General features: G+C 61.5%; 33 protein-coding genes and 2 pseudogenes. 15 read left to right on the forward strand and 20 right to left on the reverse strand.

The window, feature by feature from the left end; all coding sequences use genetic code 11:
- The first annotated feature begins 16 nt into the window (after positions 1-16).
- From rpiB to ACP7CZ_RS12525, 3 genes are all read left to right on the forward strand, one after another.
- On the forward strand, positions 17-478 hold the full coding sequence (gene rpiB / locus ACP7CZ_RS12515; RefSeq protein WP_186526853.1) for a ribose 5-phosphate isomerase B: 462 nt from the start codon (positions 17-19) through the stop codon (positions 476-478).
- A 63-nt stretch (positions 479-541) separates the two neighbouring features.
- Positions 542-1,522, forward strand: coding sequence for a sugar-binding transcriptional regulator (locus ACP7CZ_RS12520; RefSeq protein WP_034125745.1), 981 nt, complete (start codon positions 542-544; stop codon positions 1,520-1,522).
- A gap of 433 nt (positions 1,523-1,955) precedes the next feature.
- Positions 1,956-3,524 carry a TerC family protein gene (locus ACP7CZ_RS12525; RefSeq protein WP_197882025.1) on the forward strand — a complete coding sequence of 523 codons (1,569 nt, stop codon included), beginning with the start codon at positions 1,956-1,958 and terminating at the stop codon, positions 3,522-3,524.
- 22 nt (positions 3,525-3,546) lie between these two features.
- Here the strand turns inward: ACP7CZ_RS12525 and ACP7CZ_RS12530 are convergent.
- Both ACP7CZ_RS12530 and ACP7CZ_RS12535 read right to left on the reverse strand, forming a co-directional pair.
- A pseudogene (locus tag ACP7CZ_RS12530) lies at positions 3,547-3,834 on the reverse strand (thioredoxin family protein); the annotation flags it as partial.
- 74 nt (positions 3,835-3,908) lie between these two features.
- On the reverse strand, positions 3,909-4,157 hold the full coding sequence (locus tag ACP7CZ_RS12535) for a hypothetical protein (protein ID WP_034125743.1): 249 nt from the start codon (positions 4,155-4,157) through the stop codon (positions 3,909-3,911).
- A 282-nt stretch (positions 4,158-4,439) separates the two neighbouring features.
- On the opposite strand from ACP7CZ_RS12535, the gene ACP7CZ_RS12540 reads away from it, so the two are divergent.
- The 8 genes from ACP7CZ_RS12540 (at position 4,440) to ACP7CZ_RS12575 (ending at position 11,026) form a co-directional block, all read left to right on the forward strand.
- The gene (locus tag ACP7CZ_RS12540; RefSeq protein WP_294156576.1) at positions 4,440-5,288 is read left to right on the forward strand and encodes a transporter substrate-binding domain-containing protein; all 849 of its coding nucleotides are present in this window, start codon (positions 4,440-4,442) and stop codon (positions 5,286-5,288) included.
- Between the two features lie 52 nt (positions 5,289-5,340).
- Positions 5,341-6,003: an amino acid ABC transporter permease gene (locus tag ACP7CZ_RS12545; protein ID WP_054896547.1), complete on the forward strand. Its 663-nt coding sequence runs from the start codon at positions 5,341-5,343 to the stop codon at positions 6,001-6,003.
- An 11-nt stretch (positions 6,004-6,014) separates the two neighbouring features.
- A complete protein-coding gene (locus ACP7CZ_RS12550; RefSeq protein WP_034135844.1) occupies positions 6,015-6,677 on the forward strand; it encodes an amino acid ABC transporter permease in 663 nt (220 codons plus the stop codon).
- Positions 6,674-7,456 (forward strand): amino acid ABC transporter ATP-binding protein, encoded by a 783-nt coding sequence (locus ACP7CZ_RS12555; RefSeq protein ID WP_020301585.1) that lies wholly within the window; start codon positions 6,674-6,676, stop codon positions 7,454-7,456. Before ACP7CZ_RS12550 ends, ACP7CZ_RS12555 begins: the two co-directional genes overlap by 4 nt.
- A 14-nt stretch (positions 7,457-7,470) precedes the next feature.
- The gene (locus tag ACP7CZ_RS12560) at positions 7,471-7,860 is read left to right on the forward strand and encodes a RidA family protein (protein WP_003191822.1); all 390 of its coding nucleotides are present in this window, start codon (positions 7,471-7,473) and stop codon (positions 7,858-7,860) included.
- A gap of 134 nt (positions 7,861-7,994) precedes the next feature.
- Entirely contained in the window at positions 7,995-8,759 is a 765-nt protein-coding gene (locus tag ACP7CZ_RS12565) for an IclR family transcriptional regulator (RefSeq protein WP_034125739.1), read from the forward strand.
- Positions 8,760-8,768: 9 nt separating this feature from the next.
- The gene (locus tag ACP7CZ_RS12570; protein WP_294156600.1) at positions 8,769-9,977 is read left to right on the forward strand and encodes an amino acid deaminase; all 1,209 of its coding nucleotides are present in this window, start codon (positions 8,769-8,771) and stop codon (positions 9,975-9,977) included.
- 143 nt (positions 9,978-10,120) lie between these two features.
- On the forward strand, positions 10,121-11,026 hold the full coding sequence (locus tag ACP7CZ_RS12575) for a sugar kinase (RefSeq protein WP_294156602.1): 906 nt from the start codon (positions 10,121-10,123) through the stop codon (positions 11,024-11,026).
- Positions 11,027-11,185: 159 nt separating this feature from the next.
- On the opposite strand, the gene ACP7CZ_RS12580 is transcribed toward ACP7CZ_RS12575, so the two are convergent.
- The 14 genes from ACP7CZ_RS12580 to ACP7CZ_RS12645 form a co-directional block, all read right to left on the reverse strand.
- Positions 11,186-11,461, reverse strand: a complete 276-nt coding sequence (locus tag ACP7CZ_RS12580; protein ID WP_003174397.1) for a peptidylprolyl isomerase — start codon at positions 11,459-11,461, stop codon at positions 11,186-11,188.
- A gap of 43 nt (positions 11,462-11,504) precedes the next feature.
- Positions 11,505-14,042 carry a PAS domain-containing hybrid sensor histidine kinase/response regulator gene (locus ACP7CZ_RS12585; RefSeq protein WP_294156895.1) on the reverse strand — a complete coding sequence of 846 codons (2,538 nt, stop codon included), beginning with the start codon at positions 14,040-14,042 and terminating at the stop codon, positions 11,505-11,507.
- A gap of 138 nt (positions 14,043-14,180) precedes the next feature.
- Positions 14,181-16,136 (reverse strand): acetoacetate--CoA ligase, encoded by a 1,956-nt coding sequence (locus tag ACP7CZ_RS12590; protein WP_294156898.1) that lies wholly within the window; start codon positions 16,134-16,136, stop codon positions 14,181-14,183.
- A 127-nt stretch (positions 16,137-16,263) separates the two neighbouring features.
- Complete coding sequence (locus tag ACP7CZ_RS12595) at positions 16,264-17,037, reverse strand: 3-hydroxybutyrate dehydrogenase (RefSeq protein WP_003191811.1); 774 nt, start codon at positions 17,035-17,037, stop codon at positions 16,264-16,266.
- 7 nt (positions 17,038-17,044) lie between these two features.
- Entirely contained in the window at positions 17,045-18,436 is a 1,392-nt protein-coding gene (locus ACP7CZ_RS12600; protein ID WP_054896542.1) for a GntP family permease, read from the reverse strand.
- A gap of 286 nt (positions 18,437-18,722) precedes the next feature.
- Positions 18,723-20,123 carry a sigma-54 interaction domain-containing protein gene (locus ACP7CZ_RS12605; protein ID WP_294156903.1) on the reverse strand — a complete coding sequence of 467 codons (1,401 nt, stop codon included), beginning with the start codon at positions 20,121-20,123 and terminating at the stop codon, positions 18,723-18,725.
- Positions 20,124-20,268: 145 nt separating this feature from the next.
- Complete coding sequence (locus tag ACP7CZ_RS12610) at positions 20,269-21,840, reverse strand: ABC transporter ATP-binding protein (RefSeq protein WP_089042564.1); 1,572 nt, start codon at positions 21,838-21,840, stop codon at positions 20,269-20,271.
- 10 nt (positions 21,841-21,850) lie between these two features.
- On the reverse strand, positions 21,851-22,873 hold the full coding sequence (locus ACP7CZ_RS12615; RefSeq protein WP_034125731.1) for an ABC transporter permease: 1,023 nt from the start codon (positions 22,871-22,873) through the stop codon (positions 21,851-21,853).
- Positions 22,873-23,931, reverse strand: a complete 1,059-nt coding sequence (locus tag ACP7CZ_RS12620; RefSeq protein ID WP_057977451.1) for a microcin C ABC transporter permease YejB — start codon at positions 23,929-23,931, stop codon at positions 22,873-22,875. The genes ACP7CZ_RS12615 and ACP7CZ_RS12620 overlap by 1 nt, the downstream gene beginning before the upstream one ends.
- The gene (locus tag ACP7CZ_RS12625; protein ID WP_089042565.1) at positions 23,931-25,790 is read right to left on the reverse strand and encodes an extracellular solute-binding protein; all 1,860 of its coding nucleotides are present in this window, start codon (positions 25,788-25,790) and stop codon (positions 23,931-23,933) included. Before ACP7CZ_RS12625 ends, ACP7CZ_RS12620 begins: the two co-directional genes overlap by 1 nt.
- A 129-nt stretch (positions 25,791-25,919) precedes the next feature.
- The gene (locus tag ACP7CZ_RS12630; RefSeq protein ID WP_034125729.1) at positions 25,920-26,201 is read right to left on the reverse strand and encodes a peptidylprolyl isomerase; all 282 of its coding nucleotides are present in this window, start codon (positions 26,199-26,201) and stop codon (positions 25,920-25,922) included.
- Positions 26,202-26,308: 107 nt separating this feature from the next.
- The gene (locus ACP7CZ_RS12635) at positions 26,309-26,803 is read right to left on the reverse strand and encodes a DUF1543 domain-containing protein (protein WP_089042566.1); all 495 of its coding nucleotides are present in this window, start codon (positions 26,801-26,803) and stop codon (positions 26,309-26,311) included.
- A gap of 144 nt (positions 26,804-26,947) precedes the next feature.
- A complete protein-coding gene (locus tag ACP7CZ_RS12640) occupies positions 26,948-27,430 on the reverse strand; it encodes a copper chaperone PCu(A)C (RefSeq protein WP_054896538.1) in 483 nt (160 codons plus the stop codon).
- The gene (locus ACP7CZ_RS12645; protein WP_034125726.1) at positions 27,430-28,038 is read right to left on the reverse strand and encodes an SCO family protein; all 609 of its coding nucleotides are present in this window, start codon (positions 28,036-28,038) and stop codon (positions 27,430-27,432) included. The genes ACP7CZ_RS12640 and ACP7CZ_RS12645 overlap by 1 nt, the downstream gene beginning before the upstream one ends.
- A gap of 181 nt (positions 28,039-28,219) precedes the next feature.
- On the opposite strand from ACP7CZ_RS12645, the gene ACP7CZ_RS12650 reads away from it, so the two are divergent.
- The 3 genes from ACP7CZ_RS12650 to ACP7CZ_RS12660 all read left to right on the forward strand — a co-directional run bounded on the left by ACP7CZ_RS12650 (position 28,220) and on the right by ACP7CZ_RS12660 (position 32,235).
- Complete coding sequence (locus ACP7CZ_RS12650) at positions 28,220-28,603, forward strand: DUF2946 domain-containing protein (RefSeq protein ID WP_294156925.1); 384 nt, start codon at positions 28,220-28,222, stop codon at positions 28,601-28,603.
- 62 nt (positions 28,604-28,665) lie between these two features.
- A complete protein-coding gene (locus tag ACP7CZ_RS12655) occupies positions 28,666-29,211 on the forward strand; it encodes a putative natural product biosynthesis protein (protein WP_054896537.1) in 546 nt (181 codons plus the stop codon).
- Between the two features lie 129 nt (positions 29,212-29,340).
- A complete protein-coding gene (locus ACP7CZ_RS12660) occupies positions 29,341-32,235 on the forward strand; it encodes an RHS repeat-associated core domain-containing protein (protein ID WP_294156928.1) in 2,895 nt (964 codons plus the stop codon).
- A gap of 54 nt (positions 32,236-32,289) precedes the next feature.
- Here the strand turns inward: ACP7CZ_RS12660 and ACP7CZ_RS12665 are convergent.
- The 4 genes and pseudogenes from ACP7CZ_RS12665 to ACP7CZ_RS12680 all read right to left on the reverse strand — a co-directional run bounded on the left by ACP7CZ_RS12665 (position 32,290) and on the right by ACP7CZ_RS12680 (position 44,727).
- Positions 32,290-36,720: pseudogene (locus ACP7CZ_RS12665) on the reverse strand (SpvB/TcaC N-terminal domain-containing protein).
- Positions 36,717-41,396, reverse strand: a complete 4,680-nt coding sequence (locus tag ACP7CZ_RS12670) for a neuraminidase-like domain-containing protein (protein ID WP_089042571.1) — start codon at positions 41,394-41,396, stop codon at positions 36,717-36,719. Before ACP7CZ_RS12670 ends, ACP7CZ_RS12665 begins: the two are co-directional and overlap by 4 nt.
- A gap of 34 nt (positions 41,397-41,430) precedes the next feature.
- A complete protein-coding gene (locus tag ACP7CZ_RS12675; RefSeq protein WP_089042572.1) occupies positions 41,431-44,067 on the reverse strand; it encodes a Tc toxin subunit A in 2,637 nt (878 codons plus the stop codon).
- Positions 44,068-44,250: 183 nt separating this feature from the next.
- Complete coding sequence (locus ACP7CZ_RS12680) at positions 44,251-44,727, reverse strand: hemerythrin domain-containing protein (RefSeq protein ID WP_003191732.1); 477 nt, start codon at positions 44,725-44,727, stop codon at positions 44,251-44,253.
- A 299-nt stretch (positions 44,728-45,026) separates the two neighbouring features.
- On the opposite strand from ACP7CZ_RS12680, the gene ACP7CZ_RS12685 reads away from it, so the two are divergent.
- Positions 45,027-45,233 carry a hypothetical protein gene (locus ACP7CZ_RS12685; RefSeq protein WP_003191730.1) on the forward strand — a complete coding sequence of 69 codons (207 nt, stop codon included), beginning with the start codon at positions 45,027-45,029 and terminating at the stop codon, positions 45,231-45,233.
- The last annotated feature ends 154 nt before the right edge of the window (positions 45,234-45,387 follow it).

Here is a 45,387-nt window from a genome sequence, read left to right on the forward strand (position 1 = left end):
AGTGGAGTTTGGCGTCATGAACACACCTTTCCCGGTGGCTATCGGATGTGATGAAGCGGGTTTTGAGCTCAAAGAGTTGTTGAAGCGCCATATCGAGGCGTTGGGGTACCCGGTGACCGACTTCGGTACGCATTCAACGGCGCCGGTGCTGTACCCGGACATCGCCCTGGCCGTGGCCAGCGCCATCAATGCCGGGCAACAGCGCCTCGGCGTGCTGGTATGCGGCACCGGCATAGGCATGGCCATCTCGGCCAACAAGGTGCTGGGTATCCGTGCGGCCCAGGCCCATGACACCTACTCGGCGGAGCGGGCGCGCAAGAGCAACGATGCGCAAATCCTCTCCATCGGTGCGCGGGTCATCGGTGCGGAGTTGGCCAAAAGCATCGTCAGTGCGTTTTTGGCCTCGGAGTTCGAAGCGGCGCGGTCCGGGGCCAAGGTCGAACGCATCAACGCGATCGAGCGCGATGGGCATCAGTAGTGGACGGCGCGGGGCAAGAGTCGGGAGAATGCGCCTTTGACGCCGAAACGGAAGCCCGTCCCCATGAGTGACAGTACCCAGCGCATGGCCAGTGATATCGATCAGATGACCGAAGTGGCGATGCTCTATTACCTTGAGAACGTCACTCAGGAGGCCATTGCCAAGCGCTTTGACCTGTCGCGGGCCAAAGTCAGCCGCCTGCTCAAGCGTGCTCGGGATGAAGGGATCGTCGAGGTGCGCGTATTGCAGCATCCGGCGATGAACAACGAGCTGGAGCGGGCGCTGGTAGAGCGCTTCAAGCTCGACCGCGCCTTGATCGCGGTCGACCACAGCGACCCCGACACCCAGCGCTCGGCGGTCGCCAGCCTGGTCGCCAACTACCTCAACAAGACCCTGAGTGATGGGATGATCGTTGCCGTGGGCATGGGGCGTAACGTCGGCGCGGTGGCCGATAACGTGTTTCTGCCGGTGACCCGCAACTGCACTTTCGTGTGTGCCATCGGCGGTTCGCTCAAGGCCGGCGAATACATGAACCCTGACCACATCTGCCGACGCCTGGCCCTGCGCTTTGGTGGCGAAAGTGAAAGCCTGTACGCCCCGGCGCTGGTGGCCAACCCGGAACTGCGCGGGGTGCTGATCAACAACGACACGGTGCGTTCGACTCTTGACCGCGCCCGCCGTGCCGATATCGCCCTGATCGGCATCGGCGACATGAGCGAGAACAGCAACATGGTGCGCATGGGCTGGTTCTCGCCCCAGGAAATCGCCCAGGCGCGGTTGTCTGGCACCGTGGGCGACATGATGGGCTATGACTTTATCGACATTCACGGCCAGCCGGCGGTCAACGCCATCCAGGGGCGCGTGATCGGGTTGACGGTGCAGGAGCTGTTTCGCATCCCGGATGTGGTGGCGATTGCCAGCGAGAACACCAAGGCGGCGGCGACCTTGGGGGCGTTGCGTTCGGGGGTGATCAATACGCTGGCGACCACCGTCACCAATGCCCACACCATCCTGGCGCTGGACGATGCCACTCGTAAAACCTGATACAGATCGTTCCCACGCTCCAGCGTGGGAACGCATCCTGTGACGCTCCGCGTCATCCTTGCGCGGGTGGGACGCGGAGCGTCACAGGCGGCATTCCCACGCAGAGCGTGGGAACGATCATGCATCGAGGTGCCGGCATCGCAGGCCAGCTCCCACAAGAGTTGCTGTGCTTCTGATGGGGGGTTTACAGGTTTTGTAATAGTTTTGCGTTGTGGGAAATTTGTATTTCGAATGTAGGATTCAAGTCCTTTTGTCATTTCAGGACGTGCATGAACACCCTCTCGGAGCCTCCCAGTCGTCTTTCCCCAAGACAACCGCTGTCGCTGTTCCCGCTGAAGCACCCCGTATTCCGTCAACTAACCTTGTCCCGGTCGCATGACCGCACTTTGCCGTGCCCGGCGTTCTGAACACTTTAAAGACAGAGAATTTATAAATGGAATGGTTAGCGGATCCTACGGCCTGGCTCGGCCTTGCGACCTTGATTGTGCTGGAACTGGTGCTGGGTATCGACAACCTGGTGTTTATCGCGATCCTGGCGGACAAGTTGCCGCCGGAGCAGCGTGACCGTGCACGTTTGATCGGTTTATCCCTGGCGCTGCTGATGCGCCTGGGCCTGTTGGCGAGTATTTCCTGGTTGGTGACCCTCACCCAGCCGCTGTTCGAGGTGTTCGACAAGAGCTTCTCCGGCCGTGACCTGATCATGCTGTTCGGCGGTATATTCCTGCTGTTCAAGGCCACTATGGAATTGCATGAGCGCCTTGAAGGCCATGTGGCGCAGCACAAGGGCAGTGTGGCTTACGCCATGTTCTGGCCGATCGTCGCGCAGATCGTGGTGCTGGATGCGGTGTTCTCCCTCGACGCGGTGATTACCGCCGTGGGCATGGTCGACGAGCTGGCGGTGATGATGATCGCCGTGATCGTGTCCATCGGCCTGATGATCGTGGCGAGCAAGCCGCTGACCCGTTTCGTCAATGCGCACCCCACCGTGATCATGCTGTGCCTGGGCTTCCTGATGATGATCGGTTTCGCCCTGACCGCCGAAGGCCTGGGCTTCCATATTCCCAAGGGCTACTTGTACGCGGCCATTGGCTTCTCGATTCTGATCGAGGTGTTCAACCAGATCGCCCGAGCCCGTCGCAAAAAATCGGCACAGGGTGTGTTGCCGGTGCGTGAGCGTACCGCCCATGCGGTGATGCGCTTGTTGGGCGGCCGCAGCCTGGCGGTGGAAGAGGTGGGTGAAGAGGTAGCCGACCTGCTGGGCGAGCCGGATGCTGCGCAGGGTCCGCTGTTTGACCGGCGCGAACGGGTGATGATCAGCGGTGTGCTGCAACTGGCCGAGCGGCCGATTCGCACCCTGATGACCCCAAGGGCCAAGGTTGATTGCATCGACCTGGCGGACGACCCCGAGACGATCCGTCTGAAACTGATGCACTCGTCCTACTCGCGTCTGCCGTTGATCCGTAACGGTGCGGTGGATGAGCCCCTGGGTTTTGTGCACAAGAAGGAGTTACTCAAGGAGTACCTGGCGGGCAACGAGCCGAACCTGGAACACCTGGCGCGTCGGGCGATCAACCTGCTGGACAGTTTTTCGATCCTCAATGCCCTGGAGCAGATGCGCCAGGAGTCCACTCACATCGCTTTCGTGATCAACGAATTCGGCGACTTCATGGGCGTATTGAGCATGACGGATATTCTGGAATCCATCGCCGGTGAATTGCCCGATGCCAGCGAAATCGAAGGGCCCGATATTGTCGAGCAAGGCGATGGCTTCCGTGCCAATGGCGCCTTGAACCTCAACCTGGTGCGTCAACGCACGGGCTTCAAGGCGGTGACGACCGAGGATTATCAAACCCTGGCAGGTTTGGTGATGAGCCTGCTTGACCGCCTGCCGGTGGTGGGCGATAGCCTGGAACATGAAGGCTGGCGTTTGACCGTGGCTGAAGTGGAGGAGCGTCGAGTGACGCAAGTGCACTTGCACCCTTGCTCAGGTCATAACGGCTGAAGATGTCCTTCACGTACTGCTCTTGTTCTTCAAGGGGGCCCAAACCTTTGTGTTGTTCCACCAGGGCGCCCTTGCGATAGATCAGCAGCGTCGGGGTGCCTGACACGTCAGGGTGCCTCGGCGTATGGGCGCAATCGAGTACCAGGCTCACGACCCAGGGATGCTGCCAGGCGTGCTGTTCGAACACGGAGCCTGCCTGCGCGCAAGCGGGGCAGTGCTCTGATACAAACAGGAGGAACACCGGGCGCGGTGTATTCAGTACGCGTTCGAACGCTGTGACGCTGGAAATGATGCGGGTGGCCATTCCCATGGTGATCTCCCTTCAAGCCGCGTGGGTGTTTGCCAACGCTAAGCCCGTGGCTTATCACCGTCTACTGTCAATCTTCACAGGTCTGCCTCGCGCTCTATGCGCTCCCTGGCCTTGCGGGCCTGGCTCGCGCACTTCTCGTATTCCTCATTGTCACGGGAGGCCTTGGCCCGGCGATAGCCATGGTGATTCTGGGCGGTGTAGTCGGTACTGAAGGCTTCCTTGAGTTTCTGCAGTTCTTCCTTGCATTCACGACGGTCGCTACTGGCCAGGGCGTTGCCAGCCACCCCGAGCAGAAGCACGGGCAAGATATATCGCAGTTTCATCAGTCAGGGTTCCATGTAAGGGCGAGCAAGCACGCTCTTAGAGGTTAGCCCAGGCGTTCGGTATTGGTGCGCAGTAACAGGGTTTGAGGTCTTGCGTAGCAAAGCGTTTGTACTCACAGGCAGGCGCCGTATTCCCGTCAGGCCGCTATCTGACTGATCCACAAGGCATTTGTGGGACGCATGTCTTTCCATGAGCACCTATGGCACACTTTCTGCTGTCTATTCCGTTGTTACATACCAAGTTCCGGTATAGCGGAATACACCCTCCCTGGAGTGCTTGTCATGCATCACCGACCTTCCGTATTCAAAGCGTGTGTTTTTCTCGTCGCTGCATCGGCTTCCCTCGCCAGCGTGGTGCAGGCGGCGGACAGCAAGCTCGATGATGTGCTCAAGCGTGGGCACTTGATCGTAGGTACAGGCAGTACCAATGCGCCGTGGCACTTCCAGGGAGCGGATGGCAAATTGCAGGGGTTTGATATCGACATCGGCCGCATCGTGGCCAAAGGCTTGTTCAATGACCCGAGCAAGGTGGAGTTTGTGGTGCAGTCGTCCGATGCACGTATTCCCAACCTGCTCACCGACAAGGTCGACATGAGCTGCCAGTTCATCACCGTTACCGCCAGCCGTGCGCAGCAGGTGGCCTTTACCCTGCCGTACTACCGGGAAGGCGTCGGCCTGCTGTTGCCCAATAACAGCAAATACAAGGAAATCGAAGACCTGCAGGCGGCGGGCGACGACGTCACCGTGGCTGTGCTGCAGAACATGTATGCCGAAGAGTTGGTGCACCAGGCACTGCCCAAGGCCAAGGTCGATCAGTACGACAGCGTTGACCTGATGTACCAGGCCGTGAACTCAGGCCGCGCCGATGCTGCTGCCACCGACCAGTCCTCGGTCAAATACCTGATGGTGCAGAACCCTGGCCGCTACCGCAGCCCCACCTACGCCTGGAGCCCGCAAACCTATGCCTGCGCGGTCAAGCGCGGCGACCAGGACTGGCTGAATTTCGTCAACACCGCGCTGCACGAAGCCATGACCGGTGTGGAATTCCCCACCTACAAAGCCTCGTTCAAGCAGTGGTTCGGCGTGGAACTGCCAGAACCGGCGATTGGTTTTCCCGTGGAATTCAAGTGACCCGCAACAACAGGGGCGTGCCTGAACACGCCCCCTTCAGGTGCTGCTGACCATGAACTATCAGTTGAACTTTGCCGCCGTCTGGCGTGATTTCGACACCTTGCTGGCGGGGCTCGGCCTGGGGCTGCAGTTGGCGTTGCTGTCGATCGCCATCGGCTGCGTGATCGGCCTGTTGATGGCGTTTGCCATGCTTTCCAGGTACCGCGCGTTGCGTATTATTGCCTCGGTGTATGTCACCGTGGTGCGCAACACCCCGATCCTGGTGTTGATCCTGTTGATCTACTTCGCCTTGCCCTCCCTGGGCATTCGGCTGGATAAGATTCCCTCGTTCATCATCACCCTGTCGCTGTATGCCGGTGCCTATCTCACCGAGGTATTCCGCGCAGGCCTGGTGAATATTCCCAAGGGCTTGCGGGAAGCCGGCCTGGCCATCGGCCTGGGGGAGTGGCGGATTCGCGCTTACATCACCGTGCCGGTGATGCTGCGCAACGTGTTGCCGGCACTCTCGAACAACTTCATCTCGCTGTTCAAGGACACCTCCCTGGCCGCCGCGATCGCGGTGCCGGAGCTGACCTATTACGCCCGCAAGATCAACGTCGAAAGCTACCGGGTGATTGAAACCTGGCTGGTCACGACCGCGCTCTACGTGGCTGCCTGTTACCTGATTGCCATGCTGCTCCGTTACCTGGAACAGCGTTTGGCTATCCGTCGTTAAGGAAGGGCCTCATGTACGAATCCCCCAGTTGGCTGCATGAATTGTGGATCGCCCGCGAGACCCTCTGGGCCGGCTTTCAGGCCAGCGTGGCGGTCTCGGCGCTGGCGATTGTCTTTGGCACCCTGATCGGCATCGTCGCCGGGTTGATCCTGACCTACGGCAAGTTCTGGATGCGTGCGCCGTTCCGTCTGTATGTCGATTTGATCCGTGGCACGCCGGTGTTTGTGCTGGTGTTGGCATGTTTCTACATGCTGCCGGCCCTTGGCTGGCAAATCAGTGCGTTCCAGGCCGGTGCTGTCGGGCTCACCTTGTTCTGTGGCTCCCATGTATCGGAAATCGTGCGCGGCGCGCTGCAGGCCATTCCCCGTGGGCAATTGGAAGCGGGCAAGGCGATTGGCCTGACGTTCTATCAGTCCCTGGGCTATGTGCTGCTGCCCCAGGCGCTGCGGCAGATCTTGCCGACCTGGGTGAACTCCTCTACGGAAATCGTCAAGGCTTCCACCTTGCTGTCGGTGATCGGTGTGGCCGAATTGCTGCTCAGTACCCAGCAGGTGATCGCGCGCACCTTCATGACCCTGGAGTTCTACCTGTTCGCCGGTTTTCTGTTCTTTGTCATCAACTACGCCATCGAATTATTCGGGCGCTACATTGAAAAGCGGGTGGCCTTGCCATGAACCAAGCTCAAACCAACCCAGCGCTGCTGGACATTCGTGGCCTGCGTAAACAATACGGCCAGGTGGAAGTGCTCAAGGGCGTCGACCTGTCCATGCAGCGCGGCAATGTGGTGACGTTGATCGGCTCCAGCGGCTCGGGCAAGACCACCTTGCTGCGCTGCGTGAACCTGCTGGAAGAGTTCCAGGGCGGGCAGATCACCCTGGATGGCGAGTCCATCGGCTACAGCGATGTCGGCGGCAAGCGTGTACGCCACCCGGAGCGAGTGATCGCCCAGCACCGCGCAATGACCGGCATGGCGTTCCAGCAATTCAACCTGTTCCCGCACCTGACCGCGCTGCAGAACGTCACCCTCGGCTTGCTCAAGGTCAAGAAAATGGGCAAGGATGAAGCGGTAGCGCTGGCCGAAAAATGGCTGGACCGCGTCGGCCTGCTGGAGCGCCGCAACCACTTTCCCGGCCAATTGTCCGGCGGCCAGCAACAGCGCGTGGCCATTGCCCGGGCCATTGCCATGAACCCCAGCCTGATGCTGTTCGACGAAGTCACCTCGGCCCTCGACCCGGAGTTGGTGGGCGAAGTGCTCAGCGTGATCAAGGGGTTGGCGGAGGAGGGCATGACCATGTTGTTGGTCACCCACGAGATGCGCTTTGCCTATGAGGTCTCGGACCAGATCGTCTTCATGAACCAGGGCCGCATTGAAGAGCAGGGCAGTGCGAAGGACATCTTCGAACGGCCGCAGTCGCCGCGCCTGGCAGAATTTCTCAAGAACATTCGTTTTTAACAAGGAGCAACTTTATGAGCATTACTCGTTACGGCACCGGCAGCACCGCAGGTGGCGGCCAGCCACGTCCGTTCGCCCGCGCGGTGGAAGCCGATGGCTGGCTGTACGTGTCGGGCCAGGTGCCTGCGGTGGACGGTGAAATCATCAATGGCGGCATCATCGAGCAAACCCGCCAGACGATGCGCAACGTGGTGGCTATCCTCGAAGAAGCCGGCTACGAACTCAAGGATGTGGTGCGGGTGGGCGTATGGTTGGAAGACCCACGGGACTTCTGGAGTTTCAACAAGGTATTCGGCGAATACTTCACCCCGGAGCACGCACCGGCGCGCGCCTGTGTTCAGGCCAATATGATGGTCGATTGCAAGGTCGAGATCGATTGCGTGGCCTACAAGAAAAAGGCCTAACTGATCATTCCCACGCTCTGCGTGGTAATACCGCCTTGGACGCTCTGCGTCCGCGCATGTGACGCAAAGCGTCACCGCATGCATTCCCACGCAGAGCGTGGGAACGATCATCTGGAACGGGACCGAGTACTGCCATGACCGAAGACACCATCAAACGCCGCGCCAAAGGCCTGGACCGTGCGTTCGATATCCTCGATTTTCTCAAGGAAATCGGCCAACCCCTGCGCCCGAATGATATTGCCAGCGGCATTGGCAGCCCCAAATCCACGGTCTACGAACTGGTGGCGTCGTTGCTGGAGCGGCGCATCCTGGAGACCGTGGGCAAGGACGGCCACGTGTATCTGGGGCGCCAGCTGTATTTCCTCGGCCAGGCACACTTGCGTCACTTCGACCTGACCCGCGAGGCCGACCACGCCTTGCAGGAGATCGTCAGCCAGACCCACGAAACCGCGCAGATGTGCCTGCTCAACGGGCGCAAATACACGGTGGCGCTGATGCGCGAGGGCCAGCGGCATTTCCGTATTTCTTCGGACATCGGGGAAAACGCGCCCATTCCGTGGACTGCCTCGGGACGCTTGTTGCTGGGGCATTTGAGCGATCAGCAGATCGTCGACCTGATCGATCCCGACGATTTCATCCTGCCGGATGGCCTGCGCCTGCCGCTGGACACCTTTCTGGCGCAGATCCGCCAGGCCAGCCTGGATGGTTTCTTCTCCTTCGACAGTGTGGCCGACACCTTCACCCACTGCTTTGCCGCCCCGGTGCGCGATGCCCAGGGCGTCAGCATCGCGACCCTGTGCATCGTCGCCCCCCGGGCTGATGCGAGCAAAAACTACCACGACTATCGCCGGGTACTGATCGACAGTGCCAACAGCCTGGCCCGGCGCATCAACGAATAGGAGTTTTCCATGTCTGCCCTCAATGCCGTTGAAAAAGGGGCCGCCGCAGTCGGTGCCCATTTGGTTCGCGATGTCAGCCTGCCGGCCCTGGTGCTGCACCGTGACGCCCTGGAACATAACATCCGCTGGATGCAGGACTTTGTCCGCAGCAGCGGCGCCGAGCTGGCGCCCCACGGCAAGACCAGCATGATGCCCGCGCTGTTCCAGCGCCAGATCGCCGCCGGTGCCTGGGGCATCACCCTGGCTACCGCCGTGCAGACCCGCGCCGCCTACGCCAGCGGCGTGCGTCGCGTGCTGATGGCCAACCAACTGGTGGGCGCGGCGAACATGGCCTTGATCGCGGACCTGCTGGCCGACAAGGATTTTGACTTCCATTGCATGGTCGATCACCCGGACAACGTCGCCGACCTGGGCCTGTTCTTCGCCGCCCGTGGCCAGCGCCTCAACGTGATGATCGAGTATGGCGTGGTCGGTGGCCGGTGCGGCTGCCGCAGCGAGCAGCAAGTGCGCGACCTGGCCAAGGCGATCCAGGCCCAGCCGGCATTGGCCCTCACCGGTATCGAGGGTTACGAAGGCGTGATCCACGGTGAGCACGCCATTGGCGGTATCCGCGCCTTCGCCGCCAGCCTGGTGAGCCTGGCGGTGGAACTGCAAGACAGCGGCCTGTTCGACCTGCCCAAGCCGATCATCACCGCATCGGGCTCGGCCTGGTACGACCTGATCGCCGAGTCGTTCGAAACGCAGAACGCCGCCGGCCGTTTCCTCAGCGTGTTGCGCCCTGGCAGTTACGTGGCCCACGACCATGGCATCTATAAAGAGGCGCAGTGCTGCGTACTCGAACGCCGCAGCGACCTCAACGAGGGCCTGCGCCCGGCAATGGAAGTCTGGGCGCATGTGCAGTCGCTGCCGGAGCCTGGTTTTGCGGTCGTTGCCCTGGGCAAGCGCGACGTGGCCTACGACGCCGGTTTGCCAGTGCCGCTCAAGCGCTACAGGGCCGGGATCGTGCCGGCGCAAGGTGATGATGTGAGCGGGTGCAAGGTCACGGCGGTGATGGACCAGCATGCATTCATGACCGTGGCGCCTGGGGTTGAATTGCGCATTGGCGACATCATTTCCTTTGGTACGTCCCATCCTTGCCTGACCTTTGATAAATGGCAGGTGGGGTGCCTGGTGGATGAGCAGTTGCAGGTGGTCGAGTCTCTGCGTACCTGCTTCTAGACCGAGTCGCGGCTATCGCAGCGATGCGGCGACCCGACAAGCCAGCTCCCACAGTGACCGCGTTTTAACTGAAGGAATGCAGTCGAATGTGGGAGTCGGGCTTGCCCGCGATGGGGCCCTCCAGCACACCTGAGAACTTTGCCATGAACACCCACCCCCGCATCGCCCTCATCGGCGAATGCATGATCGAACTGCAACACCGCGCCGACGGCAGCCTGCACCAGAGCTTCGGCGGCGACACCCTGAACACCGCGGTGTACCTGCGCCGCGAGCTGGGCGATGCCGGCAGCGTTGACTACGTCACCGCCCTGGGCGATGACAGCTTCAGCGATGCCATGTGTGAGCATTGGCACGCCGAAGGCCTTGGCCTGGACAGGGTCCAGCGTCTGCCTGGGCGCCTGCCAGGCTTGTATTGCATCCAGACCGACGCCCAGGGCGAACGTAAATTCCTCTACTGGCGCAACGAGGCGGCCGTGCGCGACTGCTTTACCACGCCTGCCGCCGAGCCGGTTCTGGCGGCCCTGCCGGGCTATGATGTGGTGTATTTCAGCGGCATTACCTTGGCCGTGCTGGGAGACATCGGGCGTGAGCGTTTACTGCAGGCGCTGATCGAAGCCCGCCAGCGTGGCGCCAAGGTGGTGTTCGATAACAACTACCGGCCCCGGCTGTGGGCCGATGTGCAAACGGCCCGTGAGGCGTATCGCAGGGTGTTGGCCGCAGTGGACATTGCCTTGCTCACCGAGGATGACGAACGCGCGTTGTTTGGTTATGAGGATAGCGAGCAGGTGTTTGCGGCGTACCCGTCGATTGCAGAAGTGGTGCTCAAGCGGGGAGCGGATGCGTGCCTGATTCGTTGCGCGGGCGAGCGCTTTGCGGTGCCGGCGTTGAAAGTGGAGAAGGTGGTGGACACCACGGCGGCGGGGGATTCGTTCAGTGCGGCGTATCTGGCCAGTCGGCTCAACGGTGGTTCGCCCCAAGACGCCGCACTGGCGGGGCATCGGTTGGCAAGCCGGGTGATTCAGGTGCCCGGGGCGCTGATACCGAGATGATCACTGATCGTTCCCACGCTCTGCGTGGGAGTGCAGCCCGGGACGCTCTGCGTCCCAGAAGCGGACGCAGAGCGTCCAGTGAGGCATTCCCACGCAGAGCGTGGGAACGATCGGATGTGGGAGCTGGCTTGCCTGCGATAGCGGACTGAAGCCATCCACTCAATCGCGGTAAAACACCTGCACCAGGTGATACCCAAATTTGCTCTTGATCGGCCCGTGCACCACCTTCACCGGTTTCTTGAAGATCACCGCATCAATCGCCCCCACCATCTGCCCGGGCCGCACTTCGCCCAGGTCACCACCGCGTTTGCCCGACGGGCAGGTGGAGTACTTCTTGGCCAGCACATCAAAGGCTTCGCCCTTGGCAATGCGCTGCTTGAGTTGTTCGGCTTCTTCGCTGGTTTTCACCAGGATATGACGGGCTTGGGCTTTCATGGGGCTCTACCAGCTGTGCGACGGCGCGCGATTATGCCTGAACTCAGGCCTCGACGCCGATCATGCTACGGATTTTGTTGGCCAACAGGTCAATGGAAAAAGGCTTGGCGACCATGTCCATACCGTCCTCCAGGAACCCCTGGCGCTCGGCGGCTTTCTCGGCATAACCGGTCATGAACAGCACGCGCAGGCCTGGGCGATGCTGGCGGGCGATTTCCGCCAGTTGCCGGCCGTTCATGCCGGGCAGGCCAACGTCGGTCACCAGCAAGTCCACGCGCAAATCCGACTCCAGCAGCGGCAGCGCCGCACGGGCATCCGCCGCCTGGTGCGCGGTGTAGCCCAGTTCGTCGAGCACATTGACCACCAGCATGCGCACCGCCGGGTCGTCCTCGACCACCACCACCGCTTCACCGGCCAGGGCCACGGGCGCTTCGGTCAGGCTGGCGGGCAGGCTGCTTTCCAGCGCCGTGCCATACAAACGCGGCAGGTACAGGCGCACGCAGGTGCCCTGGCCCGGTTCGCTCTGGATGGTCACATGGCCGCCGGATTGCTGGGCAAAGCCGTAGATCATCGACAACCCAAGGCCAGTGCCTTGGCCGATGGGTTTGGTGGTAAAGAACGGGTCGAACGCCTTGGCGAGGATTTTCGGCGCCATGCCGCTGCCGTTGTCGCTCACGCCAAGCATCACATAGTCGCCGGCCTTGACCGGTTCCAGGGTGGTGATGTCGGTGCCGTCCAGATAACTGTTGGCGGTTTCGATCAGCAGCTCGCCGCCGTCGGGCATGGCGTCGCGGGCGTTGATCACCAGGTTGAGCAGGGCGTTTTCCAGTTGACTGGCGTCGGTGTTCACCGGCCAGATGTCCTTGCCCAGTTGTACCTTGAGTTCGATATGCGCGCCCTTGGTACGCCGGAACAGGTCTTCCAGGGACGCCACCAGTTGGTTGGGGTCGGTGGGGCGACGGTCCAGTGACTGGCGCCGCGAGAACGCCAGCAGCCGGTGGGTAAGGGCGGCGGCACGGTGCGCGGAGGACACGGCAGCATCGGCAAAACGGCCGATATCGTCGCTGCGCCCGGCGGCGATATAGCGCTGCATCAGGTCCAGGCTGCCGATGATGCCGGTGAGCATATTGTTGAAGTCATGGGCGATACCGCCGGTGAGCTGACCGACCGCTTCCATCTTCTGCGCATGGCGCAGGGCATCTTCTGCACGTTCGCGCTCGAACATCTCGTTCTGCAGGCGCTGGTTGGCCTCGGCCAGCGCCTGGGTGCGCTGGGCCACGCGTTCTTCAAGGTTCTCGTTGAGGTGGCGCAGGGCCTCTTCGGTGAGCTTGCGTTCGGTCTCGTCGATCACAAAGATGTAGAAACCATTCACCGAGCCGTCACTGCTAAACCGCGGCAGGTACTTCATCAGCGCATGGCGGGGGCGGCCATCGCGATGAGGCGTCACCGTCATGAAGCTGCACGCCTTGCCCTTGAGCGCGGCGGCGATCTTGTCTGCGCGCCCGGCATACACCTCGTCGCCGAGCACTTCGCGGATGGTCTTGCCGTACAGCTCCTGGGGCGTCTTGCCATACCACTCGAGGTAAGCGCTGTTGTTGAGGCGAAAGCGCTGTTCGTGGTCAACGTAGCCGATCAACACCGGCATGGCGTTGATGATCAGTTGCAGCTCGGTCTGGCTCTGGCGCAAGGCCTGCTCGGTGTTTTTGCGCTCGGTGAGGTCCAGCGCGGCGCCGAGGAACCGCGCCGGCCGGCCCTGTTGATCCTTGTAGCAGCGGCCACGGGCGAACACCCAGCGCACCTGGCCATCGGCCTGTTGCAGGCGGTATTCCTCGGCGTACTCGGTGCCATGGGTGATGCAATGCTTGATGCTGCGCGTCACTGTGCCCCGGTCTTCGGGATGCACGCCGTGCAGGTAGGCGCTGATGGGCAGCAGGCTTGAATCGTTGGGGTCGACGCCATGCAGGTAGGCGAAATGGGCGTCGGCGATGAAACGGTCTTCGCCGATATCCCAGTCCCAGGTGCCTACCGCGTCGGTGGCCGCCAGTGCCAGTTGCAGGCGCTGCTCGGTGTTGTGCTGGGCCTTGAGGCTGGCTTCGGAGCGCTGTTGCAGTTCGAGGGTTTTGCTGCGCCGCTCATTGGTTTCAATGGCCGTGACCAGGATGCCGGCCACCCGGCAGCTTTCATCGCGCACCGGGCTGTAGGTCAGGTCGAGCCATATCTCGGTGTCGCGGCCCTCGCGTTGCAGCACAAAGCGTTGCTCGCTGAAGGTACGCACCTGGCCGCCGAGCACGGCGTCGTAGACCGGTGCGGCGAAGCTTTCCAGTTCGGGCCAAGTGTGGTGCGCCGGCTGGCCCAGAGCGCCGGGGTGCTTGCCGCCTATCAGGTGGGCAAAGCCATCGTTATAGAGTTGTATGAGGTGTGGGCCCCACAGCAGCACCATTGGCATGGGTGAATGCACGACGATATCGACAGCAGTGCGCAGGCTTTGCGGCCACTCACTGGCCTCACCGAGGGGGCTTTGCGCCCAGTCCAGCCGCCTGATCAATGCAGCGGCTTCGCTACCGGTGGATGTTCCATTCATAAAAAGCCCTGAGCCTGACGCTTTGAAAAATGACAACACCCATTGTCCCAAGGAACGACAACGGGTGGCTACCCCGGAAAAATAGCATGCCTTGAGGGTTTTTCTTCAAAACGCTGTGTCAGCGCTGAAACCTTTCATCTAATCGGCCAGTTCAGCTCTGTGGCGAAATTGCTCCAGTGCCTGGGGGTTGGCCAGGGCATCGGTGTTTTTCACCGGCTCGCCATGCACCACATTGCGCACCGCCAATTCGACGATTTTGCCGCTGATGGTGCGGGGGATATCCGTGACAGCGAGGATCTTCGCCGGCACGTGCCGCGGTGTGGTGTTGGCGCGAATCACCTGGCGGATCTGCTGTTGCAGCGCCTCGTCCAGTTCAATTCCGTCATCCAGGCGCACAAACAGCACCACGCGCACGTCGTCCTGCCAGCGTTGACCGATGGCGAGGCTTTCCAGCACCTGCGGGACCTTTTCCACCTGGCGATAAATCTCGGCGGTGCCAATGCGCACGCCGCCGGGGTTGAGCACCGCATCGGAACGCCCGTGGATCAACAGGCTGCCGTTGGCGCGTTGCTCGGCATAGTCACCCTGGGCCCATACACCGGGGAACTGACTGAAATACGAAGCGCGCAGTTTCTGCTGCTGCGGGTCGTTCCACAGTCCGATGGGCATGGCAGGGAAATGCCGAGTGCACACCAGTTCGCCTTTCTCTCCGATCAGGGGCCGGCCCTGGTCGTCCCACACTTCGATGGCCATGGCCAGGCTCTTGCACTGCATCTCACCACGCCGTACCGGCAGCACCGGGTTGCCGATCACAAAGCAGGAGACAATGTCGGTGCCACCGGACATCGAGGACAGGCACAGCTCGGCTTTGATCTCGCGGTACACGTAGTCGTAACTCTGGGGCGACAGCGGCGAGCCGGTCGAAATCAAGCCCTTGAGGCTGCCCAGATCGTGGCTCAGGCGCGGCTGCAACCCGGACTTTTCCAGGGTGGCGAGGAATTTGGGGCTGGTGCCGAACACGCTGATTTTTTCCGCATCGATCAGGTCGATCAAACGTTCGGGGCCGGGGTGGAACGGCGAGCCGTCGTACAGCACCGCGGTGGCGCCGATCGCCAGCACCGACACCAGCCAGTTCCACATCATCCAGCCGCAGGTGGTGTAATAGAACAGGCAGTCCTCGCGGTTCAGGTCGGCATGCAGGCCGTGTTCCTTGAGGTGAGTCAGCAATACGCCGCCAGTGCCGTGGATGATGCACTTGGGGATGCCGGTGGTGCCGCTGGAATAAAGGATATACAGCGGGTGATCGAACGGCACCGCGACAAATTCCGGTTCGCCGCCGGCTTGATAGAAGTCGTCCCACAGCGCGACGTGGGCGTGGGTGGTGTAGTCCCCAGCCTGCGCTTCGGGCTTGGCGTAAGGCACGATGATCAGCTGTTGCAGGGAGGGCAGGCGTTCAAGGATCTCATTGAGCTTGGCGCTCTGGTCGATGCGCTTGCCGGCATAGCGGTAGCCTGCGCAGGTGATCAGCACCTTGGGCTCGATCTGGCCGAAGCGGTCGATGACGCCTTGGGTGCCGAAATCTGGCGAGGAGCACGACCAGATCGCACCGAGGCTGGTGGTGGCGAGCATGCCCACCAGGGTTTGCCAGGTGTTGGGCATACACGCGGCCACTCGGTCACCTATGCCGACCCCGGCCGCCCGCAGGCTTTTTTGCAGGCCGGCAACCTGTTCCGCCAGTTGTGCATAGCTCAACTGTTCACGTTGGCCGTCTTCGCTGACAGCCACCACCGCAGGATGATCGTCACGGCGGCGCAACAGGTGTTCGGCGAAGTTCAGGGTGGCGCCGGGAAACCATTGGGCGCTGGGCATCTCGATGTCTTCGATCAGCGTGACGCTGGATGGGCTGCGAAACTGCACGTCGAAGAACGCGACAATCGCCTGCCAGAAATCCGGGCGCTGGTCGATGCTCCATTGGTGCAGGGCGGGGTAGTCGTCGAGCTGCACGCCGTGCCGTTGGTTGATGAAGCGGCGGAACTGATCCATGCGCGTGTTGGCGATGCGTTCCGGGGAGGGTTGCCAGAGGATCTCGGACATAAGCTGCCTCTTCTCGTTCCCACGCTTCGCGTGGGAATGCCTGACTGGACGCTCTGCGTCCGCTTTTGGGGCGCGGAGCGCCCCGGTCTGCGTGCCCACGCAGAGCGTGGGAACGGTCATCACGGGTTTACTGGGCCAGCCAGCCACCATCGATGTTCCAGGCCGCGCCGCGCACCTGGGCGCCGGCTTCACTGCACAAGAACAACACCAGTTCCCCCAGTTGCGACGGCGTCACAAACTCCAGCGACGGCTGTTTCTCTGCCAACAGATCCTGCTGCGCTTGCTGTGGGTCGACCCCAGTGGCCACGCGATCATCAATCTGCTTCTGCACCAGCGGCGTCAGCACCCAGCCCGGGCAGATGGCGTTGCAGGTGACATTGCTGGTGGCGGTTTCCAGGCCCACCACCTTGGTGAGGCCGATCACCCCATGTTTGGCCGCCACATACGCCGCCTTGCCCACTGAGCCGACTTGCCCATGCACCGAGGCGATATTGACGATGCGCCCCCAGCCCTTGGCCTTCATGCCCGGCAAGCTCAGGCGTGTGCTGTGGAACACCGAGGACAGGTTGATGGCGATGATCGAATCCCAGCGCTCCACAGGGAAGTCTTCTACCGCTGCCACATGCTGGATACCGGCATTGTTGACCAGGATGTCCACGCCACCGAACTCGCGCTCGGCGTAGGCGAGCATGTCGGCGATCTGCGCGGGGTCGCTGACGTCTGCCGGGTGATGCCCGACCTTGCCGCCAAAGGCCTGCACCTGGGCGATCACCGCGCTGGCGTCGCCAAAGCCGTTGAGAATCAGGTTGGCGCCGGCCTTGGCCAGGCTCAGGGCAATCCCCAAGCCGATGCCGCTGGTGGAGCCGGTGACTAGGGCGGTCTTGCCATTCAAAGTTGTCATGAAAACCTCACACAATGCCGGTGGCGTAGAAAGTGCCGATCACCACGAACACCGCAAGGGTCTTGATGATCGTGATGCCAAAAATGTCCTTGTAGGCTTCGCGGTGGGTCAACCCGGTGACCGCCAGCAGCGTGATCACCGCGCCGTTGTGGGGCAGGGTGTCCATGCCGCCGCTGGCCATGGCCGCGACTCGGTGCAGCACCTCAAGGGGGATATTGGCCGCGTGGGCGGCTGCAATGAAGCTCTCGGACATCGCCGCCAGGGCGATGCTCATGCCGCCGGAAGCGGAGCCAGTGATACCGGCCAGCAAGGTCACGGTGATCGCTTCGTTGACCAGCGGGTTGGGGATGCCCTTGAGCCAGTCCGCCAGTACCAGAAAGCCTGGCAGCGAGGCGATCACGGCGCCAAACCCATATTCCGAGGCGGTGTTCATTGCCGCCAGCAGCGCACCGCTTACCGCGCTTTTACTGCCTTCGGCCAGCTTGCTCTTGATCGCCGAGAAGCCGAACACCAGCACCACGATAATCCCCACCAGCAATGCCGCCTGCACCGCCCAGATCGCGGTGAGCTTGGCGATTTCGGTGGTCACCGGCGCGCTCATGCCCGGCAGGCTGAGGCTGTGGGTCTTGCCGTACCACTGCGGGATCCAGTGGGTGAACAACAGGTTCATCACCCCCACCAGGATCAACGGCGACAGCGCGACCCATGGGTTGGGCAAGGCAAGGTTGTCGGCGGTTTCCGGCTCATTGCGCAACTCGGTGCCATAGCCTTCACCGGCACGCTGGGCCTTGTTGCGCTGGCGTGCGAGGTAGAGCATGCCGGCGCAAAACACGAAGATCGTGCCGATCAGCCCCAGCCACGGCGCCGCCCAGGCGGTGGTGTTGAAGAAGGTGCTGGGGATGATGTTCTGGATCTGCGGCGTGCCGGGCAGGGCGTCCATGGTGAACGAGAACGCACCGAGGGCGATGGTCGCCGGAATCAGGCGCTTGGGGATATTACTCTGGCGGAACATCTCGGCGGCAAACGGGTACACCGCAAACACCACCACGAACAGCGACACGCCACCGTAGGTGAGCAGGGCGCAGACCAGCACAATCACCAGCATCGCCTGGCGCGTGCCGAGCAAGCGGATCGCAGCGGCCACGATCGAGCGCGAAAACCCCGACAGCTCAATGAGCTTGCCGAACACCGCACCGAGCAGGAATACCGGGAAATACAGCTTGATAAAACCGACCATCTTTTCCATGAACACCCCGGTAAAGGCAGGTGCGACGGCGGACGGGTCAGTGAGCAGCACCGCGCCAAGGGCGGCGATGGGGGCGAACAGGATAACGCTATAGCCACGGTAGGCGGCCAGCATCAGCAGCGCGAGCGCGGCCAGGGCAATGATCACACTCATGGTGTGTCTCCATCGGATTGTTATTGTTGTGGGTGAGGCTGTGGGAGGAAGCTATAGCGAGATGTGTGCCAGATTTATAACTTGTTGATATATATAGATTTATTTACTTTTTAACGACGGTTTTCCAGAAGGCAGTCTCAATCGAGAGACGAGTGGAGATCCCTTGTGGGAGCTGGCTTGCCTGCGATAGCGGTGTAACAGTGCCATATTCCCTAGCTGAACCAACGCTATCGCAGGCAAGCCAGCTCCCACACAAGATTGTCTCCATAGTGGGAATCTAGTCTCTTTAATGAGACTGGGTTATTCCAAGAGCCAGCATTTTTTTATACAACGTTGACCGCCCAAGCCCCAACCGCTTGGCTGCCTCTACCACATTCCCTTCACACGCCGTGAGCGCGGCTGCGATCACCTGCCGATCTAACCGTTCCCGTGCCGCACTGAATGTCTCTTCTTCCATCGACACCAGCGCACGGCGTTCAACCGGCGTAAAAGTGCCAATCGCTGTGCGTATCTCCTCGGCATTCAACACCAAGTCATCACTCAGCAACGCCGCCCGCTCCAGCACATTGCGCAGCTCGCGGATATTGCCCGGCCAGGCATGTTGGGCCAACAGCGCCAGGGCATCGCGGTCCAGTTCGTGCTGGCTGCGCAACTCCTCAAGGATCGCCTCGCTCAGCGCCGGAATATCCTCCAGCCGTTCACGCAGCGGCGGCACCTGGATCGGCAGCACGTTGAGGCGGTAATACAGATCGGCGCGAAACTCGCCACGCTTGATCGCCGCCTCCAAGTCCATGGACGTCGCGGCAATCACCCGCACATCGCTGTGCAGCATCTCGTTGGAGCCCACCGGCTCGAATTCCTTTTCCTGCAACACCCGCAGCAATTTGCTTTGCAGTGGCAGCGGCATGTCGCCGATCTCATCGAGAAACAACGTGCCGCCCTGGGCAATCTGGAACTTGCCGGGGCGACCCTTGCGGTCGGCACCGGTAAAGGCGCCGGGTGCGGTGCCGAAGAATTCGGCTTCAAGCAGATCATGGGGGATCGCCGCGCTGTTGATGCTCACAAAGGCTTTGTGCGCCCGGGGCGATGCGCCGTGGATGGCCTGGGCCAGCAGTTCCTTGCCGGTGCCGGTTTCCCCGAGCAGCAATACCGGCGACTCGGCACTCGCACTGCGCCGCGCTCGGCGCTTGACCTCAAGGCTGGCGGCGCTGGTGCCGATAAAGTGCGCAAAATTGTATTTGCTTTGCCGCGAACGCAGCAGCGAGCGCGTGGAGGCCAGCTCCTGCTGCATGCTCAGGTAGCGCTCGATCAGCGGCGACAGGTTACGCAGTTCATCGAACAACGCAAACCCAATCGCGCCGATCACCGCCCCGGCCTCGTCGTGGATCGGCAGGCGCATCACCACCAGTGGGCCTTTGGGAGTGTCCTGGATATCCAGCAGGATCGGCCGGTCATTGCGCACCACCTGGCGCAGCAGGCTGTTGGAAATCACCTGCTCGCAAGGCTGGCCGATGGCTTGGTCGGCGCTCTTGAGGCCAAAGCGCTTGGCGTAACGCTCGTTCATCCACACGATGTTCGCATCGCGGTCGACGATGACTGTGCCCTCGCTGGACTGCTCGATGATCTCGAACAGCGACTGGATGGCCAGGCCGCGAACCTGTTGGTAGTCCTTGAGGCTGGTACTCATGGGTACAGAATCCTGTTAATGATCGTTCCCACGCTCTGCGTGGGAATGTCTACCGTGACGCTCTGCGTCACTTGGCGTAGGGCCAAGACACGACGCGGAGCGTCTCGGGTTGTGTTCCCACGCAGAGCGCGGGAACAATCTCACCTCACAAAGGGATGTGCGCTGCTGCCAGCAGTTCTTTGGTGTACGGGTGTTGGGGCGATTCGAACACATCATGGCTCGCGCCACGCTCTACCACCTTGCCATCCTTGACCACGATCATGTCATGGGCCATGGCCCGCACAACCGCCAGGTCATGGCTGATAAACAGGTAGGTCAGGCCGTATTTGTCCTGCAGTTCGCGCAGCAGCGCCACCACTTGTTTCTGCACTGTACGGTCGAGGGCGGAGGTGGGTTCGTCGAGCAGCATCAGCGCTGGCTTGAGTACAAGGGCGCGGGCAATGGCGATGCGTTGGCGCTGGCCACCGGAAAACTCATGGGGGTAGCGATGTCGGCTGGCAGGGTCGAGGCCCACGTCCTTGAGCACCTGTATGACTTGCGCGTCACGCTCGGCCAGGCTGCACGGCGCGTGTACTTCCAGGCCCTCGCTGATGATCTGCTGCACCGACATGCGCGGGCTGAGGCTGCCATAGGGGTCCTGGAACACCACCTGCATCTGCTTGCGCCATGGGCGCATCTGCTGATGGTTGAGCGGGTCCAGGGCCTCACCCTGGAAGCGAATGCCGCCGCTGGAGTCGAGCAAGCGCAGGATCGCCTGGCCCAGGGTGGACTTGCCGGAACCGGACTCGCCGACAATCCCCAGGGTTTTGCCGCGCTGCACGCTGAGGCTGATGCCGTCCACCGCGCGCAGGTAGGTCTTGGCCCGGAACAGCAAGCCACCGAGGGGGAATTGCACGCTCAGGTCATCCACTTCCAGTACCGTCTCACGGGGCTCGCTGCACAGCACATCGCCCGAGGGCTCGGCGTCCAGCAGCAGGCGGCTGTAGGGATGCTGCGGTGCGGTGAACAAGGCCTGGCAGTCAGCCTGCTCGACGATTTCGCCGGCACGCATCACACAGACCCGCTGGGCGATACTGCGCACCAGGTTGAGGTCATGGCTGATCAGCAGCAGCGACATGCCCAGGCGTTGTTGCAAGGACTTGAGCAGCAGCAGGATCTTGCGCTGCACCGTCACGTCCAGCGCCGTGGTGGGCTCGTCGGCAATCAGCAGTTCGGGCTCGCAGGCCAGGGCCATGGCGATCATCACCCGCTGGCGCTGGCCGCCGGACAATTGATGGGGGTAGGCCTTGAGCCGTTCCTGGGGTTTCTGGATGCCCACCAGTTCCAGCAGTTCGAGGATGCGCGCCTGCGCCGCCTTGCCGCCCAGGCCCTTGTGCAGCAGCAGGGTTTCGCCGATCTGCTTTTCGATGCTGTGCAGCGGGTTGAGGGAGGTCATCGGCTCCTGGAAGATCATGGCAATGCGGTTGCCGCGCAATTTTTGCAAGGTGCTCGGTGAGGCGCCGATCAGTTCCTGGCCGCGATACTTGATGGAACCCAGGGTTTCGGTGCCGGCTTGCGGCAGCAGTTGCAGGATCGAATGGGCCGTCACCGACTTGCCCGAGCCCGACTCGCCCACCAACGCCAGGCACTCGCCAGGGCGCACGTCCAGGCTCAGGTTGCGCACGACGGTCTGGCCGTTGAAGGCGACGCACAGGTCGCGGATTTCGATCAGGTTCATACGCAGTCACTCATGAGCGGGGGTCGAAGGCATCACGCAGTGCCTCGCCGATAAACACCAGCAACGACAGAATCAGCGCCAGGGTGAAAAACGCCGTCAAGCCCAGCCACGGCGCTTGCAGGTTCTGCTTGCCCTGGCCGATCAGCTCGCCCAGGGAGGCGCTGCCGGCGGGCATGCCGAAGCCAAGGAAATCCAGAGCGCTCAAGGTGGATATCGCCCCGGTCAAGATAAATGGCAAATAGCTGAGGGTCGCGGTCATGGCGTTGGGCAGGATGTGCCGGCGAATGATCTTGCCGTCGCCCAGGCCCAGGGCGCGTGCGGCCTTGACGTACTCCAGGTTGCGCCCACGCAGGAACTCGGCGCGCACCACGTCCACCAGGGCCAACCAGGAAAACAGCGCCATGATCCCCAGCAACCACCAGAAGTTCGGCTCCACAAACCCCGACAGGATAATCAGCAGGTACAGCACCGGCAGGCCAGACCACACCTCGAGGATGCGCTGGCCGAGCAAGTCCACCCAGCCACCGTAGTACCCCTGCAACGCCCCGGCGGCAATGCCAATGACGGCGCTGATGGCGGTCAGGGCCAGGGCAAACAGGATCGACACCCGTGCACCAAAGATCACCCGGGCCAACACATCGCGGGACTGGTCATCGGTGCCCAGCCAGTTCACCGCCGACGGCGGGCTCGGGGCAGGGCGGGAGAGTTCGTAGTTGGGCGTGTCATCGCTGAACGGAATCGGCGGGAACAGCATCCAGCCGCCATCCTGCTTGATCAGCTTTTGCACGTAGTCACTGCGGTAGTCCGCCTGGAACGGCAACTGCCCACCGAACTGCTGCTCGGTGTAGCGCTTGAACACCGGAAAATACAGCTCGTTCTTGAAACTGAGCACCAGCGGCTTGTCATTGGCGATCAACTCGCCGCCCAGGGTCAGGATAAACAGGCCGATAAACAGCCACAGCGACCACCAGCCACGGCGGTTTTTCTTGAAGCGTTCGAAACGCCGGCGAGCCACGGGAGACAGGTTGAGCATCAGGCGTTCCTCGCGGCGAAGTCGATACGCGGGTCCACCAGGGTGTAGCACAGGTCACCGATGAGTTTTATCAGAAGGCCGAACAGGGTGAAGATAAACAGCGAGCCGAACACCACCGGGTAGTCGCGGGACACGGCCGCCTCGTAGCTCATGCGGCCCAGGCCATCGAGGGAGAAGATCACCTCGATCAGCAGCGAGCCGGCAAAAAACACACTGATAAACGCCTGGGGAATCCCCGAGATCACCAGCAACATCGCATTGCGGAACACGTGACCGTACAGCACCCGGCGTTCGCTCAAACCCTTGGCGCGGGCGGTGACCACGTATTGGCGGGTAATTTCATTGAGGAACGAGTTCTTGGTCAGAATGGTCAAGGTGGCAAAGCCGCCGATCACCAGCGCCGTTACTGGCAGTACCAGGTGCCAAAAATAGTCGGCGATTTTGCCCACGGTGCTCAGTTCGGCGAAGTTTTCCGAGACCAGCCCGCGTACCGGGAACCAGTTCAGCGAGGTACCGCCGGCGAACACCACGATCAGGAACATCGCAAACAGGAATGCCGGCATCGCGTAACCGATGACGATGGCCGTGCTGCTCCACATATCAAAGCTGCTGCCATGGCGCACGGCCTTGCGTATGCCCAAGGGTATCGACACCAGGTAGGTGATCAGCGTGGCCCACAGGCCGAGGGAAATCGTGACGGGCATCTTTTCCAGGATCAGGTCAGTTACCGTTGCGCCTCTGAAGAAACTGTTGCCGAAGTCCAATTGGGCATAGTTCTTGAACATCAACCACAGGCGTTCCGGCGCGGATTTGTCGAAGCCGTATTGTTTTTCGATGTCCTTGATCAGCTTCGGGTCCAGGCCGCGACTGGCTCGCGAGCCGCTGATGCCTTCGCCGGATGCGCCGGCTACACCACCGCCACCAATGCCTTGCAGGTGAGCGATGGCTTGTTCCACCGGCCCGCCGGGCGCGGCCTGCACGATCACGAAGTTCACCAGCAGGATGATCACCAGCGTCGGGATGATCAGCAGCAGGCGCCGTACGATATAGGCAAACATCAGTGGGCCTCTCCGCGTTTTTTCAACTCAGCCTGCATTTGTTCGTTCGTCAGCGGGGTGGGGCTGACTTCCCACCAGGTTTCCAGGGCTTCGTCGTTCTTCGCCTCGATGGCCGGGCGCCCGAAACGGTTCCACCATGCGGCGGAGGTGCCCGGTGGGTAATAGTTGGGGATCCACAGGTAATTCCATTGCAGTACGCGGTCCAGGGCGTGGGCATAGGTGAGCATCTTGGCCTGGGTGTCAGCCTTGACCAGGCCATGGATCAGGGTATCGACGGCCGGGTCCTTGAGCACGATGTAGTTATTGGCGCCCGAATCGAACGCGGCGGCAGAGCCGAAATAGTTGTACAGCTCCATGCCGGGCGAGGTGGTGACCGGGAAACCCGTGACGATCATGTCGTAGTCGCGGGCCATCAGTCGGTTGACGTACTGCGAGGAGTCGATGCGGCGAATATTCAGGGTGATGCCGATCTGCGCCAGGTTGCGTTTGTAGGGCAGCAACAGGCGCTCAACGCCGTTCTGGACGTTGAGGAAGGTGAACTCCAGCGGCTCGCCCTGGGCATTGACGAGTTTGTCGCCCACAGGTTTCCAGCCGGCGTCTTCCAGCAGGGCCAAGGCTTGCAACTGTTTGTCGCGGATCATGCCACTGCCATCGGTGACCGGGGCCTTGAACACCTGGGTGAACACCTCGTCGGGAATCTGCCCGCGCAGGGGTTCGAGGATTGCCAGTTCTTCCGGGGTGGGCAACTGGCTGGCGGCCAGCGGACTATTGGAAAAATAGCTCTGCTGTCGGATGTACAAGTTGCGCATCATCTGCCGGTTGGCCCATTCAAAATCCCACAACATCGCCAGGGCCTGGCGCACGCGGCGATCCTTGAATATCGGTTTTTGCACGTTGAACACATAGCCCTGGGCCGGCTGCGGCATCTCCTTGGCCAGGTGCGCGCGCTGCAGGCGGCCATCGTCCAGGGCCGGGCCGTTGTAGCCGATGGAGTAACCGGTGGCGGAGAATTCACGGTTGAAATCATAGGCGCCGCCGCGTAGCACTTGGCGGGCTACTTCGGTGTCGCCGAAGTACTCCAGGCTCAGGTGATCGAAGTTGTACAGGCCGCGGCTGACCGGCAAGTCCTTGCCCCACCAGTCGGGGTCACGGGTGAAGGTGATGGTGCTGCCGGAGTCGATCTTGCTGACCTTGTAGGGGCCGCTGCCCAGTGGCGCTTCGTAGCCGCCGCCGTTGGCAAAGTCGCGGGTCTTCCACCAGTGCTCGGGGAACACCGGCAAGGTGGCGATATCCAGGGGCAGGGTACGGTTTTCGTTGCTGGAAAAGTCAAAGCGCACCTGGCGCTCACCTTCGACCTCGACGTGCTTCACGTCGGCAAATAGCGTGCGAAAGCGCAAGCTGCCTTGGGTCATCAGCACGTCAAAGCTGTAGCGCACGTCTTGCGCGGTGATGGGCTTGCCATCGGCAAAGCGCGCCTTGGGGTTCAGGTAGAAGCGCAGTGACAGGCCATCGTCGGCGCGCTCCATCTTTTGCGCCACCAGGCCGTAGACGGTGTAAGGCTCATCCAGCGAGCGCAACGCCAAGGGCGCATACACCCAGCCGTCGACCTGGGATACGCCGATGCCTTTGTCGATATACGGCAGCACATGGTCAAACCGCCCCACCTCCAGCGCGGAACGCCGCAGGCTGCCGCCCTTGGGAGCGTTGGGGTTGGCATAGTCGAAATGGCTGAAACCTTCGGCGTATTTGGCGGGCTCGCCGTACACCGTCAGGTAGGTTTGCGGGGCTGCGATCACCGCAGTGCTGGCCATTAGCAAGGCCAGGGTGGAACAGAGCAGAGATGAAAAAGCCAATCGCATTATCAGCCTTGAGCGCCGGGTAAGAGTCATAAGGATTTGTACGCTAACGGCCTGGGCATCGCCAGTCATCAGATGCACAACGGCCCACCAAAGGGCGGGCCGTTGTTTATAGCATCAGCGCGGATTGAATCAATCCTGGCGGCTGGTGACTTCCAGCAGGTGGTAGCCGAACTGAGTCTTCACCGGGCCTTGCACGGTGTTGACCGGGGCACTGAAGACCACGGTGTCGAATTCCTTGACCATCTGGCCTGGGCCGAACGAACCGAGGTCACCGCCCTGGCGGCTGGATGGGCAGCTGGAGTTGGCTTTAGCGATTTCTGCGAAATCAGCGCCGCCTTCGATTTGGGCCTTGAGTTCGTTGCACTTGTCTTCAGAGGCAACGAGGATGTGACGGGCGGTGGCTTTGGCCATGGTGAGTAACTCCTAGAGTAAAAAACGGTGAGCGTACCGGATTCAGGCGGTTATTTCTCGGCAAAGTTCCACTGGGTTTCAGCCGGCACTGTTTTCGCCGTGAGGATTCAAGGCAGCACAAGGTAGTCGTTGCGCTGCACGATCGGGCGGTGCGCCGCTTGCACCAGGTGGATATAGCGGCCGTCCACCAGGTCGATGGGCAGGCAGTCGTCGATATCCAGCACCGCGTCGGTATGGGCCTGGGACCAGTGGCTGAGCATCTGCTGCTTGCCTTTGCCCATGGCCTCCTGTTTGTTACGGGCGACCACCAGCAGGTAGTGATGGGACTCGCCAAAGCTATTGGCTTCGTAACCGCCCAGGTTGATGAAGTACAGGCGGAGTGCATCGCCGTGGGGCGCCAGGTGGCTCAGTTCAACCTTCCAGCCGTCGACGCCATCGACGGCCATCCATGAATCGATGTGTACGCCTTTGGGGCTGCCGAACCAGGCGTCGCGTAATTGCGGGTAGGTGGCTTGCAGGGTGCCCGCCACGGCGAACACCACATCGTGTACTTCGATCCTGGCCCGCGGGTGCTTGCCCCCGAGCATGACGACAAACAGCATTACCGATGATTCCTGGGGAGGGCGGCCTGACAGCCTATCTGATCACTCCCGGCAATCAAGCTGTGGGAGATTTTATGGTTGAGGGGCAACCCTCAACCAACGTTACCGGGGAGCAGAGCAAGCGCTGCAGGCTTGTTTGCGCAATCAATGCATCTTGCTATGGTCCATCTTGCTGTGGTCCATGCCATCCAGCCCACGCGCCGTCGCCTTCACTTCGACGGCCTGCTTTTCACCCTTGGCATCTTCTACCGTAAGGGTCAGTGGTACCTGGTCGCCTTCCTTGATCTGGCCGGTCAGGCCCATCAACATGACGTGGTAGCCGTTGGGGTCGAGCTTGACGGCTTTGCCGGCAGGCAGGGCCACCGAGCCCACCGGGCCCATGCGCATGACGTCGTCCTTCATGCTCATCTCATGAATCTGCACGTCCTTGGCCACTGGCGATGCCACGCTCAACAGTTTGCTGTCGCTGTCGGCTGTGAGGGTCATGAAGGCGCCACTGGACGGTTGGCCCACTACGGAGGCGCGTACCCAGGCGTCAGTGACTTGTACCTGGGCACTGGCGTGGGCAGCGAGGCCCAGCAGGGTTAGACCGAGGGTGAGACGCTTGAGGTGTTGAACGGCAGTCATTAGCAGACCTCCATGACGGTGAGCAGGTCTTCTGCGCACTCTTGAGCGGTAAGGGATGCCTGCAAGCCAAGGCGCAGGTTGCCACGGGTGTCGAACACGAAACTGGTGGCGGTGTGGGAGAGGGTATAGGTGTCGCCGGCGGGGATCTTTTCATAAAAGATCCCGAACTCCTTGGCGGCCACGGCGATTTCTTCCGGGGTGCCGTAGAGCGCTTCGAAGCTTGGGTCGAAGGCCTTGACGTAGTTGTCGAGAATTTCGGGGGTGTCGCGCTCGGGGTCCAGGGTGATGAACACCACCTGCATGATCTTGCCATCGCGGCCCATCAGCTTCTTGGCCTGGGCGGCGCGGGCCAGGGCTGTCGGGCAGACGGCCGGGCACTGGGTGAAGCCGAAGAACACCACCGGCATCAGGCCGCGGTACGAGCTCAGGGTGACGGTTTCGCCGTCGGTGTTCTTGAGCTTGAAGGTGCGGCCCATGATCTTGTCACTGAGGTCCTTGCCGTACTTGAAGTTCAGCTTGGGGCTGTAGTCACAGCCGCCCAGCAGGCTGCCCAGGCCCAATAGGCCCATGCCGGTCAGCACTTTGCGGCGGGTGAATAACGTACTCATCAACTGTGCATCCTGTGAAACGCCTGTAGGGCCGTGGAACTGCTCCGCCAGGCTTTGAAAAGGAGTAACGAGAAGGGTGCAGAGTCTAGCAACCCTGGCCGGCGCGCGTAATCTGCGACGTTCTGCCACAGGGGCGCGTCGCATTGCGTCCTTTTATGGCTTCGGTGGTAGAGTCGCCGCCATGAAATTGCGCCACTCTGACCGCTCACTGATCGCCTGGGCCCTGTACTTCTGCGTGCTGATGAACCTGTTCGCCTGCGGTTTGGGGCATGGCCAGATGATGGGGCAGCAGCTCAACGGCATCGGCGGGCTGTTCTGTTCGGTGGACGGCGGGCAGTCGCCAATTTCCGACAAAGGGTTGGCGAACCCGTCCTCCAGCAACATCTCGAACTACTTTGCCTGCCCGGTGTGCAACGCGGTTACCGTTGCCCTGGTGTTTCTGATCGGCCTGGCCTGGCTGCTCGGCCTCACCCAAGCCCCGGGTGTCGCCCATGAGCGGCGCAACAAGGCGCCGCCGCGCTATTCCTGGCCCTCGGCCAACCCCCGCGCTTCTCCCGCATCCTGACGTGTGCCTTGGGCTTCCTGTAACCAGGAGGCATTCTCTCGTCACGATTGTGAGAACACTCTATGAACCCTCAATTGCCTGCCGGCGCCGGCCGCCTGGTCAGCAAGGCGTCGCGGCGCCTGCGTGCGCAACCGGCGCTGTCTGATTACCCGAGTAATTCGCGCTGCTTCGTGCACCTGGATGCACGCCTGCTGCCTCACTGGCATACCTTGTTCGACATCTGCCCGGCGTTGCTCAAGCTCGACCCACCGGAGGGCTTGAACCTGTTTCGCGCCTTCATGACCTGGGCCTATCGCAACCAGCCGCCGCTGGACTGGACGTACCATCTGAACGTATGCCGCTGGTTGCTGAGTTCGACGTACCGCACGCAGGTCGATGAGGAGCCGATCGAGGCCTTCATGGCCGCCGCTGCTGCGCGCTGGGTGCTGACGGATGACAGCCCGGCGGCAGGCATTGTCTTGAGCTGGCGCGATTGCACCCTGTTCGACTGGAAGGGCCACCCTTCGATAGCCGCGCCGCGACCGGCATTGCCGCCGCCCGCCTGGGATTTTGCCTGGTCCCCGTTGGGTGCCCAAGGTGCTTTCAGCGGTTGGCTGCCGGTGCCATGAAGCGCCGCGTCCGGTAAGCCTCACGACACCCTCGGAAGCGCCGCACACTGCGCAGCGTGCGGAGCCCGCAGGCTGGCACCGGCTTGATGACTAGGCTCTAGGCTTCTTTGGTTTCCAGGTCATCAGGTTATGTCTTCTTTGCATCACAACACGCCCACGCTGACGGTGGTCGACCCGCGAGGGTTGACCGTGCGCAGCGTGGCGTACCATCGCAATACCGCGCAGCAATCACCCAGCGCGCAGGTCACGCGGCAGGTGTTCGACGCTCGCGGCCTGTTGCAGCAACAGTGGGACCCCAGACTGTTCGAGTTGCACGCTGCCGATCCCGACGTGCGGCCCAATCTGTCTCATCGTTATAGCTTGGGCGGGCAAGTGCTGAGCACCGACAGCGTGGATGCGGGCCGTCAGACGCGCTTGCTCGGCAGTGGCGGCCAGGTCGTGCAACAGTGGGACAGTCGAGGCACGCGCCAGCGGTTCGAATACGACCCGTTGCTGCGCCCCGTCGCGGTATTCGAGCGCGCGGAGGAGGCGGCGGCTGAACGCTGTGTCGAGCGCATGAGTTACGCGGGCATGACGTCCACGGAGGCGGCGCGCAATCGCTGTGGGCGCATGATTCGTCACGATGACCCGGCAGGCACGTTGCTCGTTGAGCGCTACGACGTGCAAGGCAACATCACCGAGCAAACCCGGCGCCTGTGCACGTCGCACACCGCGCCCGACTGGCCGCTGCCCGTGAGTGAGCGGGATGCACAGTTGCAAGCCCAGACCTTCACCACCACCTGGCAGCACGATGCGCTGGGGCAACGCCTGGAGCAGGTCGACGCGCGCGGCAATCGCCAGCAATCTCAATACGGTGTCGACGGCCAATTGACGAAAAGCGAGATCCTGTTCAAAAGCGGAGCGCGCAAGACCCTGGTGGATCAACGCAGCGTCAACGCCTCGGGCCAGGTGTTGAGCGAACGCTTGGGTAATGGCGTGCTCAGCGTTGCCGAGTATTCGGACACTGATGGACGTTTGACACGCTTGAGCGCCCACCTCAAGGATTCGGCAGGCAAGCGACTGCAAGACCTCTTCTACAGCTACGACCGGGTCGGCAATGTGTTGCGCATCCGCGATGCGGCGCAGCCGACCCGCTGGGCCAGCAACGTGCAGGTGGAGGCAGTAAGCACATTCGAATACGACAGCCTGTCGCGATTGATCAAGGCCACCGGTCGTGAAAACGCGCGCAATACTGGCGCATCCGCACTGCCGGGGCGAATCACGTTCGGCGCCACAGACGACAATCTCTGGGGCAACTACACCCGCCACTATGCCTACGACTCGGCCAGTAACCTGACTCAGATGCGCCATGTGCCCAGCACCGGCAGCGGTTATACCCAACGGATGCAGGTGGGCGAACACAGCAATCACAGCGTGATTGCCCGCGAGGGCGCAAAGGCGCCGGGCCTGGGCAACGGCTTCGACCAAAGTGGCAATCTCCAGGCACTGGCGCCTGGTCAGGCGTTGACCTGGAATGGGCGCAACCAGTTGGTTCGCGTTGCGCAGGTGCTGCGTGACAATGGCGAACATGACGATGAGGTGTATCTGTATGACGGCACCGGCCAGCGAGTCATCAAGCGTCGCGTGGCACATGGCAAGACGCAGACTCACACCCATGAAGTGCTTTATCTGCCAGGGCTGGAGCTGCATCGCCACGGGCCGGATGGCGAGTGGTTGAACGTGGTGCTTGCTCCGGGCGGGCGGCATTCGGTCAGAGGGCTGCAGTGGGAGCAGCAGCGCCCCGACGAGATGCAGGACGAGCAACTGCGGTTCAGCCTCGACGATCATTTGGGCAGCGGCACTCTGGAGCTGGACGAGGCAGCCGGCCTGTTGAGCCAGGAAAGTTATTACCCCTTCGGCGCAACTGCCTGGTGGGCGGCAAAAAGTGCCTTGGAGGCGAACTATAAAACCCGACGTTATTCGGGCAAGGAGCGCGACGCCAGCGGGCTGTATTACTACGGCTTCAGGTACTACGCGCCGTGGTTGTTGCGGTGGATCAGCGCTGACCCGGCGGGGGATGTGGATGGGCTGAACCTGTATGCGATGGTGGGGAACAACCCCATGGGTTATGTAGACGAAGACGGTTTGCAGCGCCGCTCGATGCTGGAGGTGGTGACGGTTCTGCTCCTGGTGTTGTTGATCGGGCACGGAGTAGGGGTAGAGATAGGCTATAGGGCTGAACTGGCTTATTTCGGGCTGATTTCAGGTGTGGTGGGCGTGGCGCTTTACGCGCTTCAGCGATTAGGCACCACTGACGTTCAGCGCAGAGCGTTCTATGAGCAGTCCGTAACGGTCGGTGCGCAAGAGCTGGGCCGCAGACAGGGCGCTACCGAACATGAAGTCAGCGAGTTGGCGGAATTTTTCCTAGAACACCGTCTGGCTACCGCTGACACTAAGAGTCTGTCCTACGGGCTGACCCCGGCAGCGCGGGGCGGTCTTTATGGGTACGTTGGGCCCACCGAGCATCGGGACCGGGCTGAAACAGCCTCACGAACGGAGCGTAACCCTAGCTTTACGCTTGCCAGGTTGGGGTTTGTAGGCATAGAACTGCGCGCCCCGGCACGCAAAGTGGGCGCCAGCCCGCTGCCAGCGGCTGGGCTGACCCATACCGAAGTACAGCCGCAAACCAGGGTCACGAGCGTGGGCCGCAGAGGCTCCGCTTCTGAGGTGCCCGCCGCGCAACCGGTAAGCCCGGGACCTTCCTCCGGGCTGGTGCCTGAGCCCCTCGAGATTGACGTCACACCTATTCAGAATGAATTACATGGCCCGGGAGGTGAAATTCTCAGAAGGGTGATTGGTCGGCTGGAAGACCGCACACTGGATTTTCATACCGGCCATGCCATGGCGGGTGGGCAGAATGTCCGCAGTTTTGACTTGCCGCGTTATCGCGGGCAGCGCGGTCGTGGCGCCTATCGGGTGATGATCCAGCACATCAGTGGGCTTAACTATCGGGCGGTCAGGGTGATGGACCCTCACCGCCGTTAATACGCGCAACGTCAGGCCAAGGAGCGCGGGCCGTGTAACGGCCCGGCTCTGTTGTCAGGCCGGCGCGTGCGTGTCGTTTTCGTCTTCAGCGATGCTGTACCAGGCGTGGTAGGTCTGGCGCCGCGTGTCGCCATTGGCATTGAGCACGCGTACCGGGCGCCCCAACGCGTCATGAAAGTGCTGCTCGCTGGGACGCAAGGTGTTGAAGGCCGCATCGTCGATATAGCCGGCACGGTCGGTAAAGTAAGGTCGCCAGGTGCGCGCCAGGCAACCCTGATTGTCATACTCCACACGGCCGCTGATCCGCCAACGGCGAGTGGCATCGGTTGGCTCGGCACCCGCGCTCAACATACCGGCGTCATCGACTGCAAAGGCCGGGCCCGGTTGCGCCTTTTCCTGGGTTTGCCGCACGCGGCCAAAGCCGTCGCTGAAGGCGAGGGCTACCTGGATCTGCGCCGTTTGCGACGTGCCTTGCCAATGGTCGGCGTGCAGTACCACGACGTGCACCGGCACTTGCCTGGCCGCCTGAATCAGGCGCTTGAGGGTTTGATGATGGGGGAGCGCAGCGCTCAGGCTGTTCAGGCGTGCCAACGCCGAGGCACGAATATGCCCGCTGGGCAGCAGGTAACCGTTGCTTACCCATTGCGCCTGGATGCTGGCGGGTGGAATGCGCCCCATCCAACTGAACACGTCGTAGAAGCACGCGCTTTGAGCGTTGAGCAACGCCGCCTTCGGATCAGTCAGGGCCTGCGCCGGGCCCGTATCGGGCGTGCGGATGAAGGGTGTAGGGGCGTCATGGCCCACGGGCTTTCCTTGCTCCTCACCCTTGAGGCCGGTCGCCAGCAGCTGCCCGTGGGCGTCGTAGTGCGCGTAGCGTTGTGTACGCTGTGCGTCAGTCACCGTCACCGGCAGGCCAAGGCGGTAGTCGTACTGCGCCTGGGTCGTGCAGCCGTCCGCCAATTGCACTTTGATGATGTACAGCCCATAGCGGTCGTACTCGGACTGCGTGAACCCATGGCTCAGGCTTGCCTGATGCCGACGAGGCCGATAGAACATTTCGGCCTGGCCGTAGCGGGTGTAACCCTGGCCGAGGGACCACAGGGTGATGGCCTCGTCCTGCCCGGGGTTCGGTGACAGGAACGCGGCCATGGCCCGATAGTGCTGTGCACTGAGCGTAGCAGTGACAGTGCGGCCCTCATATACCTCCAGCGCTTGCTGATCGAGTTCGGCCGTCTCGATATAGGCAGGCAGCGCCTGAAAACTCGCGGTGCCGGCCGGCAAGGGTTCGGTGTGCTCCGCCACGCAGTAGTGCTGCACCGACAGCCCCCCCAGCCTGCGTTCGGCCGCTGTTCCCAATGGATCGGACGGGCCCTGCGCGATGAAGTGTTCATAGCTTATTTTTTCAATCGCTAACGCCTCTTTGCTCAGCACCAGCACGTTGCTTCGTTGCTGGTAGGGCAAGTGCAAGCGCCAGCGCTGCGCGGCGTCCAGGTGAATGAAGCGGGCACGGGTTTCGTTGAGGTAATACGTCTGCTGCGCTGAGTCGTGTGCGTCACGCCACCACTGCTGCTGGTGGGCTGGCCCAGGCGGTGGGGAGTCGCTGGCTGTCCTGCGACGGGCATAGTCGACCACCACGCTGTGCAGATTGCCGGCGTAGCGGTCCCAGCGCAGATTGAGGATGTGCCGGCAGCACGGGTCGTCCGGTTGGCGCTCGTAGCGACAGGTCAGCGACTCCAGCAACAGTGGCAGCAGCACCGCCGGTTCGCCGGCTTTGGCCGACGGGCTTAATTGCCGTATGAGATAGCGCTGTTGCTGCACCGAATACGGCACTGCCTGTGGTGGCGAATCGGCGGCGGCATACACCTCTTCACGCAGCAGGCTCCCCGCCAATGCACGCTGCATCGCGCGGCGGGTGGTTGCGACGGGCGTGGCGATCAGCGTGTCTCCTGTGCGCCCGGCCTCCAACTGGCCCAGCAGGGTTGGCCCCAGCGCGGGCGCCTGTGGGTCGCCCGGGTAAAAAGCCTCCTGCGAGGGCTCAAAGGTGTGGAACCAGCGTTTGGTCAACACCCCAGGCTGCGCATCGGCCGTAGGGGGTTGCTCGGTGTGCAACACCAGGCCAAAGCCGAGGAACTGGCGCTCCTCACGGTCATAGCAGGCTTGCCGGTAACGAAAATACTGGGTGGAGCGGTTGCCGCTGACCAGGTCCTTTTGCTGTTGCCGCTTGACCACCTGCACTGGGAACGCAAGGCTACTGCCTTGGGGCACTCCCAGGGTTTGCCCGTGCTGTTTTTCGTCGAGCCATTCCTGGGCGCTGCTGCGGTAGCTCAGCTGGGTGGTGGCCCCCCGGTTGTTGAGCGTGGCGGTTAACAAATACGGTTTGAGACTGACGAAGTCATACCGCCAGTGCTGGGGGGTCATGTGCGGCACGCTCAGGATCAGGCTGGAACAGCCCAGACCTTGAAGGTCGGCAAAGCTGACCTGGCACGTCGCGTCATGGCGCACGCCCTCGGGCCAAGGCAATGTCAGTGGCTCCGATGCCAGCCCGCTGCCGGCGCGGTTCATATAGATCTGTACGTGTTCAGGCGCCAGGTAAATCAGGTCCATCGCGCCTGAACCATCCAGGTCGGCGAGGCGAATATAGGCGGCATCGAAGCTGGCGTGGTCGAACGCCAGTGTGGCGAAGACAAACCCTTTGCCGAAGCGTCCACGGCCGAGGTTGGGCCAGCATTTGATTTCGTTATGGCGGATACGCACCAGGTGTTGTTGGCCGCTGCCCAGGGGGTCGCAAAAGGCGATCAATTCAGCCGGCGAATGGCTGAGGGTGGGTAGCCCCTCATCGTCGGGCGCATGGCGCACCTCCTGGCCAGGATCAAACCCGCCGTCCTGGCGATGAGCATACAGGCGCACGCTACGGCTGCCGATCAAGGCCAGGTCCAGCCTCCCACTGCCCATCAGGTCGGCCAGTTGCCCGTGGGGATGGAAAAACTCCTGGGGCATCGCCGCAAAAGGCACGAAACCCGACCATTGCCGCTGCGAGTCGAGGCTGAAAAAACCACTCAGCCCCGGCTGCGCCACCACCCATTCCAGATGCCCATCGCCGTCAAGATCCGCCAGTGTCTGGCGCGTGGCTTGGACGGTATCGGCGAGGGGGATGCGTGGCAGGGCCTGCCATGGACCATAGATCAGCGCATTGCTGCTGGCCGGGCCGGGGGCCCTGAGCGGCTCGCGGTAGTACCAGCTTTTATCGGTGCGGTGCAGGATGCCCGGCAAGCCGTCGCGGTACAGGTCCACCAGTTGATAATGCTGCCCATCGTTGACGCCCGCCATGGCGTCGAACGCTTGGTAGCGCGCGGCGTCCAGCGTCGGCACGAAGGCGCTGTAGGCCAGTTCCAGGGGCGGCCAGGCACTGGCGTTCCCCTGGGCGTCAAAGGCCTGGTTGTGCACGGCGTTCAGGCAACTGCCGATGGCGTGGCGATGGGTGTACTCCAGCAACAGACGCCGCGTCAGCACCGGCTCGGCGCCCAGGCTCGGCTCGTCGGGGAAGTAATGAAACATCAGCACTTGCTGGCACCGCCGCAGGGTGCCGAGTTCGAAGCCATAGGCATAACTGCTGATCGGGTCGTTGCGGACCGGCCAGGCGTGTTGTTCGGCATAGGTCGGCACTTGGCTCAGGCCGGTGTGGCGTTCGCCATAATCCAGCAGCAGTTCGAAGTGCCATTGCTTGTCAGCGAGGGCGTCCGCGCGCCACAGCGCCAGGTGCTCAAGGGGCTTGAGGTTGCCGTAGCACACCCGCGCCAGATAACGCTGGGCGCGATAGTCCCTGGCGGCGCTTGGCGGCTGGTCGTCGTGTTTGTAGTGGTAATAGATCTGCTCACCCAGGGGGTTGAGGCTTTCCTGCAACAGCCATTGGGCAACACGTAGATCGTCGTTCGGGTCTGCACAGCGCGCGATCAGAGTCTTGCCGAACAGGTGCACGCAGCCGTCGGCCCCCTGAACCAACCAGAACCCGGCCTTGTCGCTGTCGCAAGATCAATGCTCGATACGGTCGAAGCGCGCTTCTATCACCGGAAAATAGCGCACCACTCGGTGGGATTCACCCAGGGCCAGGCCGTTATAGTGGTTCCAGGTCGTGGCCTGAATTTCGCCGTCGGCATCACGCTCAGGGATCATGTCGATGCCTTGGGGGCTGATGAAACGGTCGTCATCACCGTAGGCCGGTACGCCTTTGCGGGTATCACGACTGATGGCGCCTGCCGACATCGCCCAGCCGAGGCCGAAGGGCCCGTTGCCTAGGGCGCTGCGATAACCCAGGCTCAGGGCCGGCGTGAAGCCACGGCCCGGCGAAATGGGCAAGGGCACCTCCAGGCACGCCTCACCCCGTGTGCCCACGGCGCCCCATTGCGCGCCGGGGCCCTGGATGGCGCCACCGCCCTTGGGCAGCGCCGGAATCTTCGGTTCCAGGAGTTCGGGCGGCTGCACGCTCATCGTTGACCTCCGGTGTTTTTAGCGGTGTAGCGCAGGTGCACGATGATATCGGTGAGGGATTCGAGCAGAGCGTTTTGCCGGGCATGGTTGGGAAAGGTCAGTTGCCAGGTGGAGATCGCTCCTGTGTATTCGAACGGCAGGTAACGCTCGTCGCTGTCGAAGTTCAAGGTGAACAATCCGCTGTCATTGAGCCCGCTGGACAGGGCGATTTGCTGTTTGGCGCGCAGGTCTTTTTTTACCGCGGCTTCGGTGTGTCTGGTCGCGGGGGTGACGTGCGTGGTATTGGCGGTTTGGGTCAGGATGGCCTTGATGTCTTCATAGGGCCCCAGCGTGGCGGGCAGGGACACACTGACGTGCTTGATACGCCGCAGGTAATGGCCTGGGTAGTCGTCGTCAAACAGCTTGAGGGTCAGTTCAAAGGTCAAGGTGCCGGTTTTTACCAGGTCGGCTTTAAGCGCGGCCCAGGGCATGTCGCGCGTGGCCATCGGGTCTTGGCTGTGCAGATGGCGCAGCGACACGGTTTTAGTGATCTCCAGCAAACGTTCGTTGTGGGTGACGTAGGCGTTACTCATGCTCAGTAGATTTTGCTTGAGCGCTTCGCCGGCGCTGAAGCCTCGATATTGATGGGTCCAATGCTGGGTTTGAATGAAGTGCTTGTCCCACTGAGCCCGTTCTTCCTGCCAGCAGGCCTCGGCCGCCAGGCACAGCGACAGGGTCGAGTCATAGGCTTGGTAGTAGAAAGTGGAAAGTTGGCCATTGAGCCATTGATACAGTTGGGCGTTGGTAAAGCGTTTGCCGAGCTGGTCGTACAGGCTTCGTGCCTGGGTCAGGCTGGTCTGGGCCAGGCCCAGTTGCAAGCGGGTATGGGCTTGCTGTTCGGTATAAGCCTGCAGTTGGGCGTCGACCTGGGCCAGCTCAAGGCGTGCCTGTTCAAGCGAATGGGCCCACTCGGCGGCGCGTCGGGCAAACAGGTCGGTGCGGTCCAGGTGGGCAGCGTTGGCGCGCTTTTCATTGGCAATGCCTTGGGACGCCGCGTGCAGGGCGTGAAAAGCGCCCTCGTAGCGCACGCCGCCGTTGGAGGTGCCAAAAATATTCGGTATCAGCATCGCCAGCCCCGCGCCGGCTTGTGCCACGGCGGCGGCGGTGTCCCAGCGCGCACTGTCCTGGTACTCCTGGGTGGCCTGGGCCTCGGCCGGGCTGATGCCTCGCTTGAGCTGCTGTTCGAAGAACGCCACCCGCGCTTCGACCATGCGGCGTCCTGCCAACAGCGCCTCCTGGTTCCTCGCATCGAACTGTACGGCCTGGGCCTGTTGCTCGACGGCCAGCCTCGCCAAGTCCCAGGCTTGCTGCTGCTGGGTTTCCAGGTACTGGGCCTGCTCTTTGCGTTCGAACAACGACAATAAGGTCGTCCCCAACTGGATCAGGTTGTCGACCGCTTGCAAGGCGTGTCCCAGCAGCACCTGGAAGCGATAGTGCGCGGCCTGGGCGGTGCGTAGGGACGGGCGCAGGCTGGCGCCGACCGCCCCTTGCTGGTACGCGGCAAGCAGCGTTTGAGGCGTCAGGGTCGCGGCGTACAGCGGCAGACTCAAGGGTTTGCCGGTCAGATCCAGGTGATGGCGCAGGTTGTGCAGGCGAGATTCGATCTTGTCCCAGCGCAGCAGCAAATCAGGGCTCAGGGACCGACACAGCCGCGAGGTGCCCGCAGGTACTGTCGTGCTGTCGAGCGTGGAAGGGTTTTGCAGTTTGTCCAGGGTCGTGGCTGCCCAGGGATCGACCGGGTTGAGCGGCGGCCTTGGCCCGAGCAAGCCCTTGACGCGGATGTACCACAACTTGGCGTCGGCCAGGCCGTCACGGGTCATTTGCCGGTAGGCCGCATCCCCGCGATTGAGCAGGATGTCGACGTACAGCAGGTACAGCGCCTGACGAAAATGTACCGCGCTGCTTGTCGCCAATGGGTGGGACACGGACGAGACGTCGTGGCGTTGTGGCGCACTGGTAAGCAGCGCAGGCAGGCGCCAGAACCCGGATGGGTGTACGGGATCGAACACGTAGCGTATCCACGTTTCGGCCTCGGCGTATTGTTGCTCCTGGTTCAGGCGTTGTGCCAACAGCCAGGGCAGGTAAAGAAACAACTCCCAGTAATAGGTGCCATGGGGGCCGTGAAAGTCCAGGGGACTGGGCTTTTTCTCGCCTGGCAAGGGCGGCTCGCGCCAGGCATCCGGCGCCAACGCAAACAGCTCATGCAAACCTGCGCCCGCGGTTTTTGCCAGCAGCCCGGCCACGCAGGTGTTGGTGCGTATGGGCGCTCGTTTGTTTTCAGGCTTATCGAGAGACTCGATAGTGGACCCGCTGAAGTCGATGAACTCTGCCGTGCCATAGGGCGGGGTAGCGAGTCGCCGGATAAACGGAGCCAGTGGAATGATGGGGGTGCTGTTATCGGGCGGCAGGGTGAAAGTCGCGGTTTTCAGCGCGTAGCCCAGGATGATGGGGTCGGGGTAATGCACATCGCTTTCCAATAGCAACACGCCGTGAATCAGCGTCAATGTGGAAGCCGTCGTGTCAGTGGAGTCCTCGTCGTAGGGGTGCAAGGTCGAGGGAGAGAGTTCGATCTGCGCCTCAAGCGTGTGCGTTTCGGAGAGTTCAGTGAACGTGTCGCGCAGGGTGCGCCGAGAGGCGTCTGCCAGGCCGACGAGTACCGTGTTATTGCGGTGAGGGCTTTCCGGTAAAGCGCTGTGTCCCTGTCTGGGATACATCAACACGGGTTTGTACAGGCGTTGTTTCTGCTGGACCTGGACCTTGTCCAGTACCAAGTCGTAGGCATGGCTGCTGGACTCCGCTTGATTGTTGTAGAACGAGAGAATGACGGTATAGGTGGCGTCCGGCGTATTGAAAAAATAATCGAAGGCTTCTTGGCTAATGCGTTGGTCGCGCAGATTGAATGTCGCGCTTTTCGGGGTTTCTTGATCTTTTTCAATCTGCGGCAGGGTAAAGGTCGTCGGCTGATTCGCTGCATTTTTTATGAATTGGGCATAGCTGACGCCGGTCTCGTTGCACTTGAGGGTCAAGTCGATGCGCACGTTGGAGAAGGTTGCCAGCCTGGCGCTCTCCAGGAAAATCTCGGCGGTGGGGCCTAACGCCAGCATCTCGTTCTGGGCAGGACCGCTGCTGCTGAGGGTGATGGTCAAATTGGCCATTGCGTCTGCCTTGCTGAACCTGACAGTGCGGTGCGGTTCGAAGCGTTTCGCCAGGCGGGTGGTGACCTCCAGTACTGACGTCGTTCGGTTGAACCGGATATCGCTCTCAGCCGAAAGACTGCGGATATGCTGTTGATTGTCTTCGTAATTCCAGCCATGGGTGGTGCCATGGGGCGCATTGTTGGTCAGGGAGTGAACTTTGACCTGGACCGTTTCGGGCGCCCTGAATTGAAATCTTGACCTGTTGTGGTGCCCGAACAGGGCCTGGTACCGCCCGGCCAGTTCAGACTCTTTATGCCAGGAGAACATCCGCCGAGTGCTGCCCAGAGTTTCCAGCCAATGGACGTTGAAGTGCTGATCCAGCCGTACCGCTTGAAAGAAATGCCGATGCACGCCGTTGTGCGAGGAAGCCGTTTGATGGTTCGGCTGTGCGCTCAGGCCCAGGAACAGAGACGGCGGTTGGCTTTTTGAATCGAGTACGGCGATGGACGCAGTGGCACTCATCAAGTCTTCCGAGCTCAATTCGTCAAGGCCCTGTGCAAGGCTGTATTCCTGAATGCAGGCCTGCGGCACGCTCCAACTGTCATCCAGTTTTTTATAGGAAAAGTACAAGCGCAACTGTAGATAGGTGGTCTTTATCCGGGTTTCCAGCCGTTGTTGGTATTCCCTCTCCGATTCGACATCACCTCGTCCAATCGGGGTGATGTCCCTCGACGACGACGTCGGGTTGATGCATTGGGCCCACACCACGAAGAGGCGCCCGTTGAACACCACCGGGCGAATCGTCTGTTCGGGGACGTTATCGTCAATCGACAGCGGGATCTTTTGCCAGGAGGACCAGGCTGGCGGAGTGGCCGCGTCGCCCGAGGCCATTTTCAGCGTGCGCCAGTAATAGGTGTTTTCCGGACTGGACTTGCCGGTGAAGTAATAAGTGCTGCTGGCAAAGCTGTCTTTATCACCGTCGATATAACCATTGAGGGTCTTGATGTTGGCAAGTGCTTCGAAGCGGCTGAGGTAACTGTGGACGGCTGTCTGCAGCGGCGCAGGCTCGATGCGAAATTGGTTGAGCTGGTTCTCCAGTTGCCTGAAGTTGTCGCTTTTGTCATGGCGCAATGCAGGGCTCAGGTAGGTGGCCGGGTAGTGCTGGAGTTGCTGGTGGGCACGCCACAGTGAATAGGACAGCAACTGGTCTCGCCACTCGGTCTGCTCGTCAGCGCTCATGCCCTGTTCGTCGTAGCCGGGCTCCAGGCCCAGGTAAATGCCTGTGATGTACTGCTGCAGGCTGGCAATGGCGCTGGCGATACGGGTGGTGGGCACCGTATGGCTGACCTGGGGGTCGAGCAGCCAATAGGTATAGATATCGTCTACGGTCTTGACGGTATCGGCCACTGCCGTGTCTTCAGGCAGCACGCTGTTGAGGTAGAACCCCAGCATCGCGTCGCGCAGGTGTTCGTTGAGGTGTTGGGTGAGGGTGTCAGACATGGTCATTCCTTGAACCAGGCGAAATACAACGGGGTTAGGGGGTTGTGGCGATCAATGCCGAGCCAACGTGTTGCCAGTCTTCATTCATCAAGGTGGCATGCAGGTCGGCAGCCTTGAGCAAGGCGCTGGCGGAAAGGCCGGTGAGCCTGACGGCTTCATGGCAACGCAGGAGCCAGTCCAGGTCGGCCAGGGTCCTCACCTGTTTGGCAGGCAGAGATTCAACGAGCAGGTTGATTTCATCGACATCCCACTTGAGCAATGCGGCCAGTTGCGAGGTGCAAGCCCCATTGTCAGTTATGGCGGAGCCTTCGACGGAGGATGAATTGGCGCATTGTAAATAGGCGAGCACGCTGTCCTGGGCCAGCCCGTAGGTGCTGAGGCAATGGGCAAAGCGTTGCAGCAGGTACAGCGTGCTCAGCGTCAGCTTGAGCAGCGAGGCCGCGGTGTGGTCCGGGCTCAGCCAGTGCGGATGGAGCACGAAGGTCTGCAAGGCCTCACGACTCACTGCCAGCCCCAAGGACACTTCGGCATCCGGCAGGCTCAGCAATACATTTTTGTGCAGCTCCGTGGTGGATTCGGCAGTGGCGGTTCGGGCAATTTGTCGAACCACGAGTTTGCGCCATTGCAGGTACGCGGCGGGGTCACCGGCAAGGTGTGAGGGAGCGTTGAGCAGCGTGTCGATTTTTGCTTTCAGCGGCTGCATTTGTTGGTAGAACGCGCCCAGCTTCTTGGTCACTGCCTGTTTGGCATCGCTGTGCAGAGCCGTGTTGCGTTCTGGGTCGAGGCTCAGGGTCTGGGCTTCGATAAGCTGCACCAGCCCATTGGGCAGTTCTTTGGGCGGCGCGGGCTTGAGCAGCGGTTGGCTGTGCAGCAGCCCTTGTACGATAAGGGCATGCCAGGCAATGGGCGCCGCTTTGGTGTCAGGCTCGGGCTGGGGCAATGACAGGTCAGCGAGGTCTTCTTGCGCCAACAGGCCATGGCGGGTCAGTTCGATTACCTCATCGAGTTGGGTGATGTACGTCTGCACGTGGGGCGGTGGGGATTGGGCATCCAATAGCAATTGGCGGCGAAGCTGATCAACCGTTTGACCCGTGTCGTTGAGCCAGCGGACCAGCCAGTCCATTTGCATCAGCACATCGAGCAGGTCGGCAGGGGCATTGACGCCGGAGCGACGCAGGCTCGGGTTGACCAGTTGTGCGGTGTAATCCTTACCGCCCAGCAGCGCCGCCACATGGTAGCTGTCGAGCACTGACAGCCCGAACAACCGCGCGATACGGGTTTGGCGATACAGCGCGCTATAAAACGTAAGCGTCGGGCAAGAAGCGGGTAGATGCAGGCGGGCCTGCTTGATCAGCCAGTGCAACGAGGCTGGGGTGTCGCTCAGGTGCAGGCCGGTGCAGAGCTGGTGGCGCAGGGTTGTCGGGATTTCCTCCCTCAAGGCCAGGGTCGGCCTGTCCAGGGTCAATGCCTGGCCTGGCAACGGGCCGGGATTGAACAGCTGGTCGTACAGCGACAGACGAGTGCCGGGTGCCCACACCGGTATCTCATCCAGCACGGCGGCAAAGGCTTGCAATGACAGGCTGTAGCGGCGCTCCAGATAGCGATAGACGCCCAGTGCGCGCAGGGTATTGTCGTTGGCGGGCTGCGCCGGGTCGCCCTCGTGTTCACGCCGCACCACGCTCGTCGACAGGGCGTCGAGTGCGTCGAAGGGCAATTGCGTCCAGCGTTGCAGGCGGATCATTCGGTGCAGGCGCTGATAACGTTCCCATGAGGTATTGAGCAGGCGCGCACCATCCTTGTCCTGCGCATTGATCGACAGGGGCGACTGGGTCGCGCCGGCCTCGGTGATCGGCCCGTTCACGTACGCGGCACCGTTGTGCAGGCGCAGCTTGGCCGGCGGCGTTGGCAGGGCGCTTGCCAGAACATTGCTCGACAGCACCGGCACATACTTGCCGCAGGCCAGTAGCGCTTCGGTCTGATCGGCGGTGAGTCCGGTTTTCTGCAACCAGTGGGACAACTCCTCAAGGGGCTGCTCCTGGGTACCATAGTGCTGGGTAAAAAAATCTTCTGCCTGTACGTCTCCCGTTCTTATTAACAAAGGCTCGATCAATAACACCTGCTGGGCAGGGCTCAGCCCGGACAGCAAACGTTGCGCTTCATAGGCCTCGTGCCGGACCACGCCGTAAGTGTTTTGCGCGCGCTGGCTGGTGGGCAGCTTGAGGCTGATGCGGTAACTGAGTTCGCCCAATTGTGGCTTGCCGCCGGACAAACCGAGCCAGCACTGGCGATGCGCGCGTTCGAACGGCAGCACGAAGGGGAAGCGTTGCCTGCCGAGCACCTCATCAAGGGAGCGGCCGCGGTATTCACGGCGGGTTTGTTTGAGATGAGCGTCGATCTGGCGGGACAGGGTTTCGTTGATCATCGAGAGTTGAGGAATCACAGCGCTGAGGCCGCGTTCGTCCAGGGGCAGTGTCTTGAGTTCGGGGCGTCGCCGGTCGAGGGTGATCTTGGGCTGTTTGCCTTTACCGCTTTTTTCCAGCGCTTGGGCAAACAGGTATAACGCCTTCAGGTAGGCGATCGGGGAGTCGATTGCCGCCATGGAAGAGGCCGAACACAGCAGGTGCCAGTCCTCTTTGAACAGGTGGGTATAGGTGGGGGAGTGCGTGTCCATTGTGATGAATCTCCTGAAAGCCCCCGGCCACTGCCAAGGGCAATGGCACGCTAGCATGGGGCGCCAGGCCGGCTCGGTCGGCCGGATCGCTGAGTGAGCGAGGAGAAATCATCGGTGCAAATCGATAGCGCGACAGGGCCTGTGGGGCACTGTCGCGCGAACCTTGCTGCGAGGAGGTAGCCGTTACGCCGCCAGCGGTTTTTTCGCCATGGCTTTTTTGTGCGCGGCCTTCATCGCTTCCATCTCGGCCCCCAGCTCTTCGAGCAGCGCTTTACCCAGCAGTTTCTTGGCCTGAGGGAACATCTCGGTTTCTTCTTCTTCGATATGGTGCTCAAGCAACTCCTTGACCACTTTGACGCGACCGGAAAACTCGGTGGACGAGGGGTCGGTTTTCTTCAAGTCCGGCAGTACCAGCGAGTCGACGGTACGGTGCTCTTCCTTGGCTTCGTGGTACATGATGTCCTGTTCCTTGCCACCAGCTTTCCTGAACGCGGGGTAGAGGATCTCTTCTTCGAGTTGGGTATGCAGGGTGATCTCCATTTCGAGTTTGGCCAACAACTCGGTACGCTTTTTTACCCCGCGTTCAGTGGATTCGCTTAACTGGGTCAGCAGGGTCTTGACGCGTTCATGGTCGGCTTTGAGCAGGTCGATGGCATTCATAGGTAACCTCACGGGGGGTATGCGGGCGTGTCGAAGTGCACGCCTCGTGGTGAGGAAGGTTGCATCAGGCGTACCAACTTTTATGGTTAAAAATTATCTTGTAAATCAGTTGGTTGTATTTTTCTGTGTGCTTGGTGGTCGTGCAGCTTGCATGGTCGGGCCGCGTTGAGATTGCACAACGCACAACCGGTTGCTGACGCTCCAGCGCAACGGGCGGCCCTAAAGGGTGGCCAGGAAAATTCTAATGGAACCCTTGGGGCATCTGCTTGACCTAACGCTTAGACTTCAGGAGGTGAATCATGCAAATTGAATATATCTGGATCGTATTGGCGGTGGTTCTGCTGCTCTTGGAACTCTGGGCGATCAATATCGTTTTGCGCAGCACTGGCGGATGGGAGACCAAGGGGTTGTGGGTCGTGGTGCTGGTGTTCGTGCCGCTGCTGGGGTTGATTGCGTGGGCGATGTTCGGACCCAAGCGTGAAATGGCGCAGCAGCGTAAAAGCTGAAGCGGTGAGTGATAAAAAACAGGCGCCCCATGGGCTAATGCCAGTCAGTTAAGACAGAATCGGTAACTGTGGCGAGGGAGCTTGCTCCCGCTGGGGCGCGAAGCGGCCCCAAAAATGGGACTGCTACGCAGTCCAGCGGGAGCAAGCTCCCTCG

Source organism: Pseudomonas sp. DWP2-2 (assembly GCF_049897065.1).
GTDB lineage: Bacteria > Pseudomonadota > Gammaproteobacteria > Pseudomonadales > Pseudomonadaceae > Aquipseudomonas > Aquipseudomonas paracarnis.

What these genes read in the sequence shown, in the direction of transcription:
- rpiB (WP_186526853.1), top strand. Translation starts at nt 17, where the DNA reads ATGAACACACCTTTCCCGGTGGCTATCGGATGTGATGAAGCGGGTTTT.
- ACP7CZ_RS12520 (WP_034125745.1), top strand. Translation starts at nt 542, where the DNA reads ATGAGTGACAGTACCCAGCGCATGGCCAGTGATATCGATCAGATGACC.
- ACP7CZ_RS12525 (WP_197882025.1), top strand. Translation starts at nt 1,956, where the DNA reads ATGGAATGGTTAGCGGATCCTACGGCCTGGCTCGGCCTTGCGACCTTG.
- ACP7CZ_RS12535 (WP_034125743.1), bottom strand. Translation starts at nt 4,157, where the DNA reads ATGAAACTGCGATATATCTTGCCCGTGCTTCTGCTCGGGGTGGCTGGC.
- ACP7CZ_RS12540 (WP_294156576.1), top strand. Translation starts at nt 4,440, where the DNA reads ATGCATCACCGACCTTCCGTATTCAAAGCGTGTGTTTTTCTCGTCGCT.
- ACP7CZ_RS12545 (WP_054896547.1), top strand. Translation starts at nt 5,341, where the DNA reads ATGAACTATCAGTTGAACTTTGCCGCCGTCTGGCGTGATTTCGACACC.
- ACP7CZ_RS12550 (WP_034135844.1), top strand. Translation starts at nt 6,015, where the DNA reads ATGTACGAATCCCCCAGTTGGCTGCATGAATTGTGGATCGCCCGCGAG.
- ACP7CZ_RS12555 (WP_020301585.1), top strand. Translation starts at nt 6,674, where the DNA reads ATGAACCAAGCTCAAACCAACCCAGCGCTGCTGGACATTCGTGGCCTG.
- ACP7CZ_RS12560 (WP_003191822.1), top strand. Translation starts at nt 7,471, where the DNA reads ATGAGCATTACTCGTTACGGCACCGGCAGCACCGCAGGTGGCGGCCAG.
- ACP7CZ_RS12565 (WP_034125739.1), top strand. Translation starts at nt 7,995, where the DNA reads ATGACCGAAGACACCATCAAACGCCGCGCCAAAGGCCTGGACCGTGCG.
- ACP7CZ_RS12570 (WP_294156600.1), top strand. Translation starts at nt 8,769, where the DNA reads ATGTCTGCCCTCAATGCCGTTGAAAAAGGGGCCGCCGCAGTCGGTGCC.
- ACP7CZ_RS12575 (WP_294156602.1), top strand. Translation starts at nt 10,121, where the DNA reads ATGAACACCCACCCCCGCATCGCCCTCATCGGCGAATGCATGATCGAA.
- ACP7CZ_RS12580 (WP_003174397.1), bottom strand. Translation starts at nt 11,461, where the DNA reads ATGAAAGCCCAAGCCCGTCATATCCTGGTGAAAACCAGCGAAGAAGCC.
- ACP7CZ_RS12585 (WP_294156895.1), bottom strand. Translation starts at nt 14,042, where the DNA reads ATGAATGGAACATCCACCGGTAGCGAAGCCGCTGCATTGATCAGGCGG.
- ACP7CZ_RS12590 (WP_294156898.1), bottom strand. Translation starts at nt 16,136, where the DNA reads ATGTCCGAGATCCTCTGGCAACCCTCCCCGGAACGCATCGCCAACACG.
- ACP7CZ_RS12595 (WP_003191811.1), bottom strand. Translation starts at nt 17,037, where the DNA reads ATGACAACTTTGAATGGCAAGACCGCCCTAGTCACCGGCTCCACCAGC.
- ACP7CZ_RS12600 (WP_054896542.1), bottom strand. Translation starts at nt 18,436, where the DNA reads ATGAGTGTGATCATTGCCCTGGCCGCGCTCGCGCTGCTGATGCTGGCC.
- ACP7CZ_RS12605 (WP_294156903.1), bottom strand. Translation starts at nt 20,123, where the DNA reads ATGAGTACCAGCCTCAAGGACTACCAACAGGTTCGCGGCCTGGCCATC.
- ACP7CZ_RS12610 (WP_089042564.1), bottom strand. Translation starts at nt 21,840, where the DNA reads ATGAACCTGATCGAAATCCGCGACCTGTGCGTCGCCTTCAACGGCCAG.
- ACP7CZ_RS12615 (WP_034125731.1), bottom strand. Translation starts at nt 22,873, where the DNA reads ATGCTCAACCTGTCTCCCGTGGCTCGCCGGCGTTTCGAACGCTTCAAG.
- ACP7CZ_RS12620 (WP_057977451.1), bottom strand. Translation starts at nt 23,931, where the DNA reads ATGTTTGCCTATATCGTACGGCGCCTGCTGCTGATCATCCCGACGCTG.
- ACP7CZ_RS12625 (WP_089042565.1), bottom strand. Translation starts at nt 25,790, where the DNA reads ATGCGATTGGCTTTTTCATCTCTGCTCTGTTCCACCCTGGCCTTGCTA.
- ACP7CZ_RS12630 (WP_034125729.1), bottom strand. Translation starts at nt 26,201, where the DNA reads ATGGCCAAAGCCACCGCCCGTCACATCCTCGTTGCCTCTGAAGACAAG.
- ACP7CZ_RS12635 (WP_089042566.1), bottom strand. Translation starts at nt 26,803, where the DNA reads ATGCTGTTTGTCGTCATGCTCGGGGGCAAGCACCCGCGGGCCAGGATC.
- ACP7CZ_RS12640 (WP_054896538.1), bottom strand. Translation starts at nt 27,430, where the DNA reads ATGACTGCCGTTCAACACCTCAAGCGTCTCACCCTCGGTCTAACCCTG.
- ACP7CZ_RS12645 (WP_034125726.1), bottom strand. Translation starts at nt 28,038, where the DNA reads ATGAGTACGTTATTCACCCGCCGCAAAGTGCTGACCGGCATGGGCCTA.
- ACP7CZ_RS12650 (WP_294156925.1), top strand. Translation starts at nt 28,220, where the DNA reads ATGAAATTGCGCCACTCTGACCGCTCACTGATCGCCTGGGCCCTGTAC.
- ACP7CZ_RS12655 (WP_054896537.1), top strand. Translation starts at nt 28,666, where the DNA reads ATGAACCCTCAATTGCCTGCCGGCGCCGGCCGCCTGGTCAGCAAGGCG.
- ACP7CZ_RS12660 (WP_294156928.1), top strand. Translation starts at nt 29,341, where the DNA reads ATGTCTTCTTTGCATCACAACACGCCCACGCTGACGGTGGTCGACCCG.
- ACP7CZ_RS12670 (WP_089042571.1), bottom strand. Translation starts at nt 41,396, where the DNA reads ATGTCTGACACCCTCACCCAACACCTCAACGAACACCTGCGCGACGCG.
- ACP7CZ_RS12675 (WP_089042572.1), bottom strand. Translation starts at nt 44,067, where the DNA reads ATGGACACGCACTCCCCCACCTATACCCACCTGTTCAAAGAGGACTGG.
- ACP7CZ_RS12680 (WP_003191732.1), bottom strand. Translation starts at nt 44,727, where the DNA reads ATGAATGCCATCGACCTGCTCAAAGCCGACCATGAACGCGTCAAGACC.
- ACP7CZ_RS12685 (WP_003191730.1), top strand. Translation starts at nt 45,027, where the DNA reads ATGCAAATTGAATATATCTGGATCGTATTGGCGGTGGTTCTGCTGCTC.